The following is a 57,671-nucleotide window of genomic DNA, read 5'->3' as shown; positions in this document are numbered from 1 at the left end:
TAATAAGCGACTATTAAAATGTGATGAGAGTGAATCATGTCGGTTTTGGGTTCTTACTTTATTGCCAATATTTTTTGAAGTCTAAAAGGGGATTTGATTTGCTCGAAATGATCCGTTACAGATCCATCAAATTTAAAAAATAGTCGATATTTAGGTTGTTGAATTATATTAAAATATTAAAAAAATCAAAGTCTAATGAATATCCTGTTAAATACACAGCAATTCAATTACATCAACAACTACAATAAGTGAACTGAGCATTTCATCTTTTTTATACCCCGAGCAGAAATTGTGACTTGACCGAAATGCCAAATACATTGCAAGATAGGGCACCTAAAAAGTTTCAAACGAAGAGTTAGAATACTCTTCACTACATTTACTTGCTTAGAACAGCCGAGGATTACATGAAGGCTCTTGTCGCTGTAAAACGTGTGGTTGATGCCAACGTTAAAGTTCGTGTTAAGCCGGACAATAGTGGGGTTGACCTTACTAACGTTAAAATGTCAATCAACCCATTCTGTGAAATCGCAGTGGAAGAAGCGGTTCGCTTAAAAGAAAAAGGAACAGTTTCTGAAATCGTTGTTGTTTCAGTGGGTCCTAAAGATGCTCAAGAACAAATCCGTTCTGCAATGGCTTTAGGTGCTGACCGTGGTATTTTAGTTGAAACTGCTGATGAAATTGGTGCTCTAGAAGTTGCTAAAATCCTCAAAGGCGTTGTTGATGCTGAGAAACCAGAACTTATTCTTCTTGGTAAACAAGCAATTGATGACGACTCTAACCAAGTAGGTCAAATGCTTGGCGCTTTACTTGGTGCTGGTCAAGGTACTTTCGCATCTGAAGTTAAAGTTGACGGCGGTAAAGTTCAAGTTACTCGTGAAATCGACGGTGGTTTACAAACTGTTGAGCTTGCACTTCCTGCAATCATCACAACTGACTTACGTTTGAATGAGCCACGTTATGCTGCTCTTCCAAACATTATGAAAGCTCGTAAGAAGCCGCTTGATACTAAATCTCCTGCTGATTATGGCGTTGCAACTGGTACTAAACTTAAAACTGTTAAAGTTGAAGCACCTGCTGAACGTAAAGCTGGCGTACAAGTGAAGTCTGTAGACGAGCTTGTTGAAAAATTGAAAAACGAAGCGAAAGTGATCTAATACAGAAGGATACAATCATGAGTATTTTAGTTATCGCTGATCACAACAACCAGACACTTAACGGTGCAACTTTAAACGTTGTTGCGGCAGCTCAAAAAATCGGTGGTGATATTACTGTATTAGTAGCTGGTTCTGGCGCTCAAGCAGTTGCTGATGCTGCTGCTAAAGTTGCTGGTGTGAGCAAAGTATTACTTGCTGACAATGCTGCTTATGCAAACCAATTGGCTGAAAACGTAGCTGCTTTAGTTGCGGATTTAGCGAAAGGTTACAAATACGTATTAGCTGCTTCTACAACAACTGGTAAGAACATTCTTCCACGTGTTGCTGCACTTCTTGACGTAAGCATGATTTCAGACATCATTGCTGTTGAATCTGCAAATACTTTCAAGCGTCCTATCTATGCTGGTAACGCGATTGCAACTGTTCAATCAGATGAAGCGATTATCGTAGGTACAGTTCGTGCTACAGCATTTGATGCTGTAGCTGCTGAAGGCGGTTCTGCTGTAGTCGAAGCTGTTGCTGAGGTGAAAGATGCTGGTATTTCTAAGTTTGTAAGTGAAGAAATCGTGAAACTTGATCGCCCAGAATTAACTGCTGCGCGTATCGTTGTTTCTGGTGGTCGTGGTGTGGGTTCTGGTGAGAACTACCATAAAGTACTTGACCCATTAGCTGACAAGCTTGGTGCTGCACAAGGTGCATCACGTGCAGCAGTTGATGCTGGTTTCGTACCTAACGACTTCCAAGTTGGTCAAACTGGTAAAATCGTTGCGCCTGATCTATACATGGCAATCGGTATCTCTGGTGCGATCCAGCACTTAGCTGGTATGAAAGATTCTAAAGTTATTGTTGCTATCAACAAAGACGAAGAAGCACCAATCAACAGCGTTGCTGACTACTGGTTAGTTGGTGATTTGAACACTGTTGTACCAGAATTGGTATCTAAACTTTAATTCACTGAATTAAAGTTTAAAGCGCTCTTGCGCAGGCGGTTAAAGCGATGCTTTACTGCTCTGCTCAGGAGCGCTTTTTTATGTTAAAAATAATAATAAAAATGGATCTAATTAATGAGTTATAGTTTTAAAAAATATTTTTTGATGTTGGCAAATTATAACGCTTGGGCGAATCAAAAATTATTCTCTGTTTCAAAAGACTTAAATGAAGACGAAATCAATCAAAATTGTGGGGCTTATTTCGAGTCATTGTTTCGTACAGCAAATCATATATTGGTCGCTGATATTTTATGGTTCGAGCGTATTCATGGGGTAGTGCAGTCTCAGTATGCTTTAGATGAGATTGTTCATGCAGACTTAGATTCGCTCACTAATGCGAGATTCCTTAAAGATCAAAGCATGATTGCATTCGTACAGCAGCTTAATGATGAAGCCTTTCATGGTACCATTTCTTACACACGACACGGGCAGCGCCATACTGAGCCTCTTATTGAAGTGCTCGCGCATGTCTTTAATCATCAGACCCATCACCGTGGTCAGCTGCATAGCATGATTTTTCAAATAACAGGCATTTCATTAGCATTGGATTTAATATATTTCCAAAGAGAGCAAGTAGATTTATATCGCTAATTACATAAAAATGATTATAAATTTTAATTCGTAATCGACGTGAAGTAATGATTTTAAGATTAAAATTTTATGATGTTTTTGCTCGTATTTTAGCCACCACATTAAAAAAATATTGTTGAAAGTTCACAATCAAAAAATATTTTTTAACTTACTAATTCTAATCAATTTTTTATTGTAAAAAAATGCTATTTTCAATGGGTTTAACTCCCTGTTAGTTGGTTGTTTATGCTATAATTTTTCGCTGTATTTTTTATTTTTAGTTCAATCTTTTTGAGCTAAATTTTTGCAAGATTGAAGACATAAAAACAGGTAGATGTTTCTATCTGTAAACAAGGAGTATGCATGAGCGTATCGGAAATCAGACCGATTGCCATTGAGGACGAACTCAAGCATTCATATTTAGATTATGCAATGAGCGTAATCGTATCTCGTGCATTGCCAGATGTGAGAGACGGTCTCAAACCTGTTCATCGTCGCGTATTATTCGCAATGCACGAATTGGGCAATGATTATAACAAAGCGTATAAAAAATCTGCTCGTGTGGTGGGTGATGTAATCGGTAAATATCACCCTCATGGTGATAGTGCAGTCTATGAAACGATTGTTCGTATGGCTCAAGATTTTAGCTTGCGTTATATGTTGGTCGATGGTCAAGGTAACTTTGGTTCTGTCGATGGCGATAGTGCGGCGGCAATGCGTTATACCGAAGTCCGAATGCAAAAGCTTACCCATGAAATTTTGGCCGACTTAGAAAAAGACACGGTTGATTGGGAAGATAACTACGACGGTTCTGAGCGTATTCCGCAAGTGATGCCAACTCGTATTCCTAATCTTTTGGTTAATGGTACAACAGGTATTGCAGTGGGTATGGCGACCAATATGGCGCCGCATAATATGACTGAGGTCGTCAATGCTTGTTTAGCCTATGCCAATAATCCGAATATTTCTATTGAAGGATTGATGGAGCATATTACTGGTCCTGACTTCCCAACTGGCGGTATTATTTACGGTAAATCAGGTATTGTAGATGCTTATCGTACAGGTAAAGGTCGTCTTCATATCCGTGGTAAGTATCATTTCGAAGAAGATCAGAAAACGGGTCGTACGACTATCGTCTTTACTGAAATTCCATATCAGGTCAATAAAGCAAAAACGATTGAGCGTATAGCTGAACTGGTTAAAGAAAAGAAACTTGAAGGAATTTCTGAACTTCGAGATGAGTCAGATAAGGAAGGGATGCGTATTGCAATTGATTTGAAGCGTGGCGAAAACGCGGAAGTCATTGTAAATAATTTATTCTTACACACCCAACTGCAAAACTCTTTCAGCATCAATATGGTCTGCCTAGATAATGGTCAGCCAAAATTGATGAATCTTAAAGATATTATTGCGGCATTTATCCGTCACCGCCAAGAAGTTGTGACACGCCGCACCATGTATGAGCTTCGCAAAGCACGTGAACGTGGGCATATCTTAGAAGGTTTGACTGTTGCATTAGCGAATATTGATGCGATTATTGAAACCATTAAGACTTCTGCCAATCCTAGTGAAGCGCGTGAGCGTTTACAGGCTGGTGAATGGGCTGGTGGTGGTGTTGTCGCACTTCTAGAAAAAGCTGGCGCTATTTCAGTTCGCCCAGATGAAATTGAAGGGGAAGATCCTGCACGTCCATTTGGTCTGTCAGGAGATATTTATCGTTTATCACCAACACAGGTGAATGCGATCCTTGAATTACGTTTACATCGTTTGACGGGTCTTGAACAAGATAAGTTACACGCTGAATATACTGAGATTTTAGGTCAAATTGCTGAATTAACAGCAATTTTAAATGACTTTAATTTATTGATGAGCGTAATTCGTGAAGAACTTGCTTTAATCCTGCAACAGTATGGTGATGCACGTCGTACAGAAATCGTTGAATCTGGTGTTGATTTCTGTCGTGAAGACTTAATCCCTGAAGAACAAGTGGTACTCACTGTTTCTCAAACAGGTTATGCCAAAACGCAACCACTTTCGGATTATCAAGCTCAACGTCGAGGTGGTCGTGGTAAATCTGCAACCTCAATGAAAGATGATGACATTATTCAGCATTTGATTGTTGCATCGAACCACGCGACAGTATTGTGCTTTACCAATGTTGGTAAAGTTTATCGCTTGAGAGTGTTTGAGGTACCTCAAGCCTCTCGTGGTGCTAAAGGACGCCCGATGGTGAACTTGTTACCTTTGGAAGCGAATGAAACAATTACCGCGATCTTACCGTTGACTGAGTTCCCTGAAAATCACTATGTGTTTATGGCTACGGCATCAGGTACGGTTAAACGTGTTGAGTTAGAACAGTTTAGTAATGTTCGCTCTAATGGCTTACGTGCTATTGAGTTAAACGAAGAAGATACCTTGATCGGTGTTGCGATTACGGATGGTAATCAGCAGATCATGTTGTTCTCAAATGAAGGTAAAGCGATTCGCTTTGCTGAGACAGATGTTCGTGCAATGGGACGTACTGCGAAAGGTGTACGTGGTATGCGTGTTAGTTTTGCAAGTAACACGATCGACGTAGAAGATGCTGAAGTTGAAAATGATGACAGCGATGATAATGACGATTCTTCTGATTCAAATGTTGTAAGCCGTATTGTTTCACTTGTTGTTGTTCCAGAAACAGGTGAGGTGTTATGTGCTTGTGCAAATGGATATGGTAAACGTACCCCAGTTGATGACTTCCCGACCAAGAAACGTGGTGGTAAGGGTGTTATTGCGATTAAAACGAGTGAGCGTAATGGTGAGTTAATCAGTGCTGTATCGATTGATGAAACCAAAGAGCTGATGTTGATTTCTGATGGTGGTACTTTGGTTCGTACACGTGCAGCAGAAGTGGCAACCACAGGTCGTAACGCACAAGGTGTTCGTCTGATTCGATTGAGTGACGCTGAAACATTAGTTGGTGTTGTATCTATTGAAGCTGTAGAAGAAGACGAAGAGTTAGAGACTATAGAGCAATCAGTAGAAAATACTGAGCTTGATGCAGTAAATTCTGAGGAAGCTTTAGTAGAACCTAAAGATGATACTCCAGAAGCTTAAGTGATAAGTTGTTAAAAAAGGAAGCTAATTAGCTTCCTTTTTTATTGGCTTTAGCATGACTAAACGATAATAAGAGCAAGCCAATAAGATTCCACCAAGAGTTGCTAAATAAATCAGTTTAGGTATCACGATTGCTGTAGGTACACCCATCTGATTTAATTGCACAAACATTTGAACACCATGTGTAGATGGAAGAGTCCAAGCTAAATATTGCATCCATTCAGGCATAGCTGCGTGTGGCCAAGCAGTACCTGTTAATAAGAAAAGAGGAACGGAGGTGACAACAATTAAATGTCCTACACGTTCAGGCATATCCACCAAAGATCCAACCAGCATCGCTAGACCGATAATACAACTTACATAAACTGGCGTTGCAAGCAGCATTCCCCAGAAATTTCCACCATGGGGATAGTCATAAAGCCAAAATGTAAAACCGAAGAGGTATAAACAACCAAGACAACCTATTGTGAGAATTGCTGTAAAAGTTGCCCAAAACTCGATTGGTTTTGCGATCCAACCTGATTCACGATAGCTCGCAATCAACATAGCCAGACCTAATAACAGCGTCTGATGAATGATTAAACTCGCAACAGCGGGAAAAATATAACTTCCATATCCAGATAATGTATTAAAGAGCGGAATTTGATGAATAGAAAGTTCTGGTTTAAAAGGAGTTGCATCACCGAATTTTTCCAAAAACTCTTGTAAGGTTGCTTCAATAGAACCTGCTAAACCTATGCCAACTTCTTTCGTTTGAATGAAATAAGCTGTACTTAAATATAGACCTATGCCTCCCATTTCACCACGTGTGATGCTATTGGTCAGATTGTCGGGTAAAAGTAAAATACCTTCTGCTTGCTGATTTTGAACTAATTTTTTTGCCTCTAAGAAATTATCAGTTACTGTCATGATTTTCACATGAGGACTATTTGAAACTTGGCTAATGATTTTCGAACTTAAAACACTTTGCTCTTCATCTACGACAACAATCGGAATATCTTCCGCTGTTTGTGCTTTATAAGCAGTTGGATAGAAAAAACTATATAAAATGACAGCAGCAATGAGCGTGGTGAAAATTGAGGTATTTGCTGCAATATTTTTAAAGGTTTGCAGATAATAATTTAAAAATTTTTTCATACGCATTGCTCCTGAGTCAATTTTCGAAGTAAGCGAATACTCACAAAGAAGAACAATGCTGAGAAAGCAATTAAGATAGAAAGTGGAATAAGTGAAACTATTGGATCGCTGCCAATCACCCATTGTTCAGTTTGTAACTTTGCATAAGGTGTATAGGGAATCAGCATTGACCAAATTTGAGTAAATACAGGTGCATTATTTAGGGGGAGGGTGATTCCTGAAAAACTAGGAGAAGAACCACCATACAAAGCTAAAAAGCCAAAGGTTTTTGCCAGATCTTGCGTCGCCAATACTACAGAACTACTAATGACGGCATAGGCGAAGTACAAGAAAAATTGAGCGGTAAGGATTAAACAGATGGAACCTGCTATGAAATAACCTCGGATATTCGATAGCCAAAACATCCAACACCAAGTCCAAAAGCAAAAAATGAGTACATAAACTAATAATTTACCGAGTAAAGTGTGGATTGCATTTCCACCAGTAACCCACTGATTGAATGTATTACGTTTAAATTCCTGTCCAACTGCAAAAGCAACACAACAGCATAATAATAAATGTAAAACTGCTGGCACCATAAATGGCTCCAAGAACAGTTCATAACTCATATTAGGATTATATAAAGTGGATATTTTTATGTGAGGTGTAGGCATTTCTATATAGGGGATGGTATTTGACAAATAATCATCTCCCATATATTCAGCAATTCCATTTAAGGTGCTGATCAACATCGCTGATGAGATTGTATTTCCAATGCTAAAGAAAGATTGATTATAAGCAATACTAATTTGTGCATCTTGTGCACTAACTAAGCGCTGCTCAGCACCTTCAGGAATAAATACAAAACCCCAAGCATCTGTTTGATTGATTAATTGTTCTGCTTCATCTTGACTGGTTGTAATCGTTTTAATTTTTATAGTGTGATTCACGCTCAAAGCATGAATAACTTTTCGGCTCATCTCGCTTTGATCTTGATCAATCACAACGATGGGTAAGTGATCAGGTTTACCAGCTGAAAACATGCTGCCAAAAAGTATAATGACCAATAATGGCGCGATGATTGCCATAAATAAATCAGCTTTATAGCGCTTTAAATAGCGTATTTCACGAAGCATTATGGCAAGCATGTGTTACTTTGCCTCTTCGATATTAAATAAAACGCTCATCCCAACTTTGAGATCGGGAATTTTTTCTGTAGGGCTTAGATGGAATTTAAAGCTTCGAATATCATATCCACCTGTTTGTCGCGTAGTTTTTATCGTTGCAAACTCACCCTCAGCATCGATTTTCTTTACTTTAAATGTGACACTTTGATTCAATGCAGGAATGAAGCCTTCTAAGGTTTTTGATTTATAGATTGAGTTGTAGATATCTTCTCTTACATTGAGACTGACCCATAATTCCTGATCTTCAAGGATGCTGACTACAGGTACACCAGTAGCAACAAATTCAGTTGGTTTACCATATGTTTTGGACACAGTGCCATCAATTGGCGCATAAAGTTTTGTTTCGGCAGTTAAAGCATTTGCTTCATTCACCGCGGCTTGAGCAATAGCAACTTGAGCATCAGCGGTTGATTTTTGTTGTTCTGTACTGCCGCGTTTGGCGCGTGCATATTGTTGGTAAGCTGCTTCAGCGGCTTCTTTTGCAGAGGTTTGAGCTGCAAGCATTTCATCTCGTCGTTGACGAGAGATAACACCTTGTTGATAAAGGTTTTCACCTCGTTTGTAAGTCGTTGCAGCTAGGTCAGCTTGGGTCTTCAATGCTTGCCAGTTAGCGTATAGCGTATCAATGTTTTCTTGTTGAGAACCTCTATAAATTGTTGATTGAAAAGCGAGTGCGCTTTGTAATGCTGCTTGAGCTTGTTCTTTTTTTGCATCAAGTTCAGGGCTTACGAAACGAACAAGAGCTTGTCCTTTTTTTACTGTTTGACCATCAGTGACATAGAATTCTTCAATACGACTAGGAACTTTGGTACTGATATGAACAGTTTCAGCTTCTACTCGCCCTTGTAACTCGATTGATTTTGGTTGATAAGCTTTCCATAAGCCAAAAGCAATCAAACTCAAGAGTAATAAGATAATAATGACGATCAGGATTTTTATTTTTGCGTTATTTGAAGGTGGTGATGGTGTACCTGAATCAGTTTTAGATTGATCAACTTGACTGTCTGTTGAGTTTTCGACAATCTCGTTATTCGAATTATCTTCTACATTGGGTGATGAAATATTTTGATTCATGATGTACTCCAATTAACGAATATAATCCGTACGAGGTTGGTTCACATAAAGCTTGAATTCTTCGATTGAACCGTAGCTTTGTAATAATGTTGCTAAAGATAATATGTATTTATAAGCATTTATCGCCATTTCACCTTTTAAAGCATTCAGCGCATTTTGTGCATCGATCACTTGTGTTGCTGTTCCCATACCTTCTTTAAAAGATAATTGTTGAATACGTAAGTTTTCTTCGGCTGCACGAGTATTTTTGATTAAGAGTTGATGACTTGTTTGAGCTGCATTCAACTCACTATATGATTTATATAAAATATTTTCGATTTCTTGTTTTGTACGTTCAGTCATCATTTCTGCTGCATACCGTTTCAATTCAGCAGCATGAATATTTTTATTTTTATCAATACCAGAGAATAAATTGTATTTCGCCATCACGCCGATAATCCAATTTTCTTTATCATCTAACCCGTATTCACCAAACGCAAATACACTTGGTTTTTTGGCTGCTTGCTGGATACGGATATTTTCATTTGCCAGTTGGGTATCCATCTGTAATTTTTTTACTAAACTTGAGTTTTGATCATAATTGCTAAGAAAAGTTTCTAAATCATTTTTTTGAGTGGTATTTACAAATAATGGCGTGCTTAAGCTAAGACGATCACTGGTTTGGAGTAAATTTTTTAAACTAAACAAGCTTGCTTGTAGGTTAGATTGTGCGTTTTGATAAGCCCGATCAGCATTATTTAAGGCAACCTCAAACTGCATACGTTGTCCTTTATTAATAAACCCTTGTTTTTCAAGTTTTAGGGCATTGTTATAATGCTGTTGCATCGCATTAAAATTAAATAGGCTGACATTGGCTAACTGCTGTTGTAGTTGGGCATTAAAATAAGCTTGGATCATTTCAAAACGCTGAGCATCTTGCTGTTGTTTCTCGCTAATTGTTGAGCGTTGAGCCTGCAAAGTCGCTATTTGCTTGGCACTTGAGATTTTCCCTCCTGTATATAATGGCATAACCATAGAAACTGAAGTTCTTACATCCTGATCTTTGACGGTTACATCAACATTATTGGGTACTTTATTTAGACCATCACTAACAACTTGATCAAAACCTTGGCTCATTTGATCAATGACTTCTGGTGATAATACGTTTTCCCATTGAGAAAGCTTATCATCAAATCCACGTGTAAGTGAGTTTTCTAAACGACGTTTGCCTGACTCTAATGGGACGCTAGTTTCACTATGAAATGAATAGGCAGTTGCATTGAGATCAATACGGGGGAGCCCAAGATTTTTTATGGCATCCATTTCGAGTTGAGCTGATTGTTTTAAGGCTCTTTGTGCTTGTGTGCTATATGCATTCTCAACGATATATTGCTCAGCTTCACTATAGCTAATAGTTTGAGCAAATATTGAACTTGTAAAAAAGCTGCATGTGATTATATGGATACACATACTTAGTTTTTTTTGAAACCGTTTGACCCTTAAATTTGGTCGATTATTTTGTTTCAACATTTGAGTTTGTCGCAATTTAATCATACTCGCGTTAGTCTAAGTTCTTTTTGTAAAATTAAAATATTATGTTTTTAATTAAATAGTTATACAACTTGAATTGGTGTAGTTAAATTGTAAAAATTAGAGTTTTTAATCTAGTCTGGATTCAATGAAATAATCATATTCACTTGAATAAAACAAAATAATGAATCACTGAAATTGAATGTATTTAAAAAAAGAAATAGTTGAATGAACGAAAAATTTTGCAGATAAAATTAAATATTTAAGCGATAAGCTGCTGCAAGCTTCGCCAATCTATGATTAAATTCCCATCTCAATTTGTTTCACTTTCACAAGGGAAAACTCATGCGTGCTTATAATTTCTGCGCTGGTCCTGCTGCACTACCTACTGCCGTTTTAGAAAAAGCTCAACAGGAAATGTTGGATTGGCAGGGGAAAGGCTTGTCGATCATGGAAATGAGTCATCGTAGTAACGACTATGTTGCTGTTGCAGAAAAGGCAGAAGCTGACTTACGTAAGCTCATGAACATTCCTGAAAATTATAAAGTACTTTTTCTTCAAGGTGGGGCATCCCTTCAATTCTCAGCGATTCCATTAAATTTGTTGGGTAAAAATAATAAAGCTGATTATATCCATACAGGGATTTGGTCTGAAAAAGCGTTGAAAGAAGCAAAACGTTACGGTGACATTAATGTGATCGAAGCGGGTACTTTGATTGATGGTAAGCATGCAATTACAGACCAAGCAACTTGGAACTTATCTGCTGATGCTGCATATGTACATTATGCAGATAATGAAACGATTGGTGGTTTACAGTTTGCAGGTGTTCCAAATGTTGAAAAGCCATTGGTATGTGATTTCTCATCAAGTATTTTGTCTGCTCCGCTAGATGTAAGTAAATTTGGTTTAATTTATGCGGGTGCTCAGAAGAATATTGGCCCTGCAGGATTAACGATAGTCATTATTCGTGATGATTTGTTGGATCAAGTAAAACCTGAAATTCCAAGCATTTTGAAATATAACGATCAAGCTAAAAATGGCTCAATGGTTAACACTCCAGCCACTTATGCTTGGTATTTATCTGGTTTAGTTTTTGAATGGCTACTTGAACAAGGTGGCGTGGATGCGATCTACAAAGTCAACCAAGAGAAAGCAAAACTGCTTTATGGTTATATTGATTCGAGTGATTTCTATAACAACCCGATTGCACTTCCAAATCGTTCAATGATGAATGTTCCATTTACGCTTGCTGATGAAGCTTTGGAAAAGACATTCTTAAAAGAAGCGGAGCAGCAACATTTGCTTAACCTTGCAGGACATCGTTCAGTAGGCGGTATGCGTGCAAGTATTTACAATGCTGTGCCACTTGAAGGTGTACAGGCATTAGTTAACTTTATGGATGATTTTGCAAAACGCCATGGTTAATCGCTGACAAATAAAAAAAGCCCTCTAAAATGAGGGCTTTTTTACAAGAATGAAATTTTTAGAAAATGCCAATTTGATGAAAAATAAGTGCTGCTAAAAACATACCAAGTAGAAAAAAGCAAAAAGCACCAACATCAAGTTTAAGGCCTTGGTCACTTGAATGAATAAGACTGGTGGTCGTTTGTTCTGGTATAATTTTCATTAGAACGCCTAAAAATTGCTATTTATGTGATTTTATTTCACTTTATAGCAGTTTTAGCATAAATATTCGCCTGAATCCATAGGTTGCCGCGAATATATTGACCAATGTTAAAGTTTTTATACAAATCATTTTTGGTTGCAATACGGATTAATATTGCAGGTAATGTATCCTCTAAAACTAAAGTGACATCGTAAAGGGTATATTCGTCTTGCATAAATTGCATTGAAGTTTTACCAACGATATTACCTTGGAACCAAGCCTCATCTTCTTGCCCTAATGTTTCACCAAATAAATAAGCGACCATTTTAGAAAAGTCGACAGTTACAGGTTCTTGATCTTCAGGCGTTTTTGGTTCCCAAGCATTAATCAATTCTTGTAAGTTTTCAGGTGCAATTCCATTATGCTCAGCCAGAATAGCATTTAATGCACGATGGTGTTTAATTGAAGCAGGGTCATCCACAATGATTTTTTCATCTTCTGACACCGCTTCTAATTCATATGCCCAAGCATTAAATTGGACTTGATAAGTTTCATCTTTGTCATATTTACAGCGATTAACACTAAATAAATTATCAAATGCATAAATAGTCGTACTTTTATTTAAATTCAGTCTTAATACCGCTTGAGTTGCAGATTTACAGGTAATAATTCGTTCAATCTGTGCATCGTATTTATACGGGCTTTGGAAACTTGGAAATGCAGTTTTTAAAGCACGTGGTTTTTGATCTTCAACAGCGATAATTTGATTAATTGCAATCGATTGATCACTTGGACCTTGAATCAACCAAAATGATTGATCCATTTCATGTTCTTCTGTGCACAATCCCATAGGCATAACAGGAGTATCTAACGCCAGACCTAACCATTTAGGTACGTCAGATGCAGGATTATCTGTTAATAAGTTCCAATGCTCAGCGTGATTACCGAAATTTTCATCTTGAATTGTAATGATTTCTGGACTGTTTTGAATTTTCATAAATCGTAATGCTGGAAAGATTGAACTTATACTATTAAATCGAGGGTAACATCGATTTTTCAAGTCTCGATATGTAAATCTATAAAATTAATTCATTTATGTGAAAAAATGGGTTTTAAACTTAGACAGCGAATCAATTGAGTCTTAATGATTGCTTTGCTCAATTTCCCTCTACTTTTCTAGCAATCTGCTACACTAGCATTTTATTTATATGAGCTTTCGCTTACGTGCTGCCATTCAAATTATGGGTAGATGCAGATGCTTTGCCTAAGATTTTAAGAGAAGTGATTCTTCGTGCTTCAGATCGTTATCAGTTGGAAGTAACTTTCGTTGCCAATCAAAATGTCGGTATTACACCTTCGGTACGAATCAAATCTATTCAGGTTATGAGTGGGGCAGATCGTGCTGATCAGGAAATTGTGGAACGTATGCAACCAAACGACATTGTAATCACGCAAGATATTCCTTTAGCTGCACAGGTTATTGAGAAAGGTGGAATTGCAATCCATCCTCGTGGTGAAATCTATACTTCTGCAAATGTAAAAGCCCGATTACATCTTCGAGACTTTATGGATACCTTGCGTGGTGCTGGTGTTCAAACAGGAGGACCTCCTCCAATTTCTGAAAGAGATAAGCGTGAGTTTTCGAGTTCTTTAGACCAAACCATTTTAAAGCAAAAACGTAAAACCGCTTCTTGAGTATGATATGCCCTCACATACAAATCTGATTCTAACTTATGGATTACTCGTTTTTATATGGGCGACGACCCCATTGGCGATTGTTTGGAGTGTATCTGATTTACATCCCATGTGGGCTTTAGTACTGCGTTTCTTTATTGCTTTGCCACTAGCCATCGTCGTCCTGTTGATTTTAAAAGTAAGATTTCCTGTAGATAAAGTTTCAATACTGAGTTACATCGCAGGCTCATTGAGCTTAATCGGATCTCAGATTTTTACGTATGCGGCTACGGCTTACTTGAGTTCAGGTTTAATTGCATTGATGTTTGGGTTAGCACCTATCATGGCTGGTTTGATTGGTCGTTTTGGATTTCAGCAGAAACTAGCATTATTGCAATGGTTAGGTATGGCTGTCTCAATCATTGGCTTAGGTTTGATTTGTTTGAGTGATAATCAGAACCATGTCCAACCATTGGGTATTGGACTCATGATTGTAAGTGTATTTGCATATTCACTCTCGATTTTCTTAGTCAAAAAGATAAATGCAAATATTCAAGCTATGGCACAAGCGACGGGATCAATTTTGGTTTCGACTTTGATTGCGATTCTTGTCGTGCCTTGGATTTTGCAATATGTTCCAACACAGATGCCTTCTGCAAAATCTTTACTGGCTTTATTCTACACGGTGATCATGGCATCACTGATTGCGATGTTCTGCTACTTTAAACTAGTACAAAATCTCAAACCGACCACTTTGTCTTTAACGACTGTGATGACGCCCTTATTAGCAATATTGATCGGTGCCTTTCTGAATGATGAGCAGCTATCAGTACAAGTTTTTGTTGGTGCAAGTATCGTGTTGTTTGGTTTACTACTTTATTTTCTCAAAGATTTGAGAGCTTACCGCCGAATGTAACGATGAGTTTTTAAGGGTTTTCAGACTGTTGAATGCTTTCAGCCAATTTAGCTCTGTCTTGAGGGTTCAAAGTAATAAAGTATGCACCTATACGGAATTTTCCTTGTTCATCTGGATTGCTATATGCGACTTGCGCTGTAGCTGCGATGTGAAAGAAGTTCTCTGGGTGACTAAGCGTGATGTGAATGTATGTACCTTCGTTAATATCTTGAGCGCTAAAAAAACTGAGTCCATTTTCAGAAAAATTTACTTGTTCTGGTACAGGTAGTAGGGATTGCACGATATTGTCGTAGAAAGATCCTGTAATCAAATTTAGTTTTTGATTAAATAGGGATAAGATACGAGCAATTTGTTGATCTTTTTCATTTAATTGTTCTAATTCGTAGCGAAACGCATGATCAAATTGATCTAATTCTGCAAGTAGTAGAAAATAGCGTGGCAAAACAAAGTGAGAATCATAGGGATCATTCAGTGCAACGTCATCAGGAATGATTTGATAGTTGATTCTCAACACGGCATCAATACGAGACATCACTCGACGTTCAGTGTTGTCGTCAACAAGATGATGTTGTGAATTTTCCATAATAAATCACCTCGGACTAGATGGTATGTTTAAGCCAATCTCGCTGTATATAGGGTTGAGATATACTCGTGCTCGGCGGAGTAATCACTTTATTTCTTTTATTGCCTTGGTTTCCATGATTGGTTTAACGCTTGGTGTCGCAGTATTGATTACAGTACTTTCTGTGATGAATGGCTTTGACCGTGAGCTTAAAAACCGTGTCCTTGGAATGGTTCCCCAAGCTACTGTTTCTTCTACTCAAATTCTAACAGATTGGCCTGAGCTTGTAAAAAAAGTTGAGGATCATCCGCATGTAACAGGTGTGGCTCCATTTACCCAATTACAGGGGATGTTGACTGCTCAAGGGCAAGTTGCAGGTATTATGGTGACAGGGATTGAACCTGAGTATGAAAAAAAGGTTTCAATCATTCAGAATCATATGGTTGCAGGCAACTTAGGTGCATTAAAAAAGGGTGAGTTTGGTATCGTCCTCGGTAAGGATATGACTGATGCATTAGGTTTAGGCTTAAATGATAGTGTCACTCTCGTTCTCCCAGAAGCAACGCCATCACCAGCAGGTGTAGTACCACGTTTTAAACGTTTTAAAATCGTTGGTATTTTTAGTGTTGGCGCAGAAGTAGACTCAATGGTGGGTTATATCGCCTTGAATGATGCCTCGACATTATTGCGTTTACCTGACGGTGCTCAAGGTGTTCGCTTAAAACTAGATGATATTTTTGCTGCTCCTAAGGTGGCAGATGAAATTGTCAGTCAGTTACCAAGTAATTTCTATGCATCGAATTGGACGTATACGCATGGAAACTTATTTAATGCCATTCAAATGGAAAAAACTTTAGTCGGTTTGCTTCTAGTACTGATTATCGTTGTAGCTGCATTTAATATTGTTTCTTCTTTGGTCATGGTTGTAACGGATAAAAAATCTGATATTGCAATTTTGCGTACATTAGGCGCATCACCGTCTATGATCACTAAAATTTTCATGGTGCAGGGGACTGTTATTGGTGTGATTGGTACGATTGCAGGTACGATTCTAGGCGTAACACTTGCACTTACGATCAGTGACATTATTTCATGGTTCAATACAGCACTTGGATTGAACTTATTTGATGCCTATTTCGTACATTACTTACCTTCTTATTTGAGATGGCAAGATGTTGTCGTGATTGTGACTGTATCTTTATTATTAAGTTTCTTGGCAACGATCTATCCTGCATTACGTGCTGCCAAAGTCCAACCTGCTGAGGCATTGCGTTATGAGTAAAATTGTCTTAGAAGCTAAAGATGTTTTTAAACATTTTGATGATGGTAAAACCAAAGTTGAAGTGATTAAGGGCTTGTCATTGCAGGTCAATGCAGGTGAGTTTGTTTCTATTGTTGGTTCAAGTGGTTCAGGTAAAAGTACTTTGTTGCATGTCTTGGGTGGGTTAGATCAACCTACACAAGGGCAAGTTTTTTTACAAGGACAACGCTTTGACAATTTAGGTGAGGCTGAGCGTGGTTATAAGCGAAATCAGTATTTAGGTTTCGTTTATCAGTTCCATCATCTATTGCCTGAATTTTCTGCTTTAGAAAATGTCGCTATGCCTTTAATGTTGCGTGGTGAAAGCAATTATAAAGACGTGAAAAAACAAGCTGAATATCTTCTTGATCGTGTTGGATTGTCTCATCGAATGGAGCATAAACCTGGTGAGTTATCTGGTGGTGAACGCCAACGTGTTGCTTTAGCCAGAGCATTGGTCACTAAGCCTGCGGTAGTTTTAGCCGATGAGCCAACAGGTAATTTGGATCGGAAAACTGCTTTGAGTATCTTTGAATTACTGACTGATCTAAAAAAAGAACTCAATATGGCAATGCTAATAGTGACCCATGATGAGCAATTAGCAAAATCGGCAGATTCAATTTTGCATATGCAAGATGGTTTATGGATTGATCATGCTTAAATATTTTCTATGATCACTTGTTAAAGCCCTGAAAAAGGGCTTTAATTTTGTCCTCAGAAAAATCAAAAACTTAAATTATAAATACATGTTGAAAATTATATTGATAGGCTGGATTGTGGGTATTTCAGCTATGGGGCGTGATTTTGAAATCATTAATTCCACTTGGTGGATTTGGTGCTGTATTGCGACTCTTCTATTTATTTTTTATAAAATAAAAAATAAAGGGCATTCCCCATTTTACAAGTCACTGTTATTGATCACTGCGATTTGGGCAATGTTTTGCACGGGGTATCACTATGCAGATCAAGCTCTAGAAAAAAGACTTGAATTACGCGAGTTAAAATCGCAACCATTTGAGGCTGTTGTTTATATTCGAAAAATAAATGAACTCACTGAAGAGGGTGTTAAACAGCGAGCTGTAGTTTTAAATCGACATGATCAAGTAGTGAATTGGTTGATGTACGTAAAAGAGAAAGATCATCAGCAAGAAGCTTTTGTATTGGGGAACTATTATCGGGTTTACGGAACAATCAAACCCGCATACAGTTATGCTGTTCAGGGTGTTTTTGATCAAGAAAAATGGTTCTTACAACAAAATTTAATGTCAGCATTTTTAGTCGAACAAATCGTACCTTTAAGTCAAGATGAGGTGTATAGGCTTGGTCATTTGCAATATTTGAAGGAGCAAGACCATTTTTTGGAGAAAATAGGTCTTAAGATTGAAATAATGCGATTTGAATTTAGGCAAATGCTTGCTCATTCAAATTTACAACACAAAGGATTGTTACTTGCGTTGCTTACAGGTGATGAAAGTTTATTAGCTAAAGATTTAAAGAAAAAATTTCAGCAACTTGGGATATCGCATTTATTGGCGATCTCTGGTCCTCATGTGCTGATTTTTGCAATCATGTTGACATGGGGATTACAAAGAGTTTTACAGCATTATTTTCCAAACTTATATCTATGGCAACCTCGTCAGATTATTTTGGCTTTTCCATTTTTATTTAGTGTCATGGTTTACGTGGCTTTCGTTGGATTTGAAATTCCAGCTTTAAGGACGTTGTTGACGGTCGCCCTGGCAAGTTTTTTCGTTATCACGAGGCAAGCGATTCAGCCTTTTCAGTTACTAATTTATAGCGCGTGTTTATTTCTCATCTATGATCCATTTAGTATCTTGTCGGCTGCCTTTTGGCTATCTTACGGTGCATGTTTCATCCTATTGAGAATTTATCAAACGATCAGCACTCTACCAAAAGACAGAATAAAAAATAGAACTGAGGATATAAAGTTTGCAATCAAAATTTTGATCGAATCACAATGGAAAATTTTTATCGCCTTAATGCCCTTAGTTATCATTTTTTTCCAACAAATTGCTTGGTTTGCGCCACTCAGTAATCTGATTGCTATCCCGATATTAAGCATGTTGGTTGTACCTTTAGATATTTTTGCTGCATGTGTTTGGCTAATTTTTCCTTCATTAGGTCTAGTTTTATTCACCCTCAATAATATGTTGTTAAGCATACTAATCGGATTATTAGATGTTTTGATGTCACTCACACCTGATTTACAAGGTATTAGTTATATCCCATTGTCGTTATTTGCTTTGAGTGTCGGAATTTTTATTTTATTTATGCCGAAAGGAACGATACCAAAATCTTGGGGTTTAGTATGTTTCTTACCTATTTTATTCGGTGCAAAACAACAAAAGACTATGCTAACCATTTTAGATGTGGGGCAGGGACAATCTGTATTTTTACAACAAGCTCAGCATAACCTAATGATAGATACTGGTGGTTCATATAATGAAGAGAAGTTCAGTTTAGGTGAGCGAGTGATTGTTCCATTTCTTCGACAGCAGGGTATTGAAAAATTAGATCAAATGATTTTGTCACATCTCGATCAAGACCATAGTGGTGCTTTCCCATATATTGAGCAAGTCCTCGAGATCACAAAGGTTTATGCAAATGAGAAAAATGAAAAATTGCCATTTAAAGATAATTTTTCTTTTTGTCATCAAGGTCAAAAATGGAATTTAGCTCAAGCTCAGGTTGAGATTCTATCTCCAAAAATGGAGGAGCTGAGTTATGTTCAAAATCAACAAAATGAATATTCATGTGTTGTGTATATTGAGTTTGAACATGCCAAACTGTATCGTAAATTCTTAATTATGGGGGATGCAGGTTGGGAAACAGAATATAAGCTATTAAAGCAATATCCAGACTTAGAGGTAGATGTCATTGTTTTGGGGCATCATGGAAGCAAACATAGTTCAGCTTATGATTTTTTAGCAACAATTAAACCTAAATTGGCAATCGCTTCCGCAGGTTTTGAAAATCGTTATGGTCATCCGAGTATTGAATTACAGCAAAGATTGCGAGCTTTAAATATTCCATTGTTGACGACCAGCCAAAATGGAACAATTTCATTTGAAATTGATCATGCAAATACCGTAATTTCCATGTACAGACAACAACGTAAATGGTTAAATCGGTTGCAATAAAAGTGATTTATTTTTGATTTTGCAATCTAACTTCAGCGACCCTAGCTAAGGCCTCTTGCTCATCAATATCATAAATTTTCTTTAAACTTTTGTTGGCACTAAATCGTTTGTAACTCCAATGGTAATGACTTGGATAGCTGCGAATAAGTTGCTCTAAAGCCTGATGAATAATTAGTGTTCCTTGCTCAGCATTGCCTTCATAAATTTGGGGATTGATTGGTTCAACAAACATATCAAATCCATCTTGATCATTTCTCATCGTATAGATCAGGAGTGCTTTGGCTTTTGTTTTTTGGATTAATTTTGCGCTTAGACTACTAGATGCTAGTGGAATCCCAAAGTAATCAATCATATCACCACCTTGATCAGGTGTGTGGTCAGGTAAAATAGCTGTTGTTCCGCCTTGTTTTAATGCCTTAAAAATTTGTCGTACACCACTTTCATCTGTTGGTACGAGGTTAGCTTGTTCACGACTTCTTGCATCACGGACAAACTGATCTGCATCTGGGTTTTTAACTGGCTTATACAATATCGTCATTTGAGTATAATGAGATAACCAAGAATTCATCACTTCCCACGTTCCGAAGTGGGGTATGACGAGCACAAGTCCTTTTTTTTCTGCTAAAGCATCGTGAAAATACTGTTCACCAGTGATGCTATGTATACGTTGAATGTTTTTCTGATTACTTGAACCCCAAATACTTAAAAATTCGAAATAAGACGTAAGCTCATTGCGAATTGCTTCTTTAGAGAGTATCTGTAACTCATGATCTCTCAGTTCAGGAAATGCTATTTTTATGTTTAAACGAATAATTTTGGAAATTTTAGATAATTGAAATCTGTTAAATAACCCAGCCAATATGCGTGCAAAAAACCGTCCTAGTTGGATTGGTTGTTTGCTGAATAGTTTGATCAGTTTGTAGTTTGAACTAGTTGCTTGAGGCTGGGTCATTGATTTGTGGTATTTAAAATTACATGAAAAGAGTATAACGCACAAAATAATTATAAGTTAAAACAAGTTATTTAAACAGTTTTCAGTAAATCAGCGTATATAATAAAACCACTTTAAAATCTATTGGATTGGAATCTTATGTCCGATTGGCCACCGAAACCACAAAACGAACCAACACATAGTAATAATGTGACAGGCAAAGAATGGCAAATCTTGGAAAAAGCTGTTTTAGCATCTGTAGAAGAACAGCGCCGTAGTCGTCGTTGGAGTATCTTTTTTAAATGTTTAGGCTTTGCTTATTTGTTGATAGTTTTAATTGCAATGAGTAAAAGCTGCTCGACTACAACTGAAAAAGCAACCACGAGTATCAGTAGTGATCACTTAGCAGTGGTCGATATTATCGGAACGATTGATTCATCAAGCAGTCAATCTGCTGTGAATAGTGAAGATACAAATAAAGCATTAAAGCGTGCATTTGAAGCAAGTGGCAGTAAGGCAATTGCTTTGAATATCAACTCTCCTGGTGGTTCACCAGTTCAGTCAGACGAAATTTGGCAAGAAATTCGCTATTTGAAAAAGCAATATCCAGCTAAAAAAGTTTATGCAGTGATTGGAGATATGGGAGCGTCAGGTGCTTATTATATTGCATCTGCAGCTGATGAAATTATTGTTAATCCATCGAGTCTAGTCGGTTCAATTGGTGTAATTATGCCAAATTATGGCTTAAGCGGTTTAACTCAAAAATTAGGTATTGAGGATCGCACGCTTACATCTGGTAATAATAAAGATATTTTGAGCATGACAAAGCCGATTAATCCAACTCAACAAGCACATGTTCAGTCAGTTTTGGATAATGTTCATAGTCACTTTATTAATGCTGTTAAAGAAGGTCGTGGTAAGCGTTTGAAATCTAATGACCCTGCGATCTTCTCTGGTTTATTCTGGAGTGGTGAGCAAGCGATTGCTCTAGGTGTGGCGGATCGTAGTGGTAGTTTGACGACTTTAATGAGAGATTTGAAGGTTGAGCAAAAAGTGGATTACACTGTTCAGCATAATCCGCTTGAGTCAATTTTAGGTCGAATGGGTACAAAAATTGGTGAGGGGATTAGCTCATCATTGGCAACTCAATTAGACACTCAACAAAACGCAAAACTACAATAATATTATCTGACTTATCACTAAGTTTTCTTTGTCATAAAGGAAACTTAGTGATTCCTGATCTTAGTTTCTTACCATATTACTTTCTATAAATTACTCTGTAGTTCTCCCTTTTAAATTGTAATGATCTTTGAACGGGAGATAATTGATCAATCGATAAATTTTAAGACGAATCTATGAAACCTTTAATTCATTTCGCTCATGCGAACGGTGTGCCTTCAAAAGTCTACCAAAAGCTGTTTGATGATTTAAAAAGTGATTATGACATTATCTATGTACCTGAAATTGGAACAGATAAACGTTATCCGATTACCCATGGTTGGACATATCTCGTTGATCAAGTTATAGATAGTATTGTTCAGCAATCAAAAGGTCGTAAGGTGATCGGTTTAGGGCACTCTTTAGGTTCTGTATTGACTTTGATGGCTGCGTATCGTCGTCCTGAATTATTTTCCCAAGTGATTATGCTAGACCCACCTTTAATTATAGGTAAAGCATCTTTTGTATTTCATCTTGCAAAGCTCTTTAAACCCCAATTAGTCGACAAAATTACGCCTGCAGGTTTATCAGTACGTCGTAGAGATCACTGGGAATCTCGTGAGCAAGCCGCAGAGCTATTGCGAAATAAAGGATTCTATCAACATTTTGATCCTGATTGTTTTCAGGCATATATTGACTATGCATTAGCAGATGATCCACGAAAAGGTGGGGTAACACTTACGATACCTAAAGATGATGAAGTTGAATTGTTTAGGACAACGCCTTCAATGTGGTGGTTACCTATGCCGAAGCCTAAAGTGCCTGTTCACTTAGTTGTTGGAAGTGACAGTGTATTTTTAAAAGAGAAGTTTCCTCATGTTGCAAAGAAGAAATTAGGCATTCCTTTTTCAATCGTAGAGGGTGGGCACATGTTCCCACTGGAACATCCGACAGAAACAGTGATGAAAATTAAAAATCTAATTCGTTAAGACTCTGTAATACGACATAAAAAAACACATCCGAGGATGTGTTTTTTGATTCTAGAATTGCGCGAACTGAATTGGTCGTTCCAAAGGTTTCTGATTGAAAAATGCCTGACCATCTCTCCAAGTCAGTTGACCATTACATAGCCATTCTGCAACTTGAGGATAAATAAAATGCTCAAGTTTGTGCACACGCTGAGCAAGTGTTTCAACCGTGTCGTTAAGATGAACTTCTATCGCAGATTGAGCAATGCTTTGACCTGCATCAAGTTCTGCTGTAACAAAATGAACCGTACAACCATGAAAGCGATCACCAGTATTCAAAACACGTTGGTGTGTATTGACTCCCTTATAGAAAGGAAGAAGGGAGGGGTGAATATTTAACATTTTACCTTGCCATTGGCTGACAAAACTTGGTGTTAAAATTCGCATAAAACCAGCAAGAATAACTAAATCAATTTGCCATGCTAATAGTTGTTGATGCATGGCTTCATCAAAACTTTCTCTATTTGGAAAGTCTTTGTGTGAGACGACAGCAGTAGCAATATTGGCTTGTTTAGCACGTTCCAAAGCATATGCATCAGCTTTATTTGAAAGTACACCAATGATTTGCCCTGAAAGATTTGCATCAATCAGGGCTTGTAAGTTGCTACCATTGCCAGAGACAAGTACCGCAATTCTCATTATGCAAAGATCACGCGAATTTTTTCGTCTGCGCCTTCAACTGATTCAGCATTTTCTTGGATATGACCAATTTTCCATGCTGTTTCACCTTGCGAGTTAAGTACTTCGATTGTTTTATCAGCATCATCTGCATCAACAGCGATGACCATACCAACACCACAGTTGAATGTACGATACATTTCGAAGCGTTCAACATTGCCTTCGCATTGTAATAGTTGGAAAAGTTCTGGCCAATTCCAACTTGACTCGTTGATTACTGCTTGAGCACCATTAGGAAGTACGCGAGGTAAGTTACCAGGTAAGCCACCACCAGTAATATGAGCCATTGCATGGACATCAACTTGCTTGCAAAGTTCAAGAACAGGTTTTACATAAATACGAGTTGGTTCCATTGCTACATCTGCAAGTGGACGACCATCAACGATTTGTGTCAAATCAACATTTTTAACATCTAAAATTTTGCGAAGTAATGAATAACCATTTGAGTGAGCACCACTTGATGCAACACCGATCAGTACATCACCAGACTTTACTTTAGTACCGTCAATGATTTTACTTTGCTCAACAACACCTACTGCAAAGCCAGCAAGATCATAATCTTCGCCTTCGTACATACCAGGCATTTCAGCAGTTTCGCCACCAACCAATGCACAACCAGCTAATTCACAACCTTTACCAATACCTGTTACTACATTTGCTGCAACATCAACATTTAAGTGACCTGTAGCGTAATAATCTAGGAAGAATAATGGCTCTGCACCACACACGAGTAGATCGTTTACGCACATTGCGACTAGGTCTTGACCAATTGTGTCATGACGATTTAAGTTAAGCGCTAAACGTAATTTAGTGCCTACGCCATCGGTGCCAGACACCAATACAGGTTCTTCATAACCTTTTGGAATTTTACATAACGCACCAAAACCGCCAAGTCCGCCCATAACTTCAGGACGTGTGGTACGTTTAGCGACTGATTTGATACGATCGACCAGTGCGTCGCCCGCTTCAATGTCGACGCCCGCATCTTTATAGCTTAAACCAGTATTTGAGGTAGAAGTTGAGTTGCTCATAGTGAAGTCTCCGCATTGGCGGCAGATTATAACCTGAATATACGAAACTCTTATGTTATTTATGCTCGAAAATGCTATCTTTATTAAAATTTTTTTCTATTTATAACGATTACACAAAAAAAGGCTGGATTTTATGCAAGATCAGGTATTGCGCCGTATCTTTATCCTCGCTGGACTCGCATTGCTCCTCTGGGTCTTATATCTGTTGAAACCTGTTGTTTTACCCTTTGTAGGTGCATTCTTTATTGCATATTTGTTCAGCCCACTTGTTGATACACTTGTCAAATTTAGATTGCCTCGCTGGTTAGCGATCAGTTTAGTGTTCGTTGGAATTGGTGTTCTGTTAACAGTTGTTTTATGGTTTTTAGCGCCTTTAGTTTGGGAACAGCTGATTTATGCAAGAGATAGCATACCAGCTGGAATTCATTGGATAAATGCAACATTCTTACCATGGGTATCTCATACATTTAATGTGGTACCTATGGAAATAGATACTGAGCAATTGTCTAAAGCCGTTATGGATTATATTCAGACTAACTATAGTGCAGATAGCATTCAAACTATGGCATTACGCGTAGCGCAGTCAGGTCTTAATTTTATTCAACTCGGTGGTATTGTAATTCTTATTCCAATTATTGCATTTTACTTTTTGCTTGATTGGGAAAGAATGCTAGATAGTTTACGTCGCCTTATTCCACGACCTTATGAAGCTTCTACTTTAACGATTGTTCGTGAATGTCATAGCGTTCTTGGAGCATTTGTTAAAGGGCAATTTCTTGTAATGCTGTTATTAGGAATTGTTTATGCGGTTGGATTGCAACTGATTGGATTAGAAGTTGGTTTGATTATCGGTATGGTCGCCGGTCTTGCAAGTATTATTCCGTATTTAGGCTTCGGTGTTGGAATTATCGCAGCCGTGATTGCAACATTATTCCAGTTTGGTATTGATTGGATGCAACTATTATTAGTTGGTGTTGTCTTTATGATTGGTCAAATGGTAGAGGGCTATATTCTGCAACCTTTCCTGTTAGGGGATAAAATTGGTCTATCGCCTGTTGCAGTTGTTTTTGCTGTCTTAGCGGGAGCTCAATTAGGTGGTTTTCTCGGGATGTTGATTGCATTACCTGTTGCTGCGGTTATTGTCGTTTTACTTAAGCACGCCCGTAATAATTATGAGCGAAGTCGTTTATATGGATTGCCTTCAGAATTCGTTCTCGAAGTGAGTAATGATCAACCAGTACATTTTGAAACGCAGCAATTAGATATTGATCTTGAGGGAGAAAAAACTCAAGATACAGATACATCTAACAAGACTCACCCTGATTAATCGAGGAACAAATTAACGATATGCGTCAACTACAACTGGATATTGAACCTCAGCTTGATGCCCGAATTAGTGATTTTTCGGGTCCAGGATGGGGGCCTATCGTTGATGCAATTAGACAATTACATACAGGGTTGGTCAATAGATTTTATGTTTATGGTGGTGCAGGGACGGGTAAAAGCCATCTCTTATCTGCGATATGTGATTCCTATCTTGAACTAAATCGTCCAGCCATTAAAGTATCGTTATTAGAGCTATTAGATGCACCTATTGAAGCGATCACGTCATTAGAGTTTTATGATTTAGTAGCTTTAGATGATGTTGATGCGATTTGTGGAGTTCCGCATTGGCAAAAAGCAGTCTTTCATTTGATGAATAACCATGAAGGTCAGTTAGTTTTTTCATCACGAGTTGCACCAATCGAATTAAAATTAGAATTACCAGACCTACAATCCCGATTAACTCAAGCTGTCAGTGTTAAAGTCCCTAATGGCAGCTCTTTTATCGATAGACAAGCCTTATTGCAATCTGTGATGAATCGACGAGGGATTCATTTTGACCAGCAGATCGTAGATTATTTACTGAATAATGGACCTCATCAGGCCTCAGTGTTATTACAAACATTGGCTCAACTTGAAAAAATGCTGAAAGGTGAAAAAACCAAGCTTTCGAATACAACACTCAAGCAAATTTACGCACTCATTGATGAATATCGCCAATAGCATAAAATTTCTTGAGTAATTTTGAGAGCTATGACAAAGTACGCACAAAGGAATGTGGTTGCAAATTGTCATTTGCAATACGAAGAAAAATGAAAAATAGAAGGAGAACGGTATGTTCAAACGGACGCTTGCCTGTGCTTTATTTGCAATTACTGGACATGTATATGCAGCAGATATTCAGGTCACTACACTAGTTGATGAAGATAAGGATGATACCGTTTGTTCATTACGTGAAGCAGTTTTTTTCCTAAATAATCGCGCCAAAAAAGAATATGAAAATGGTTACCATGGTTGTGGTAATAAAGATGCAAGTTCTATTATTGTATTACAGCGGGATAAAGAATATTCATTAAATAAGTCGCTTGAGTTGAAAGTAGGAATGACGATTACTACAGCAACTAGTGGTGATTTTAATGATAATAAAAAGGGTGCGAATAACGCGACACTAAAAATGGTGGGAAGCGATCGAATCTTCTTTATTAATGATGGAAGTGTAGAAAAAGAATTAATTTTAGTTAATTTAAATGAATTAAATTTAAAAGGATCAGCGACTAAGTTAAATGATGGTGGTCTGATCTATAATCGAGAAGCATTAAATATTCAGTACTCTCGCTTAACTTCTGGTAACGCAACACGGGGTGGCGGGATATATAATGCTGGTATTTTATCTGATACTGAAAAAACGGCAGGTATCGTACGAATTGGTAACAGTATTTTAGAAGGGAATAAAGCTGATAAAGGTGCTGTTATTTACAGTGAAATGCCGCGTTATTTAGTCTTTCAATCAGTCATTCGAGATAATCAAGGTACTTCAGCTATAGATGGAGCTATATTATTCGTTCAAACTGGTTTTAGAGATGAAACTACTGGTGTAGCATTACAAAGTCGATTTGCTGGCATAAATAATACGACAATATTCCATAATACAGGCGGATATATTGCAAATATCCGTGAAGGAATGATTGTTAATAATATAACAATGATTAAAAACGCTGCTGGATTATATTTACAAGCCCCCAAATGGACCTCCAAGACAACAACTGGGGAGACAACTACAGAAGAAAAATTTCCAAGTGCATTTGTATCAAATAGTATAATTGTTGATAACGGTACTACAAATTGTGTTACATCATCTGATGATGAGTCAGTCGTTCAAAGTACGCTGACAACATCAGACTGTAATTTACAAGCACCTGCTGAACGACCAAATTTTATGTGGGATAAAAATAATCTAAAGCATAAATTAATTGCTGGTGACAGTGTTGAAAAAGATATATGTGATGCACCTCCTGCAGATGGTCTGCTATGTCCATTTACTACACCAAAAGATCAATTGGTTGGTTTCTTTAAACCAAGGTTATTGTCATCATATTCAACTCTATCTGATTCATTAATTGTGAATAAGGGGCGGATTTACAGTGATGGTAGTTCTATGGGTTTGGCAAGTTGTGAGTTAATCGATCAGCGCGGTAAAAATAGAAGCGGATATGACGAGCTTTGTGATCTAGGTGCAATAGAGCTTGTAATTAACAGATCAGAAGTTCCAATTGCTGGTCAAGACATTCTTTATGGTCAGATTGCTAAATTTAATATAAGTGAAAGCCTATTAGATGGAGAACTATTAGATTCTGCATCTTGTGAGCGTATATTAGGAAAACGTTCTGATGGTCAAACTTGGCAGCCAGGATGCCTTGAAGTGCAACAGACATTAACACCATCCAAAGGTAAACTTACAATTGATCAATTTGGTAATGTTGTTTATACACCAAATAGCAATTGGCATGGTGCTGACAAATTTAATTTACGTATTATTACAACAACAACACGTTTCAACGATGTTTCAAATTATTACATCACCATTCCTACAACGATTGTTCAAGATCCACCAAATAATTTTGAAAGTAAAACAGTAAATGTTTCAGGTGGTAGTTTGGGATTAACATCAATTTTAATGTTATTAGGATTAATTGGTTTCCGAAGATTTAAAGCTTGATAAAGGGATTTGATTGAGATGAAAAATTATAAAAAAGGAATTTTAGCAACCATGATCGTTGCAACGATGCCATTATTCGCTGCGACAAGCAATGATGTTATTAAAGTTAATACGTTCGTTGACGAAGATGGTGAGAACAATAACGCATGTTCATTGCGTGAAGCTCTAAAAGCTGCTGAGATTAGGAGAAACTATGGTGGCTGTACAGTATCTGATATTTCATCTGCTACTAGAAAACAAATTCAGTTAGAAGCTGGTACTTATGTATTGAAGAAAGAACTGGCACCGAATGTTAATGTTGTGATTTATGGTGCATTACCTGTTGATTGGGAGAAGAGAAGTCTAATTACTAATCAGTATCCTGCGCAGACTGAGAATAAGACCATTATTGATGGGAATAATTCTTCGCGTATTTTTAATACAACAATTGGTTCAAAAGCCCTTACTCTGAACAATATAACTCTTAAAAATGCACGAACAAATGATCGTGGTGGTGCGATTTATGCTGGTGCTGACATTGCTTTACAAAATGTTCGTATTTTGGATTCACAAGCTGGTATTTCAGGTGGTGCAATTTTCCTTGCTGGGCCTACTACAGGCTTATCTATATCAAACGCAGTAATTCAGAATAATCAATCCCCAGCTGGTAGTGTATTGGGAGTGAGTTGCTTTAATGATAACGTCTACTCGCAACGAAAAATTGATATATCATCAAGTAGTATAATTCAAAATGGATCAACAAGTTCTGTAAGTATATTTGATTTCTGTGGTGAACCTACTGTCAATCTAAGCACAAATACAATTGCACAAAATATTAGTAATTCTACAAATGGTACTGTGCTGAAGTTTACAGGAGACACAAAAGCAGGCAATACGACTAATAACACATCTAGTATTTTAAGTAATGCTAGTAGCCTTGAATTAACGAGTAACACAATTGTTGAAAACCAAGCCAATACTATTTTTTTATACGATAAACTTGGTCTGAAATTATTAAGTTTTAATATTCTATCTCATAATATCAGTAGTTATGCTTGCCGTTATTTACTTGGTCCTGCATCAGAGGAAAAATCAGCCCAAATATTCCTAGATTACAATGCACTTACACTAACTGGATCAAATACATGCGATTTGCCTAAAGAAGTGATACCAGAGGGAAAACATACAAACTTAGATATAAGTAATATCACTAATTTGCGAACATTATTAAGTAGTTTGCAACCTGCATCTGAAAGTACGGCATTTATGCCACTTTATTATCCAAATAATAATAAAACGACAACAGATCTAGTGGATGTGAGTGCAGCTGAAAGTGATAACTGTGGATCTAAAGATCAAAGAGGAATCGCACGTATTGTTGATGGTACTTTGTTCTATGATCCTAATGCTCGCAATAGTTGTGATATTGGTTCTGTTGAATTAATGAAATTAACGGCTGGTGATTTAGAGGATTTATCGAATACCTCTATCAAACAAATAATTGATGGTTACAAGACGCAAATTGAGAGATATGAATTTCTAATCAAAAATCCAGATGATCCTCTATTGCTTACTTCTGATAAGTATAATTTAGAAAAATTTAAAAAATTAGATGAAAATCTAAATAAAAATTTACATTATCGGGCAATTTATATCGATTTAAGTCGATATCAACTACCAATACCTCAAGAGATTGTGCTGAGTGATGGTAGTCACAGAATACAATTTTTTAATAACGAGAATTATATTGTCACAACAGAAGTTTTGGGAACGGGCCAGATTAATGACTCGATTACGAATATCGATGAGGGTGATAAACCAAACATAGTCTGTGAGTGGAATAGTAATCTTGAGCAAATTATTCTTTATAGAAAAGATGATAGCATCACTCAAGCTGGTGATAAGATTTTCTGTAAATATACGATTCAATCGAGAACTGATTCTAGTATTAAATCCTCAGGTTTGATCAAAGCGGCATTCGTCAATGTGGCTCCTGAGGCTAAAAATACATCTGTGACACTAAAATATCAGCAGAATCAAACTGTTTCATTAGATTTATTAAAATTATCTAATGATTTTGGTGATACTGGTGAGGGTGGTAAAGGTCCTGATAATGAACCGAATAAACCTCAATTCTGGAGAAATGCTGATGGGATTGAATTACCAATACGATTGTCTAATGTTCCAACTAAAAATTTAGTTGTGACTGCTGATCGCCAAGGTGCATGTCCAGAACCTGATCAAAAAGAAACATGTTACGGTGGTAATATTTATATTAAAGAATCTAATACATTCAACCCATTTAACTATTCATTCAATTATCAGGTATATGATGCTGATGGTGCTATTTCTAATACTGCTACAGTAAGTGTTATTAGCACAGCGACCACTACTGATGATACGCGTAATGCAAGTAACAATGGCGGAGGGAGTATTGGGGTGTTTTCAATATTTGGCATAATAGGTTTATTAGCTTACCGTCGTTTTAGAAAATAAAAGATAAAAAAATAGCGCCTTAGGGCGCTATTTTTTTATATGTTAAAATAATTTTTTAATGTTCTGCATATTTGCTTAGATATTCTTCTCTGATTGATACGCGCTCTTCACTACTGGCATTTTGCATTCTTTTACGCAGGGTGTTGCGTTCTTGAGTGTTCATTTTTTGCCACACATCACGCATTTTTTGCTTTTCATCTTCAGGTAGCTGCGTAAACCATTCCATACGCTGTTGTAGTTGCGTGCTTTGGTTGGTTGGTATTTCTTTCAATGTTTGATAGCGTTTAATTAAGAGTTGCTGTTCTTCTGGTGATAGATCTTCCCAAGTTTCTTCTGTCGTCGGTTTATTTGGTTTTGAAAAAACCCAAAAACGTTCTGAACTTGCAAAACTTGTTTGCAATAAGCCTAACGTACACACAACAAGTGCTAACTTTTTAGCTGCCATGTGGAACTCGATCCTCGCCAAACGCCATTAACATTTCCATATCTTCGACCATTTGTGGTGAAAGTTTTGGATTTACGATTACTTGATTTTGTGGTTTATCTGCTAAATCTATTGAGTTTGGTAAAACTACAATACCTGTGATTGCAGCGGCCAAAGCAAAACCAGTCATTTTCCAAATACTGTAATAAGATGTCGGTTTCTTTTGGACCGTATCTAAAACATGATTCATGACCAGCATTTTATTATGATGCTGTTCTTTTGCTAGTTGGTCTAGTTTGGAAGTCACTTGTTTGGTGAACTCATCTTTATTCATCTGATGAACCTCCCGAATGTGGATTTAAATGCTCTAAAGCGATTCTGAGTCCTTGTATTGCACGGTGATAGTGGGTTTTTACACTACCTTCGCTACAATCCATGATTTGAGCTGTAGTGATTGTGTCAAATCCTTCCCATGCTCTTAACATGAATGCTTGTTGTTGACGAACAGGTAATTTATGAATTGCATCCTGAATTTCTTCCATTGTTACTTCTTGATTTAGAAATTCGAATGGATTGGGTGTTGATTCATCAACTACATCAATTATTTCTTCGTCATCATCTATACTAATTTTTTTAAACAACGAGAAAGGGCTTGCTCTGCGTGCTTCTTTCCGTCTCCAGTCTTGTAATTTATTGTTTAGAATAGTGTAAAACAGGGGATACCATTCATCCACTGTTTTGTCTGAATATGATTTGTGCAATGAGATAAATGCTTCTTGCACTAAATCCATAGCAATGCCTTGTTGACCTTGTGTTGCACTTTCCATCATTACAAGCGCACGACCTGTAACGTCTTGCATAAAAAAGCGAAGACGTTGTTCAACAGTACCTGTATGTGTACCGCTATCGGTTTGAGCTTGTTTAGGTGCTAAATCCATAGAGATGGAAAATCCTGTCATGGATACCCACCATTATTATCAATTCATTATCTATATAACGTTGAAAATGGTGAATGCGTTGACAACTTAAGCAATTATTTTAGCAGTGTAATTGATTTTTTCCGCAAATAAAGCGCATTTAAAGTAAATTAACGTTTTATTGACGTTGGCGGACCATTTCAAAAAAGCAGATTGATCCAGCAATCGCTACATTTAGAGATTCTTGACCACCAGGTTGTGGGATAGTGACAGCTTCTGCATGCTCAAGTGCATAATCAGATACACCTTGACCTTCATTTCCTAAGATCCAGACACAGGCTTGAGTTAAATCTTTTGAATAAAGGCTTGTTGATCGGTGTGAGCTGGTTACAAAAACAGGGATTTCAAATTTTGGAAGAATGTCGGTTAACTGAAAATTTTCAAAACAGTTAACACTAAAATGAGCGCCCATACCTGCACGCAACACACGTGGAGACCAAAGAGATGCTGAACCTTGGGTGCAAATGATTTGTTTTATATTCGCCGCGGCTGCTGAACGAAGCAATGTCCCGACATTCCCAGGATCTTGAATATTTTCTAAGATTAAAGTATCAGCTTTGAAATCGATGGTTTGCGAGGTTTTTGGAAGATCAACAATCGCTAAGCAAGCTAGGGTAGTCCCTAATGTACTCAAATCTTTGTAAAGTACTTCACTTATAATGAAAATATGACCTTGATGTATTTCAATAATTTCTTGCAGCTCAGGATGATCCAAAGCTTGCTCAGTAGTAAATAAAGAAAAGATTTTTCTTTGTTGTTGTAACCAAGATAAACAGAGATGTGTACCTTCTAGAACAGTTTGTTGATGTTTTTTTCGAGCACTATTTAACTCGATTAAACCACGCAAATGTTTGATTTTTGCATTGTCTTTTGATTCTAGAAAGATAACAGCCATAAATAAATTGTCCAAAAGAGCATCATAAGTCTATGACGCTCTGAGTTTTAAGAGAGATTAATGATAGCTAGTTACAAGTTCAACTTCATTTCTCGAACCAATAATAACAGGTACACGTTGATGTAACTCAGTTGGTTGAATATCCATGATGCGAACACGACCTGTCGTTGAAGCTCCGCCTGCTTGTTCAATTAACATGCTCATAGGATTCGCTTCATACATTAAACGTAAACGACCTGCTTTTTTGGGATCTTTTAAATCGTAAGGATATAAGAAGATACCACCGCGGCATAAAATGCGATGAATATCCCCAACCATACATGCAACCCAACGCATGTTAAAATCTTTTTCTCGTACAGATGTTTTTCCAGCTAAAAGTTCATCAATATAACGTTTTACAGGATTTTCCCAATGACGTTGATTTGATGCATTAATTGCAAACTCTTGAGTGTCTGAAGAAACCTGTACGTTCTCTGTCGTTAATAAATATGTTTGTGTATTTGGATCTAAAGTAAAGAACACAACACCAGCACCAACTGTTAATGCCAACATGGTTGATGGTCCGTAAAGTACATAGCCTGCAGCGACTTGTTCTGTACCTGCTTGCATAAAGTCAGCAGATTGAGTTACCGTATTTTTTGCAGGTAAAATCGAGAAAATTGTACCCACACACATATTAATATCAATGTTGCTTGAACCATCTAAAGGATCAAAAAGTACGAGATATTTACCGTTTTCTTGTGCTGGTGTGAAATCATCTAATTCTTCAGAAGCCAAGCCACCGACTTGTGGGTGTGACTTCAAAGCATCGATTAAATAATCATTTGAAATCACATCTAATTTCTTTTGTGTTTCACCCTGCACATTTTCATTTTCAGCACTACCTAATATTCCTGCTAGAGCGCCTTTTTGAAGTGCTTGATCAATTGTCTTACAAGTGTTTGCAATCGTTTCGATGACTTGTGCCAACTCAGGTGTCAAATTCCCATGTTGTTGTTCTAAGTATTGGGATAAGGTCTGGTTTGACATATTAAATAGCTCCAATTTAGCCGAGTCAAAAGTTGATAAAAATATTTTCGCTATTCTAGATGAGAACGCCCCAAAATAAAAATTATCTTACTTTATTTATGTTGCTTTTATGATTACAAGAATCAGATTACATGCTATGTTGATTGCATACTAAACAGGAGGTTTGGAGAACAACGATGACAACCAAAAATTTTGATGCAACTCCCACACCAAGCGAACCGATTAGTTTAGAACAAATTTCTAAAGAAAATGTCAAAGATGCTTGGAAAGAGTACGAAGCAAAACCTGAGTATAAAGAGTTTAATAAACATGATTTGATTGAGTCGATGCAATCAGATCATGATAATAAGCTGACTTCGCGAAATGATTAAGAAATAAAAAAGCTCACTGTTAGTGAGCTTTTTTATTTGTAAGTTTATTTCAATAATGGTGGGACAGCTTCGTAGTTAATTTCAACGCGACGATTTTCTTTCCAAGCCGCTTCATCATGTCCAGTATTGACTGGTGCTTCTTTACCATAGCTTACTGCTTCGAGTTGTTGTGGATTCACACCATTGGTAATCAAGAAACTCTCAACTGCTTTTGCACGACGCTCACCTAAAGCCATGTTGTACTCACGAGTACCACGCTCATCAGTATGGCCTGTAAGTGCAACTTTAGAGTTTGCATTTGCGACTAGGAACTGTGCATGAGCTTGAAGTGTTTGATAGTCTTCATTTGATAGGTCACTGCTGTCATAGTCGAAGTGAACAACACGTTTAGCCAAGAATGCTTTATTTGCCGCGGTAACACCTTTGGAAGACGCACCTGCAAGATTTTGTGCATTCAATGCAGCATCTTCACTCAATCCTGTTGTATTTACTGTTGTGGAACCATTTGGTGTATTGCCTGTGGTAATTTCAGCAGCAGGTTTACGGCTTGCACATCCAGTAAATACAAGTGTTGCCGCGATTAAAGGAAGTGTAAGATATTTAATATTCATAAAGTTCTCCAATTAATAAAATTTATTTCGGTGCCCAAGCTGGTTCGCGCACTTCACCTTGCTCACTTGGTAAATTCATACGGAAACGACCATCAGTAGACATGATTGATAAAAGACCTCGACTACCTTCACGAGTTGCGTATACAACCATTTGCCCATTAGGTGAGAAGCTTGGTGATTCGTCTAAGCTTGTTGGTGTCAAAATATTGGTAATACCTGTATTGATATCTTGTAACGCAACTTTATAACTACTTCCGCTAGGGCGGTGTACTAAAGCAATCTTTTTACCATCAGCACTCAGTGTGCCACGTGCGTTAAATGCACCTCTAAATGTCAAACGTTTTACAGAACCATCATCAAAACTGTAGCGATATATTTGTGGAGAACCACCACGATCTGAGGTGAAGATAAATGACTTGCCGTCAGGTGCATAGCGTGCTTCGGTATCAATTGCAGAATCATTTGTCATACGCTTAACTTGGCGCGTATTTAGATTCATTTGATAAATTTCGGGATTACCATGCATAGACGCAGTAAATAACATGGATTGCCCATCAGGAGAGAAGCTTGGTGCTCCATTGAGTCCTCTAAAACTTGCTAGAACTTCCCGTTGACCTGTTGCTAAATCTTGTAAGTAAATAGCAGGGCGCTTCGTTTCAAATGAAACATACGCAATTTTCTTTGCATCTGGTGACCATGTTGGAGACAAAATTGGATCGCGTGATGACAAGACCGTTTTTGGCTGTTCACCATCAGTATCTGCAATTTGTAATGTATAGCGTTGAGCGGGTGTTGCTTGATTACGAAGTACGTATGCGATACGACCACTAAAATCACCTGCGATACCAGTTAATGCTTGGTAAATTGCATCACTGATCATATGTCCAGCTTGACGAATACGTGAACTCGGTACAGTTAAAACCTCATTCAAGAGATATTGCTGTTTTTGTACGTCATAAAGTTGATAGTGAACTTCAAATGAATTTGCATCAATAGGTTTGATTTGCCCAACAACAACATATGGAACACCAGCATTTTGCCAATCTGCCGCTTGAATTTGATTTAATGCAGCCGATGCAGGTAGATTTTTTGATGCACTTGTAAAGCGACCTGAGCGATTTAAATCATTTTCAACAATTGGATAAATTGCATTGTCATTTGTAAAAGGGATGATAGCAATTTTAGGTGCTTGTTCTGGTGCTTTTGCAATTTCTAAATGAAGCTGTGCAAATGCAGAAACAGGGATTGCTGCGCTAATTGCAGTAAATACTGCTAGAGAGATGAGGTGCTTACGAGTCTTATCCATAGTTACAATTACTTGCGTTCGTATTTTTGTGGCTGTTGAATTATTTAGCATAGTTACATGCTTTGTGCTATTAAAAGCATGTAACGTTAACTATTCATTACTATTTTGCAGTAAAACTTGAAGTAAAGCTTCTTGCTTCACGTCGAGCATCAGGATCTTCAGGCATTGGATAGGGAGCGGCTGCACGAACTGCTGCTTCAATACTAGCTTTCATGTCGGGATCAGAAGAATTAACAATCACAGACATAACTGCACCACTATCATTCAGTGTGACCCGAGCTGTAGCTTTTTGACCAGATGAGCTTAATGGAATATTCCATGCACGTTTGATTTTGTTCTCAAAATCACGCTTAGCTGTTGAGGCAATTTTTTTAGCTTCAGCTTTTTTCTGAGCAGCTTCTTGCTCGGCTTTTTTTGCAGCAGAAGCTTTTGCTTCCTCCGCATCTGCTTTAGCTTTAGCTTCTGCATCGGCTTTACGTTTAGCGTCAGTCTCCGCTTTAGCCTTTGCATCTGCTTCTGTCTTCGCTTTTGCATCAGCTTTACGTTTGGCATCTGCATCGGCTTTAGCTTTCGCATCTGCATCGGCTTTACGTTTAGCATCAGCATTCGCTTTTGCCTTGGCTTCCGCATCAGCTTTTCGTTTAGCTTGCGCATCAGCTTTTGCCTTCGCATCAGCCTCTGCTTTGCGTTTGGCATCTACTTCAGCTTTACGTTTTGCATCAGCGTTCGCTTTTGCCTTAGCTTCAGCATCAGCTTTACGTTTTGCATCTTGTTGGGCTTTTAGCTTTGCGTTCTCGGCAGCTTTTTGTTGTGCTAATTTAGCATCCTGTTCAGCTTTTTGGCGTGCTTTTGCATCAGCTTCTGCTTTTAGATCAGTCTTACGCTTAGCTTCAGCAGTTGCCTTTGCTTCTGCTTCAAATCGTTGTTTTGCTGCTAATGCTTCTGCAGCTTTTCTTTGCTGTTCTACTTGCTTCGCTTGAGCAGCTTCTTCACTCTTACGTTTTTGTTCAGCTAATTTCGCCTGTTGTGCTTGCTCTTGTTTCCCTTTCTCTGCAGCAAGTTGTTGAGGGGTAGGTGTTGGAGGTGTAACAGGAATATTTTCAGGTTGAGTATTATCAACAATAGGACTTAATATTTCATTAGCCTGATTTTCTGAAGTTGTTTCCTGTTCAACCTCTATAGCTAAGGGTGGTTGAAAGTCTTCAGGTTTTACTAAGACAGTCGTCAGTTTCTTAGGAGGTTCGGGCGGTTTACTTAAACCTAAAAAAAGTAAGCCTACAATAGCAATCGCATGAACTCCAAATGTGAAGCCAAGTGCGATAGCGTTTTGCTTAAATGGTGGCTCGTGAATATTTTTCATAACTTATTTTAAAGGCTCTGTCAGTAAACCCACTTGTGTTAAACCTGCTTCTTGTAGGCTTGCCATCAGTGATACAACTTCACCATAAGGGCGTGATTTTTCACCATTCACGAGAACAGTGAGTTGTTTATTATCTTGTTCGGCTTGTTGTTGTGCCTTCGCTAAAACAGTTTCAAGTTGTTCGAGTGTTAGTGGTTCACTGTCTTTGTAATCTTCATACTGCAAATAGATATTGCCATCTTTACCAATCGTCACCATCGCTGGCATATCTTTAGATTCAATAGGATGATTATTGGCTTGAGGTAAATCAACTTTTATGCCACTGGTAATCATCGGTGCAGTTACCATGAAAATGACCAATAACACTAACATTACATCAATATAAGGGACGACATTCATGTCACTTTTAAGTGGTTTTTTGATGCGCTCGAAACGTCCAGATCGCTGAATTGCCATTATGCATCTTCCTGTGTCGTTCCAATTGATTGACGTTGTAGAAGTGCAATCATTTCTTCAGCAAATAGGGCACGGTCAGAATAGATGCTTTCGCCTTTAGCTGTAAAATGGTTAAACGCAAGTACAGCGGGTATCGCTGCGAATAAACCAATAGCAGTTGCGATTAGTGCTTCGGCAATACCTGGTGCAACCGTGGCTAATGTAACCTGATCAACTGCTGCTAAACCGATGAATGCGTTCATAATCCCCCAAACAGTTCCGAACAAACCGATATAAGGAGCAACTGAGCCGATACTAGCTAAAGAGCCAAGACCAACTTCTAAGCCGCCTTGATCTCTACTTAAACCTACACGAAGAATACGCTCTGTACCTTCAATCGTTTGTGTAGTATCAGCTTTGCGCTTCTGTAATTTTAAAAACTCACCTAAGCCCTGATAGAAAATATCTTCAAGACCACGACGCTTTGAGTTTAATTGGGCATTATTATAAAGCGTATTTAATTCGGCACCTGACCAAAACATTTTTTGAAAATGCTCGTCATCTTGTTCTGCTTTTTTGAAACCCATATGCAATTTTGCAATCAAATACCAGCTATAAATAGAAGCGAGTAATAAGATCAGCATCACCAATTGTACGACAGGGCTTGCTTGTAAAATCAGGTCAGAGATATGCAGAGAAGATTCTAAATTTGTTGCCATAAGTTAAGTGCCGAAAGTTTATTTTTAGTCCTGTGCTAATTCTTTTTGAATCAGATCACGAATTTCGTCAGGAAGTCGACGTGGCATCATGTCTTTATTCAAACATGCCAACGTAACCTCACCTGAAGCCAGCAAGATTTCACCACGATAAATATTTTGTTGCAACACAAAAGATGCGGCTTTACACGAAATAACACGTGCTGTAACGGTAATTAAATCATCCATTAATATTGGACGTACATATTTCACCTGAATTTGGTGAACCACAAAGTTGTAATCCTCTTGGTGCCAATAATGATCAACGCCAGCTGCTCTTAGCCATTCTGTTCGAGTACGCTCCATATAGCGGATATGATTGGCATGATAGACGATACCACCTGCATCTGTATCTTCAATATAAACGCGAATGTTGAATTCAAAATGATTTGCCATTTCTTTTACCTATTGGTTTCGTACTGGGAGCGATGAAGGAATGATATGTTCTCGATGAGACTAAGGAAATAGTAATAAATAACATATTCTTGATGCGCATAAAAAAAGCCCTAACATGTAGGGCTTGACCGAAAAGACAATTATTTAAAGTTAATTGAGTTCATCCCATTCAACTGTTTTAGGGAATCCTGTTACTGTTATGCCATCTGCATATGCACTGATTAAAGCCTTGTAATTGCTCGTGTTTGAAATCTTAATTGTATTTTTTATATTGTCAGTGTCTTCAATCATAATTTCAGCAAAATTAGGATAGAAAGCTATTTTATCTGTATCATTTTCAAATCTGACATCACTTTTGAAATTGACTGAGAAAAATTTACTTTCAGGAGTACCTTGAATATTTCCTAGTGCAGTAAACATAAGATTATTCACATTGAGTTGGTAATTATTGATCATCAACCGTTGCGTTTTTTTGGTTTCATCATCAAATACACTTAGTACCATTTCTTTGATTTGATATTGAGTAGATGATCGGGTGTATTTACTGGCAAAGTCACCATTGAAAGTAATACTCGAATCACTTGGTGGAATGATTTTGAAGTTCTTTAATGAAGTCTCGTAACGTGCAGAATCTGCCGATGATATTACTTTGCTATTTACGGATCCAGAGATGGTGAAAATACCTAAGCGAGTTATAGAGCTGCTGTCATCATTTATATAATCCATAAACTCACAGCCATTGAATGTAATGCTCTTGTCGCTGTTTTTTGTAAATGAGCCTTTTGAACATCTAAAGTTATTACCAGCATAAATGCCATAATAAATATTTCTGCAAACTCAGTGCCAATCAATGCAATATTGTCATTCTCTTGAGATAAACTAATGATTGGTTCATAAATCGACTCAATAGATTCTGCTTTGGTGTAGTTTATTTTTTTCTTTACTTTGGATGGATGTTCCATTACTACTACCATCACTTCCATCCCCACAAGCTGTTAGTAATATTATGCTGCTATAAAATATTGTTGTGGAAAGTTTATTTTTCATTTTAACCCTTAATAAAATAATGAAGTAAGTAGAATAATCTGTATATTATTTTAATTACTTCACTATAGAAAGTATTTTATTAAAGGAAATTGATATTATTCAGGTGGGGTCATACCAAATTGCAAATAAGCCATATTCGTTGCTATACGCCCGCGAGCAGTGCGCATAACATAACCTTGTTGGATTAAGTAAGGTTCAATAACATCCTCTAGTGTTCCGCTATCTTCAGCCATTGCGGCTGCTAATGCTTCAACACCAGTAGGTCTGCCTTCAAATCGTTCAAGCAACATACTGATATAACGACGATCTAAAGTATCTAAACCTGCTTTATCGACATTTAGCATGTCTAGAGCACGTTGAGCCATTTCTTGAGTTACTTCACCTGTGCCTTTCACTTGAGCGTAATCGCGTACACGGCGTAATAGTCGATTGGCGATACGTGGAGTACCTCGGGCACGTCTTGCAATTTCAGTTGAACCTTCTCTAGTAATTGGAACATCCATGAGGTTTGCTGAACGCGTTACAATATGCGTAAGATCTTCAACAGAGTAAAACTCCAGACGTTGCACAATTCCAAAACGATCACGTAGCGGGGAAGTGAGTAGACCAGCACGTGTTGTTGCTGCGACTAATGTAAATGGCGGTAAATCTAGTTTAATAGAGCGCGCTGCTGGACCCTCGCCAATCATAATATCCAGTTGATAATCTTCCATCGCTGGATAGAGGATTTCTTCAATCACTGGCGAAAGACGATGGATTTCATCTATGAATAAAACATCACCTTCTTCTAAGTTGGTCAGCATCGCAGCTAGATCACCAGCCCGCTCCAATACAGGACCAGACGTAGACTTTAAATTGCCACCCATTTCGCGAGCAATAATGTTGGCGAGCGTGGTTTTACCTAAACCTGGTGGTCCAAAAATTAGCGTATGATCCAGTGCTTCACCACGCCCACGAGCAGCACCAATGAAAATTTCCATTTGCTCGCGAACCACGGGCTGACCAATATAGTCAGCAAGTGATGTCGGACGAATTGCACGATCAAAATGATCTTCAGGTTTTTCAATTCCACTAATGAGGCGATCTTGCATAATATTACTTCATCATCGATTTAAGAGCTGCGCGGATAATATCGGCAGATTCTGTATAGTCAGCCTTGACAGCTGCCACAGCTTTTTGTGCTTCAATAGGTTTATAGCCAAGCGATTGTAAAGCAGCCTCAGCCTCAGCAACAGGTGAGTTTGACATGAATTGAATTTGAGAGGTGGTTGTTTGTGAAGTGCTATTCGCTGACTGTGAAAGTGCTTTGAAACGATCACGTAATTCAATCATTAAACGTTCAGCCGTTTTTTTACCAACCCCAGGCACTTTAATCAGTGTATTGATATCATCGTGTTCAATGGTGTGAATTAATAATTCAACACTTAACGTAGATAAAATCCCTAATGCCATTTTTGGTCCTACACCGTTTACTTTGAGTAGGGTGCGGAAAATAATTTTTTCTTGTGCTTCACTGAAGCCATATAATTGTTGAGCATCTTCACGAACGACTAAATGCGTCCATAACGTTACTTTTTGTCCTTTTTGTAATTGGCAAAATGTTGAAAGCGGTGTATCGATTTCATAACCAACCCCATTTACATTAAGTAATACAGTAGGGGCTTCTAAGGCAAACACTTCGCCAATTAAACATCCGATCATAGAAAATTTTTCACTATTTATTTGAAAAGATTTAAACCAAAGTCATTTAAGAAAATAGAGTTTGCATATTCTTTTAAAAGAAGCCAACTTTATTCCCTTGTAGCTCTTGCGCCAAGCTATAAGCCTGATGGTCTGAGAACTTACTAATAATATCTAAGACTTGCATAATATTATTGTAATGGTTGTTTTGAAAATTTGCGCCTGAATGTTGCAAAATCGACATCAAACGTTGTTCTTTAAAGCTTAATGTTTTATGCGGCATGGTCAAAGGCACAAAAGCATCTAAAATAGTCTGTAAGCTTTGATGCGCAATAATTTCTAAACCGGATTTTTGAGGATGTTCAAAAATACGATCACGTGCAAGATTTTTCGCAGTTTGAATCCCTGCTTCAATATCAGGTGAGCAATATTGTAAAAGGCTACCTTTGAGTTGACCTGTGATGATTTCATAGTGGTGTTTTGCAAAAGCCGTCGTGACTTCATCGACTAATCGTTTCATTACACGACCACGCAAGGCTGCAATTTTTTGTTGCCAAGTGGTATGCGGTAAATGCAGCTCTTCAGGAAGACCAAAATCTGCGATCAAGTTGAGGAAGATAGGTTCAACTTCTTCATAACTCAACATATTAAGAATGATGCCATCTTCTAAATCAATCAGTGCATAACAAATATCATCAGCAGCTTCTAATAAATAAGTTAGAGGGTGACGACAATAGTGATATTCACCCAGTTTAATTAAACCAAGCTGTTCAGCAAGCTGTTTTAAGATTTCCTTTTCTGATTGATAGCAACCAAATTTTGCTCTTTGATGGGATGGGGTATCGCCTTGTTGGTCGATGGTTTTTGATAACCAAGGATATTTTAAATAGGCACCCAGTGTTGCGCAGGTCAGACGCATACCACCATCATCAGGATGGTAGTCAATACGACTCAGTAAACGAAGACCTTGCGCATTACCTTCAAATTGACGAACGTCTGCTTCTTCTTCGGGAGTGAGTTTGGTCAGAAAGTCACGATGTGAGGCATCATCAAACCATTCACGTATCGCATATTCACCTGCATGACCAAAAGGGGGATTGCCAATATCGTGAGCTAAACATGCCGCTTGAATAATCGCACCGACATCAGCAGGTGAAATCCACATAGGTAATTCATCTTTGATCTTTTCTGCGGCGAGCATACCAAGCGAGCGACCAATACAAGATACTTCGAGTGAATGAGTCAATCGAGTATGAATACCATCGTGCTGAGTCAATGGGTGAACTTGAGTTTTTCTATTCAGTTGTCGAAAACTTTGGGAAAATATAATTCTATCGTAATCTTTATGAAACGGGCTTCTAGCCAATTCGGTGCTACTTTTTTTACTACCTAAGCGAATTGCAGAGAGCAATTCCAACCAACGCATTTGTTCCATTTATCATTATTCAAACTGACTTTAATTCATCATGCCAAAAAAAAGATTAAAGCACTAGAGTAGTGCGACATAAGTTGTCATGTAAGTGTAAAGCACTCTGATTTTTCTATTGATAGTATTGGTTTTTATACTATTGGAATAAAGAGGTCGTGAAAATGAGAGATGGGAAATGCGTACATCAGAACAAACTAAACGAATTGTTACGAATATACTAAACCCATAAAGCGATAAGAAATTAAGTGATTTGGGATAGAAAACTCTGATTTTTAAGATGGATATGGCTAGCTGAAAGAAGGCTTTCACAGTAGAATATGCGCTCTCTCATAAGTCACATTGCGGTAGGTTCGTTAGACCCACCCGTGGAGCCAAAGTCAACATGTTTATCGTGGCCGGTGCATCAGCACATTCTTCTTTTAAGAAAGCTCAACTCTTAAACCGTTTAGCGTCAATGAGTTCTGTTCAATCTTTTGACAGCCAGTGGGTTTATTTGTTTGATCAAGCGCTCAACGAGCAGCAACATCAATCGGCATTACAACTTTTAAACGATGGTCAATCTTTCGAACTTCGCCAAGCTGCAAGTGATGAAATCCAAATTTTAGTAACTCCACGTGTTGGCACAATCTCTCCGTGGTCGTCTAAAGCAACTGATATTTTCCAAAACTGTAATACACCAGTACACCGTCTAGAACGTGGTCTTTTATTCACGTTAAAAGGTGTCACTGAAATTACGAATGAAGTTAAACAAGTACTTCATGACCGTATGACGGAAACAGTTTTTGCTCAAATTGAAGATGCAAAAGCTTTATTCTCAGAAACTGCGCCGAAGCCACTCAACTCAATTGATATCTTGGGTCAAGGTAAAGAAGCATTAGTTAAAGCGAATAATGAGTTCGGCTTTGCTTTATCTGAGCAAGAAATTGATTACTTAACCGAAGCATTTACTAAGCTGGGTCGTAATCCAAATGACATCGAGTTAATGATGTTTGCTCAGGCGAACTCTGAACACTGTCGTCATAAAATCTTTGGTTCTGAATGGACAATTGATGGTGAAAAACAACCATTATCATTGTTCCAAATGATTAAGAACACCTATAAAGAATCTCCAACAGATGTATTGTCGGCGTATAAAGACAATGCCTCTGTGATCGTGGGTTATGACACGATGCGTTTTTATCCAAAAGCGGATGAAAATGGTCACTTTGTTTATAAATATAAGAGCCAAGCCGCTCATATTTTAATGAAGGTTGAGACGCATAACCACCCAACAGCAATTTCTCCATTTGCTGGTGCTGCAACTGGTTCAGGCGGTGAAATCCGTGATGAAGGTGCAACAGGTCGTGGTGGTAAACCAAAAGCAGGTTTAACAGGCTTTACGGTTTCTAACTTGAATATCCCTGGTTTCGAACAGCCTTGGGAAGAAAACTACGGTAAGCCTTCACGTATGGCATCGCCATTACAAATCATGATTGAAGGTCCATTGGGTGGTGCGGCGTTTAACAACGAGTTTGGTCGTCCTGCATTAAATGGTTATTTCCGTACCTTCGAACAGAATGTGAATGGTGAAGTTAAAGGCTTCCATAAACCAATTATGATCGCTGGTGGTTACGGTAACATTCGTCCTGACCACGTTGAAAAAGATGCGATTCAACCAGGTGACTTGCTCATTGTATTGGGTGGTCCTGCCATGTTAATCGGTCTTGGTGGTGGTGCTGCATCATCTGTAGACAGCGGTACTATGGGTGAGAGCTTAGACTTTGCTTCAGTACAACGTGAAAACCCAGAAATGGAACGCCGTTGCCAAGAAGTCATTGATACATGCTGGCGCTTAGAAGACTTTAACCCAATCGTGTCTATACATGACGTGGGTGCGGGTGGTCTATCCAATGCGATGCCTGAACTAGTGAATGATCACGAGTTAGGTGCTGTATTGAACCTGCGTAAGATTCCATCTTTAGAGCCAGGCATGAGCCCGATGGAAATCTGGTCAAATGAAGCGCAAGAACGTTATGTGTTAGCGATTCGTCCAGAATCTTTAGAACAGTTTGAAGAAATTTGTGCACGTGAGCGTTGTCCGTTTGCAGTACTTGGTGAAGCGACTGAAGCACGTCATCTGACTGTTGAAGATCCGTTATTTGAAAACAATGCAGTCGATATCCCAATGCAAGTCATGTTGGGTGGTACACCACGTATGCAACGTTCATATGAAACGATTGAACGTAAAGGTAACGACTTTGATGCATCAAAAGTTGATTTGAAAGATGCGATTTTCCGCGTATTGAAGAATCCAACAGTTGCGTCTAAATCATTCCTGATCACAATTGGTGACCGCTCGATTACAGGTATGGTTGCCCGTGATCAAATGGTTGGCCGTTGGCAGGTTCCTGTTGCAGATGCAGCAGTAACGACGACAAGCTTGCAAGGCTTTACAGGTGAAGCTATGGCGATGGGTGAGCGCCCACCAGTTGCTTTGTTAAATCCTGCTGCATCTGCACGTTTAGCGGTTGCGGAAGCAATTACCAATATTGCCTGTGCCAACATCGAACAAATCAGCGATATCAAGCTTTCTGCCAACTGGATGGCTGCGGCTGGTCAAAAAGGTGAAGATCAAGCCTTGTTTGAAGGTGTGAAAGCGATTGGTATGGAAATGTGTCCTGCATTGGGTATCGCTATTCCTGTCGGTAAAGACTCACTTTCAATGCGTACCACTTGGAATGATGGTGAAGATAAAGCCGTAACTTCTCCAATGACAGGCGTAATCACTGCGTTTGCACCTGTTTTAGATGTACGTAAAACATTAACACCTGAACTGAAGAACTTAGCAGACTCAGTACTTGTACGTATCGATTTATCTAAAGGTCAATTCCGTTTAGGTGGTTCGATCCTTGCGCAAGTATATAAAGCAATCGGTTCTGTTACCCCTGATGTTGATAGTTTTGATGACTTCAAAGCATTCTTTGCCTTGATTCAAGACTGGAACAATCGTGGCGTGATCAAAGCTTACCATGACATTGGTGATGGTGGTCTATTGGCGACTGTTGCTGAAATGATGTTCGCATCGCGTTTAGGTGTTGCTCTAGAAAATCAATCAACTGAAAGCTTATTTGCTGAAGAAATTGGTGCAGTACTTCAAATTACGGCTGCTGATTGGGCGCAGTTAGAAGTTGAAGTTGCAGCATCTAGCTTGAAAGATACAATTGCTGTTGTTGGTCGTGTGAATACAACTGATCAATTGGTTGTAAATGGTTTAACGCTTGAGCGTGCTGAATTACAACAAGCTTGGGCTGAAGTTTCACATCAGATCCAACGTTTACGTGACAACGTTGAAACAGCTGATCAAGAATTTGCTTTAATTGCAGATAAGAACCACAAAGGTTTAATTGCACAACCAACATATGACTTAAATGAGCCAGTTGAAGCGCCGTTTATCAATACACGTCGTCCAAATATGGCAATTTTGCGTGAGCAAGGTGTAAATGGTCATGTGGAAATGGCGGCAGCCTTTGACAAAGTAGGCTTCAATACTATCGACGTACACATGAGTGATTTACTTGCAGGCCGTGTGAGCTTAAGCGACTTTGAAGGTTTAGTGGCATGTGGCGGCTTCTCATACGGTGACGTGATGGGTGCTGGTGGTGGCTGGGCGAAATCAGTATTGTTCAATGCGAAACTACGTGATCAGTTCGAACAATTCTTCCATCGTGAAAATACATTCAGCTTAGGCGTATGTAACGGCTGTCAAATGATGTCACAACTTGCTCCGCTGATTCCTGGTGCAGAGCATTGGGGACGTTTCCACCGTAACATGTCAGAAGTATTTGAAGCGCGTGCAGTGAATGTTCGTGTAGAGAAATCTGTTTCTGTGTTGCTTGAAGATATGCAAGGTTCGATTTTACCAATCGCAGTTGCGCATGGTGAAGGTCGTTTAGTTGCGACAGAACAACAACTTGCCACTTTAAATGCAGAGAACCAAGTCATCTTGCGTTATGTAGATAGTTTGGGTAATCCAACTCAGCACTATCCATTGAACCCGAATGGTTCACCTGAGGCGATTACAGGACAAACTTCTAAAGATGGTCGTGCAACAGTAATGATGCCACACCCAGAGCGTAACTTCCGTGCTTTACAACATTCTTGGAAGCCTGAAGATTGGGCTGAAGATGGTGCTTGGTTGCGTATGTTCCGCAATGCACGTAAGTTCATTGGTTAATATGAAATAAAAAATAAGCCACCGTAAGGTGGCTTATTTCATTCAAGTATAAAAATGAATATTGATGGAGAATAACAAATGAAATCAAAAATCCATTTCCACGAATTTGCTCTGTTGATGGCATTATTAATGTCGATCGTTTCTTTTTCGATTGATGCGGTATTACCTGCTTTAGGTGAAATCGGAAAAGTTTTTATTTTACAAAATGATAATCAGTCACAGTGGGTCATCATTACGATTTTCTCTGGTATGACTTTGGGGCAATTGATTGCAGGTCCATTGTCGGATGCGATTGGACGCAAACGGATTTTATTTACAGGGATTGTCATTTACTTTCTAGGAAGCTTGTTGTGTTATTCCACACAAAGTTTTGAATGGTTTTTAGTTGGGCGATTTATTCAAGGAATAGGGGTGTCTGGTCCTTATGTAGCTTCTATTTCCATTGTGAGAGACAAATATAGTGGTGCCCAAATGGCACGTATCATGTCTTTGATCATGATGGTATTTATGGTTGCTCCAGCTGTTGCACCAAGTTTAGGGCAATTGATTATTCATTTCTTTGGATGGCGAGATATTTTTGTCTTATATATGGTTTACGCAACCATCGTTGGATTATGGGTTGCTTTACGTTTAGAAGAAACCTTAGTTCCAGAAAATCGGTTACCTATGCGTGTACAAGCATTTAAAGATGGCTTTAAGGAAGTGGTGAGTAATAAAACCACGATGAGTTATCTGTTGTGTGCTGGCTTTTGTTTTGGTGGGTTTATTGGTTATTTAGGAACTTCACAACAAATTTTTATGCAGCAGTTTGGTAAATCAGGTGCAGAATTTAGTGCTTATTTTGCTGTGTTAGCAGGTGTGATGGGGATTGCTTCATTTACTAACTCTAAAATCGTAATGAAGTTTGGTATGCGTCCAATCTGTATTTATGGTTTTTTGGGTTTATGTTTAATTTCTTTGATATTCCTGATTATTCAGCTTGTTGGCGTTCAGATTTTTTTTTGGATGTTTATGCTGTATGCATGCATTCTATTTTTATTGTTTGGAACTTTATTTGGTAATTTAAATGCAATCGCTATGGAACCGATGGGGCATGTCGCAGGAATGGCTTCAGCGATTATCGGTGCATCATCTTCTGTACTGTCTTTAATTCTAGCTTCGATTATTGGACAGTTATATAACGGGACATTAGTTCCAATGACCAGTGGTTTTGTGATTTTATGTGGTTTAGCTTTTGCGATGACAATATATGAGAAGAGATATTTAACAAATAAAAAAGGTGTTGGCATGCAATAAAAAATAAGCTGGTTTGTAGAAAACAATAAATATAGGTATTTTGATTCGTTGAAATAAAAGTCATTATGAAATGGCTTTTATCTATATCAGCTTATTGGATTTAAGAATCCTGATGTTTTAAGAGCATCGGATGTTTATACATTACATCGGTACGTAATACATATTTCTGACCTGAAAGCACAGGTGCTCCCTCATGTAACTGTTGATGCTCAAATACTAATATCTGCCCAAGTTTGGGTTGAATACTCGCGATTTGAGTTTCCTTACAGGGTTTCAGCATGCCACTATCACGGTAAAACACTGTTTCTCCACTCGTAAAATCTTCGCTCAGATAGATCAATAATGTAAGTTGACTACTATGCCAATCATTCACTTCATAAATCCCATCCCAATGTGGTCTAAATGTTTCCCCATTTTCATAACGATAAAAACGAAAACGTTCATTTAAGCCACTTAATGTCCAACCATTCAATTGCTCAGGCAAGAGATGTTTGAGTTTGGAAAATAGTGTTTCGGCAAGCTGAATATCATCATAAATCACTCGTTTATTATTTCTGACATTGGTGAGCACTTGACGAGCTGAGTTTAGGAATACATCAGCTGTTTCATAATGATATTGATTACTAAGTTCGATGAATGAAAGACATTCTTGATCTGAGAACACATCATCTACAGTAAAAATTAAAGGTGAGTTCTGATGTGTTTGTTGTTTTTCTTGTTGTAGAAAAAGAGTTTGCTTGGAAGTTATCCCATTTTGATGACCTATATCATTTTGAGTTGGAATTGGTTGTTTTATCATCATAACTAGTTTAATTAATATTATTTAAAATGGTTCAATTTTTGCATTCTCAATAATGATCATAAGAATCGGAGAACAACATGATGAAAAAAGCAAATCACATGAGAACAATCCATAGCAAAGATAAAGGTTGGTTTTTGTTTGGCTTAACGGTTGCTATCCAAGTTGTATTCATAGTTGTTAGTTACCTCGTTATGAATATTTCGCTTTGATATTTCATTGTTTTTAAGCTTATGATTGATGATCAGCAAGAGTTCAACATCATTAAGAATATGCTAAAACTTATTTATTATGTACCTGAATCACACCTTGAATTAACCAAAAAAGCTATCTTTGAAGCTGGTGCAGGCGGTATTGGCAATTATGAGCATTGTGCTTGGCAAGTGAAAGGAATAGGGCAGTTTAAGCCTGTTAAAGGTGCAAATCCATTTTTAGGACAATTAGACGAACTAGAGCAGCTTGAAGAATGGCGTGTAGAAACCATTGTACCTGAAGAAAAAGCCAGTGATGTGGCGAAGGCATTAAAGGCAAGCCATCCTTATGAAGAGCCTGCCTTTGAGTTTATCCAAATATTAGATTTTGAATAATTATACTTTTTGAATAAATAAATCACGATCAAAACGATATTGCGGGAAGAACACGCCATCTTTGGCACGCTCACCTGCACCAATCACCATCACAGGATATTGTTGATCATTTAGCTTTAAAATTTTACGAACCAAAGGTTCATCAAAACCTTCCATCATGCAACTATCAAAACCATAAGCGCGTAAAGCCAATACAAGGTTTTCACAGGCTAAAGCTGTGGTTTTAGTTGCCCATAATTTGGCATCGGCAGGGTTAAATGCAGTCACGGGAAGTTGTTTATCGAGAGTACGGGCTACTTTAAATGCAACTTTTTTGAAGTTACCTAAGGCATTGAAATAACCTGTTTTATAGTTGTAGGGAATAAAGCGGTAATACTTTTGAACCGCTGGTGGTGCTTCTGGAAATGGAAACTCGGTGATATTTAGTTTTGCCATTTCATCAACACGATCTGTTCTAGCGACACATACGATTAATTCGGATGCAGTTTTAGCGGCAAGTTGTCCTAAACACGCTTTAACCAGTTGTTTTTTCTTGCTTGGATTTTGCACAACATAGAATGTCCAAGGCTGTAAGTTTGATGAGTTGGGTGCAAGCAGTGCCAAATCTAAACATTCATCTAAAATCTCACTTGGAATTGGTTTATCCGTGAACTTACGTACTGAACGACGGCTTTCAATGACTTTACGGAAATTGGCAACATCAATATCTTGAGGGGCAGGTTCGTAGTAGCGTTTTTTTTCGGTTTGATTTTGTTCAGACATGAGAATAAATGTTCCTATAAGTTTGTTGTTAATATTGGGACGTTAAATAAAAAAACCACCCAGTCTTGACTAAATGGTTTGTATAAAAACAGTGAAATGTATTAATTGAACTGTGAGAAGTCAGGCTTACGTTTTTGCATAAATGCTTGTACAGCTTCCATCATTTCAGGTGAGCGTACACGCTGCATAAAGATTTCAGCTTCTTCATCGACACAAGCAATAATTTCAGCTAAGTCTTTTTTCATTAGCGCTTTGCTTTGTTTTAGAGATGCTAAAGGTAATGCTGCTAAATGTTGAGCGGTTTGTTGAGCGGTTGCATAGGCATCTTCAACAACGTCATTTACAAGATTTGCTTTTACTGCTGTTGCTGCATCAAACTTCTTCGCTGTGAATAATAATTCAGCCGCTTTCTGATAGCCTGCTTGTTTGACCAATAAACGGCTCGCAGCACCTTCAGGAGAAAGGCCTAAACTTACGAATGGTATTTGGAATAGGGCAGTATTGTCTGCAAATACGATGTCAGCATGCAATAAGATTGTTACACCAATACCAATTGCAACACCTTTCACTGCGATAATAAGTGGCTTAGAAAAACGAGCCGCGGCTTTTAATAATACAAATGGAGGTTGATCACTCGCTTTGCCTTCATATGGCTTTTGCATAAAGCCCATGAAGTCTTTCATATCATTACCTGCAGTAAAATCTTGTTCTGCACCACGGAAAATCACAACACGTACATCTTTATTTGTATCAGCTTCATCTAATGCTTTTGCAATCCAAAGATAAAGTTCACCGTAAAGTGCATTTTTGGCTTCTGAACGGTTAATGGCTAAGGTGAGTACGCCATCTTCTAAATTTGCTTGCAAATGTTGATGAGGTTGTTGAATACAGCTAAGTGTCATCGTACTATCCTTGCTTTAATTCAGATTGATTTTTAAAGTGCTCTCATTATGTCGCATATTTGCGTTACATGGTGCAACTGATGAGTTCACAAAAAGTGAAATTACGCCTATGTACACATTTGACTATCTTGTTTTTATTGGACGCTTTCAGCCTTTTCATTTGGCACATCTACAAACCATTGAAATTGCGTTACAGCAAAGTCAGAACGTGATATTGGCATTAGGTTCAGCACAATCAGAACGGAATATCAAAAATCCATTTTTAGCCCATGAACGTGAGCAAATGATTCTGTCTAACTTTTCAGAAGATGATCAGAAGCGGATTTATTTCGTGCATGTGGTTGATGTGTATAACGATGAAAAATGGGTCAAACAAGTCAAAACATTGGTTAATCTAGTGGTTCAGCCAAATGCAAAAGTAGGTTTGATTGGTCACTTCAAAGATGAATCTTCTTATTATTTAGCTTTATTTCCAGAATGGGAAATGGTTGAGTTGGATAGTTTAAAGGATTCTATTTCAGCTACGCCTATGCGAGAAGCCTATTATCGAGGTGAGATTCAAACTAAATTTTTCCCTAAAGGCACGATTGAATTTCTGACTGAATTTAAAAATACAAAAGTCTATGCGGAATTGCAGCGTAAATATCTTGCGGGTGATAAAAGTAATTTGGATGAATGTTTTTAAGATTTAAGTTCTTTAAGCAGAAAATCGATGAAAACACGAATATGGAAAGATTCGTGTTTTTTTAATGGATAAAGTAAAGAAAATGGGCGTGAAGTGCCTGAAAATTCGCTAAGCACCTCAATCAAATCTCCATTCTTAAGCTCTTTTTCTACAATGAAACGATAGGTTTGTAATAAACCAGCGCTATGTTTTGCCAGTGTTACCGTACCTAAAATATCATCTAAGCAACGAATATTTCCTGCACTTTGATATTCAATTATTTGTTGATTAGAGGTAAATAGCCACGGAACATTTTTCCCTGTACTGGGAAGAACAAACTGAATACATTGATGATGCTGTAAATCTTCAAGGTTTTGCGGTGTTCCGAATTGTTTTAAATACTCAGGCGCCGCCACTACAATCAGTTCAGCCTGTTCTAGTTGCCGTGCAATCAAATTTGAATCAGCAAATTGTCGTCCACGAATCGCCAGGTCATATCCTTCTGCTATAAAGTCCACATTTTTATTGGTTAGTTGAACATCTACTTGGATGCTTGGATATTGCTGTGAAAACTTTGCCAATAACGGTAGGATGCGATAGTGTCCATATGGTGTTGGAACACTGATACGAATTAAACCAGAGGGTTGCTGTGTTTGATTTTTGAGTTGCTGTTCTGCTTCTAAAATTTGATTCAGCGCTTGTTTACATTCATCAAAATAGATTTTTCCTTGCGCAGTTAAACGGACTTGTCGAGTCGTTCTTACAAACAATGGAGTCGCTAAATGCTTCTCTAATCGAGCAATTGAGCGACTGACCGCTGCTGGACTCACACCTGCATGTAAGGCTGCCTTAGAAAAGCTTTCATATTCTGCTACTAAGCAAAACAATTCGACGCTACTAAACATCATCCGTTTTAGAGGGTGATTCATTCATTACACCATGTAAAAAATGATTTGAGTTGCAAGCTATTTAAGCACATATAAGTAAACAATAAGATGATTCGCATACCTTGTATGGAGTTATTTTTATGAAATTATTCTATTCACCAAATGCATGTTCTCTAGCCCCACATATCGTTTTAAGAGAGCTTGGACTTCCATTTGATTTAATCAAAGTCGATTTAGAACAGCATTTAACTGAACTAGGTGAGGACTTTTATAGACTCAATAAGAAGGGTCAAGTACCTGTATTACAGCTTGAAGATGGTTCTTTTTTAACGGAAGGTGCTGTGATTAGTCAGTTTCTTGTGGATCAATTCGAACGTAAGGATTTATTACCTGAAATAAATACCTCAGAGCGTTATCAAACACTTTCTTGGATGAATTTTATTGCTTCAGAAATTCATAAAGCATATTCACCATTTTTCCATGAATCCTATGGCGAAGAATCTAAAACTATCTTTAGTACAATTTTAAATAAACACTATGCATGGGTTGATCAACAGTTAGATGGGCAAAACTACTTATCGGGAAGTAATTTTACCATTGCTGATATTTATCTGTTTGTGGTGACACGCTGGGCTGACATTATTGGTCTTGATCTTGGGCATTTTATTCATTTAACAGCTTTTATGCAGCGAATTTCTCATCGTCAAACGGTTCAAGATGCAATAGCAGCCGAAGCATCTTAGTGTTCTTACCATCTATAAAATTATAAAAGGAGATCCGCATGCCTTATATTTTAATTCAAATCACCAAAGAAAATGTCTCTACTGCACAGAAACAACAATTGATTCAAGAGGCTACAGATTTAGTGGTTCGGGTGCTTCATAAAGACCCAGCTACTACATTTGTGGTCATTGATGAAGTTGATACAGATAACTGGGGTGTGGCAGGCGAATCAGTTTCGACCATACGTAATAGACAAAGAATAGGTACATAAGATGCAAAATAATCCGATAATTAAGATTCAACAGCAACTCGAAAAATACTTTGATGGTTTGCACTTTTGTGATGTGGATAAATTGCAGGACGTATTTCATTCCGATGCAACTTATATCAACGCTACGGATGATCCGATGCTTAAGTTAGATATGGATACTTATTTCGCTATTGTGGAAAAGCGTATTTCACCCGCATCTCAAAACCAATTAAGACAAGATAAGGTTATTGCGATCAATTTGATTCATGATCAGTTAGCGATGGTACATGTTGAATGTGTGATTGAACCTAAATATTTTTATGACGCACTCACATTGGTACAAAAGCAGGGTGAGTGGAAAATTATTTCTAAAGTCTTTCATTATCAACTTTTAGCGGACTAATTAAGCATCTTCCCAAAAGATAATTCGATTGGAAAAGGGATCAGTCATACTCAGTTCTAATGTTTCCCAATCTGTTTTTTCAACTTGGGGTTTAGCAAACTTATAATCCTTGACCTCAAGTTCATTTTTTAACAAGCTGAGATTCTCCCAGTAAATACGAATCGCACTATGCGGACTCGCATCACCGAAGTGTTCGGACAAATGGAGAACACAATCGTCTTTGGAGATTTGCAGATAAATAGGGAAGTTGTCCCCGAAAGTATGCTGCCAATCGATTTGGAAGTCTAAATAATCAAGATAAAATGATTGTGCTAATTTAATGTCAAAGATACGAAAAATAGGAATGATCGAGCCATTTTGCATAGGTGTTTCCTGTTAACGAATTCCGAATTGTTGTGCCCAGTATGGCTTTTGTTTTTCAGTGGAGTCAAAGGTACATGCCACTGCATAGTCTGTAAATTTAGGATTCATTATATTGGCACAATGCATGGGGCTGTTTAGCCAAGTCGTTAATACTTCATTCAAGTTTTTCTGCCCACGTGCAACATTCTCACCGCCGCCGCGTCCTTTAAACTGATAAAGTTTCAAGCGAGCTTTGAGGTCTAAACCGCCCTGACTACGATGCCCTAAAAAATTATATTGAGTCATATCTATGGCATGAGCATAAGCACTTCTAGCCAAATGTTCATTCCATACTAAGGGTGATGTTGCTGAAAAATGTCGTTGTCCACATTGACGCGATTGTTGCCGAATGTCGTTAATCGACTGCAAGATGGTTTGTTGATAAGCTGGGTTTTGTAAGTCTTCACAGCGTATTTCGGTTGATAATTTCTGAACTTGAGAGATTGAAGTAGAATTTTCTTGTGAATGTGTTGGGGTGCTGATACTGCATCCAGAAATAAACAACGGAAATAAAATTAAAACTTGGATCGATTTCATTTTTTAAGATTTAGGTTCGTTATTTTAATCGTTTAATGATACGTTATTTTAGTTTAGGGCTACAATTTAACTGTAAAAAAAGCGAGTATAAACTCGCTTTTTTGAAGGCAAGCAAATTAAGCAGATTGTAAAACTTTTAAATCTTCCAATACTTGTTCAGCATGTCCTGCAGCTTTAACTTTACGATAGCTTTTCACCAATTGCTTATTGTGAAAAATAAAGGTTGAACGTTCGATGCCCATGACTTGTTTGCCGTACATATTTTTTTCTTTAATGACATCAAAATGTTTACATAAGATTTCTTGTCGATCACTAATCAGATTGAAATTAAGTGATTGCTTTTCAGTGAAGTTCTGGTGAGATTTAACAGAATCACGTGAGACACCGATAATTTGACAGTTTAAAGCTGCAAACTGATCTTTTAAACATGAAAAACCGATCGCCTGAGTTGTACAGCCAGGTGTGGAATCTTTAGGGTAAAAATATAAAACTAACCATTCACTTTCGATTTGTGTCAGGTTAAGTTCACCTTCAGTTGTCGGGAAGCTTTGATCAGGTAATTGAATATTCTCAGACATGTCTCATCCTTCAATAAAGGTTATGGTTGATCTAGTTCAAGTGGTAAAAATGCATATTCTTCATGATAAACAATTTCACCATGGCGTATAGGAATTGCTTTGTTAAAAATGGGACCATTGATCACTGTGGTGTGAAATTCACCACTTTCGCCACATGGATCAATACCGCGATCTTCCAGTTCTTGGATATATTCCAAAGTAAGTGTTTTACCTAAGTCTTCAACGCGCATCCCCAATTTGAGATTGACGGTAACAATAACACTGTGAAAACTAAGTGAAATAAATTCCTCAACGACTTGTTTGTGTGGTCTTAACCAAAGTGGCATGCCTAACTTGAGCCCAACCTGTTGAGTGACTTTATCGTGCCAGCAACCATGCTGTGGCATGTCGAGATCGCCAGTAACGAGTACTTCAGCTCCATGAGCTTTAGCCTGATGAAGTAAATCAATAAACTTACTTTCATAATCAGACCAACTCGATGAAGTCATATAAACAGGTAAACCTATCGCATCAGCTTGAGCACGAATGATATCTAGGGGCATTGCGTGCGAACGTGATCGTTGTCCTTGTTCCTCTAACATCACAATTAAGCCTAACACCGTCCCTTTATGCATAGCATGGTACAAGGCGAGAGAGCTATCTTTGCCTCCACTGAATGAAACAATTGATCGTCGATTTTCAGCATTGGTTTTCCATTGA

At 37.9% G+C, this 57,671-nt stretch carries 57 protein-coding genes and 1 pseudogene (1 of these 58 only partly in view); 25 read left to right on the top strand and 33 right to left on the bottom strand.

Going from position 1 to position 57,671, the window contains the following annotated elements:
* Positions 1-404: 404 nt before the first annotated feature.
* The 4 genes from MKL32_RS07415 (at position 405) to gyrA (ending at position 5,809) form a co-directional block, all read left to right on the top strand.
* Complete coding sequence (locus tag MKL32_RS07415; RefSeq protein WP_004952901.1) at positions 405-1,154, top strand: electron transfer flavoprotein subunit beta/FixA family protein; 750 nt, start codon at positions 405-407, stop codon at positions 1,152-1,154.
* Positions 1,155-1,171: 17 nt separating this feature from the next.
* Complete coding sequence (locus MKL32_RS07410) at positions 1,172-2,104, top strand: electron transfer flavoprotein subunit alpha/FixB family protein (protein WP_004913666.1); 933 nt, start codon at positions 1,172-1,174, stop codon at positions 2,102-2,104.
* A 114-nt stretch (positions 2,105-2,218) separates the two neighbouring features.
* Positions 2,219-2,734, top strand: coding sequence for a DinB family protein (locus MKL32_RS07405; RefSeq protein ID WP_126131931.1), 516 nt, complete (start codon positions 2,219-2,221; stop codon positions 2,732-2,734).
* A gap of 342 nt (positions 2,735-3,076) precedes the next feature.
* Entirely contained in the window at positions 3,077-5,809 is a 2,733-nt protein-coding gene (gene gyrA, locus MKL32_RS07400; RefSeq protein ID WP_039047282.1) for a DNA gyrase subunit A, read from the top strand.
* A gap of 24 nt (positions 5,810-5,833) precedes the next feature.
* Here gyrA and MKL32_RS07395 read toward each other — a convergent pair whose 3' ends face one another.
* Genes MKL32_RS07395 through MKL32_RS07380 form a run of 4 tightly spaced genes read right to left on the bottom strand, consistent with a single transcriptional unit; the run spans position 5,834 to position 10,695 of the window.
* Positions 5,834-6,946, bottom strand: a complete 1,113-nt coding sequence (locus MKL32_RS07395) for an ABC transporter permease (RefSeq protein WP_039047281.1) — start codon at positions 6,944-6,946, stop codon at positions 5,834-5,836.
* Positions 6,943-8,073: an ABC transporter permease gene (locus tag MKL32_RS07390; RefSeq protein WP_039047280.1), complete on the bottom strand. Its 1,131-nt coding sequence runs from the start codon at positions 8,071-8,073 to the stop codon at positions 6,943-6,945. Before MKL32_RS07390 ends, MKL32_RS07395 begins: the two co-directional genes overlap by 4 nt.
* Before the next feature lie 3 nt (positions 8,074-8,076).
* Positions 8,077-9,186: an HlyD family secretion protein gene (locus tag MKL32_RS07385; protein ID WP_039047279.1), complete on the bottom strand. Its 1,110-nt coding sequence runs from the start codon at positions 9,184-9,186 to the stop codon at positions 8,077-8,079.
* A 12-nt stretch (positions 9,187-9,198) separates the two neighbouring features.
* Positions 9,199-10,695 (bottom strand): TolC family protein, encoded by a 1,497-nt coding sequence (locus MKL32_RS07380; protein WP_204378825.1) that lies wholly within the window; start codon positions 10,693-10,695, stop codon positions 9,199-9,201.
* Between the two features lie 345 nt (positions 10,696-11,040).
* On the opposite strand from MKL32_RS07380, the gene serC reads away from it, so the two are divergent.
* Entirely contained in the window at positions 11,041-12,120 is a 1,080-nt protein-coding gene (gene serC / locus MKL32_RS07375; protein ID WP_004959857.1) for a 3-phosphoserine/phosphohydroxythreonine transaminase, read from the top strand.
* Between the two features lie 58 nt (positions 12,121-12,178).
* Here the strand turns inward: serC and MKL32_RS07370 are convergent, their stop codons facing one another.
* Both MKL32_RS07370 and MKL32_RS07365 read right to left on the bottom strand, forming a co-directional pair.
* The gene (locus MKL32_RS07370) at positions 12,179-12,322 is read right to left on the bottom strand and encodes a hypothetical protein (RefSeq protein WP_004913649.1); all 144 of its coding nucleotides are present in this window, start codon (positions 12,320-12,322) and stop codon (positions 12,179-12,181) included.
* A gap of 37 nt (positions 12,323-12,359) precedes the next feature.
* On the bottom strand, positions 12,360-13,298 hold the full coding sequence (locus MKL32_RS07365) for a hypothetical protein (RefSeq protein ID WP_004952931.1): 939 nt from the start codon (positions 13,296-13,298) through the stop codon (positions 12,360-12,362).
* Between the two features lie 227 nt (positions 13,299-13,525).
* On the opposite strand from MKL32_RS07365, the gene MKL32_RS07360 reads away from it, so the two are divergent.
* Together MKL32_RS07360 and MKL32_RS07355 are read left to right on the top strand one after the other, a co-directional pair.
* Positions 13,526-13,996, top strand: a complete 471-nt coding sequence (locus MKL32_RS07360; protein WP_204378823.1) for a YaiI/YqxD family protein — start codon at positions 13,526-13,528, stop codon at positions 13,994-13,996.
* Between the two features lie 7 nt (positions 13,997-14,003).
* Positions 14,004-14,891, top strand: a complete 888-nt coding sequence (locus MKL32_RS07355; RefSeq protein WP_270900363.1) for a DMT family transporter — start codon at positions 14,004-14,006, stop codon at positions 14,889-14,891.
* A 10-nt stretch (positions 14,892-14,901) separates the two neighbouring features.
* Here the strand turns inward: MKL32_RS07355 and MKL32_RS07350 are convergent, their stop codons facing one another.
* Complete coding sequence (locus MKL32_RS07350) at positions 14,902-15,474, bottom strand: PilZ domain-containing protein (RefSeq protein WP_126131762.1); 573 nt, start codon at positions 15,472-15,474, stop codon at positions 14,902-14,904.
* 25 nt (positions 15,475-15,499) lie between these two features.
* On the opposite strand from MKL32_RS07350, the gene MKL32_RS07345 reads away from it, so the two are divergent.
* The 3 genes from MKL32_RS07345 to MKL32_RS07335 all read left to right on the top strand — a co-directional run bounded on the left by MKL32_RS07345 (position 15,500) and on the right by MKL32_RS07335 (position 19,914).
* Positions 15,500-16,735, top strand: coding sequence for a lipoprotein-releasing ABC transporter permease subunit (locus MKL32_RS07345; protein ID WP_004959849.1), 1,236 nt, complete (start codon positions 15,500-15,502; stop codon positions 16,733-16,735).
* Entirely contained in the window at positions 16,728-17,414 is a 687-nt protein-coding gene (gene lolD / locus MKL32_RS07340) for a lipoprotein-releasing ABC transporter ATP-binding protein LolD (protein WP_075696265.1), read from the top strand. The genes MKL32_RS07345 and lolD overlap by 8 nt, the downstream gene beginning before the upstream one ends.
* A gap of 85 nt (positions 17,415-17,499) precedes the next feature.
* Positions 17,500-19,914, top strand: coding sequence for a DNA internalization-related competence protein ComEC/Rec2 (locus MKL32_RS07335; protein WP_270900362.1), 2,415 nt, complete (start codon positions 17,500-17,502; stop codon positions 19,912-19,914).
* A gap of 7 nt (positions 19,915-19,921) precedes the next feature.
* On the opposite strand, the gene MKL32_RS07330 is transcribed toward MKL32_RS07335, so the two are convergent.
* On the bottom strand, positions 19,922-20,902 hold the full coding sequence (locus tag MKL32_RS07330; protein ID WP_270900367.1) for a lysophospholipid acyltransferase family protein: 981 nt from the start codon (positions 20,900-20,902) through the stop codon (positions 19,922-19,924).
* 102 nt (positions 20,903-21,004) lie between these two features.
* On the opposite strand from MKL32_RS07330, the gene sppA reads away from it, so the two are divergent.
* Both sppA and MKL32_RS07320 read left to right on the top strand, forming a co-directional pair.
* Positions 21,005-22,027 (top strand): signal peptide peptidase SppA, encoded by a 1,023-nt coding sequence (gene sppA, locus MKL32_RS07325; RefSeq protein ID WP_004913625.1) that lies wholly within the window; start codon positions 21,005-21,007, stop codon positions 22,025-22,027.
* 173 nt (positions 22,028-22,200) lie between these two features.
* Positions 22,201-22,992 (top strand): alpha/beta fold hydrolase, encoded by a 792-nt coding sequence (locus tag MKL32_RS07320; protein ID WP_204378819.1) that lies wholly within the window; start codon positions 22,201-22,203, stop codon positions 22,990-22,992.
* 51 nt (positions 22,993-23,043) lie between these two features.
* Here MKL32_RS07320 and purN read toward each other — a convergent pair whose 3' ends face one another.
* A complete protein-coding gene (purN, locus tag MKL32_RS07315; RefSeq protein WP_171456886.1) occupies positions 23,044-23,673 on the bottom strand; it encodes a phosphoribosylglycinamide formyltransferase in 630 nt (209 codons plus the stop codon).
* Complete coding sequence (gene purM / locus MKL32_RS07310; RefSeq protein WP_126131766.1) at positions 23,670-24,740, bottom strand: phosphoribosylformylglycinamidine cyclo-ligase; 1,071 nt, start codon at positions 24,738-24,740, stop codon at positions 23,670-23,672. Before purM ends, purN begins: the two co-directional genes overlap by 4 nt.
* A 133-nt stretch (positions 24,741-24,873) precedes the next feature.
* On the opposite strand from purM, the gene cxpE reads away from it, so the two are divergent.
* The 4 genes from cxpE (at position 24,874) to MKL32_RS07290 (ending at position 31,254) form a co-directional block, all read left to right on the top strand.
* Entirely contained in the window at positions 24,874-26,067 is a 1,194-nt protein-coding gene (cxpE, locus tag MKL32_RS07305) for a chloramphenicol efflux transporter CxpE (protein WP_004913612.1), read from the top strand.
* 20 nt (positions 26,068-26,087) lie between these two features.
* Positions 26,088-26,786, top strand: a complete 699-nt coding sequence (locus MKL32_RS07300; protein WP_004952956.1) for a DnaA ATPase domain-containing protein — start codon at positions 26,088-26,090, stop codon at positions 26,784-26,786.
* A gap of 112 nt (positions 26,787-26,898) precedes the next feature.
* Positions 26,899-28,779, top strand: coding sequence for a rhombotarget A (gene rbtA, locus MKL32_RS07295; protein WP_270900361.1), 1,881 nt, complete (start codon positions 26,899-26,901; stop codon positions 28,777-28,779).
* Between the two features lie 18 nt (positions 28,780-28,797).
* Positions 28,798-31,254 (top strand): CSLREA domain-containing protein, encoded by a 2,457-nt coding sequence (locus MKL32_RS07290; protein ID WP_270900360.1) that lies wholly within the window; start codon positions 28,798-28,800, stop codon positions 31,252-31,254.
* A gap of 55 nt (positions 31,255-31,309) precedes the next feature.
* Here the strand turns inward: MKL32_RS07290 and MKL32_RS07285 are convergent, their stop codons facing one another.
* The 5 genes from MKL32_RS07285 to MKL32_RS07265 form a co-directional block, all read right to left on the bottom strand.
* Entirely contained in the window at positions 31,310-31,699 is a 390-nt protein-coding gene (locus MKL32_RS07285; RefSeq protein ID WP_039908195.1) for a DUF3106 domain-containing protein, read from the bottom strand.
* On the bottom strand, positions 31,689-32,012 hold the full coding sequence (locus MKL32_RS07280) for a hypothetical protein (RefSeq protein WP_004913595.1): 324 nt from the start codon (positions 32,010-32,012) through the stop codon (positions 31,689-31,691). The genes MKL32_RS07285 and MKL32_RS07280 overlap by 11 nt, the downstream gene beginning before the upstream one ends.
* The gene (locus tag MKL32_RS07275) at positions 32,005-32,616 is read right to left on the bottom strand and encodes an RNA polymerase sigma factor (RefSeq protein WP_125297429.1); all 612 of its coding nucleotides are present in this window, start codon (positions 32,614-32,616) and stop codon (positions 32,005-32,007) included. The genes MKL32_RS07280 and MKL32_RS07275 overlap by 8 nt, the downstream gene beginning before the upstream one ends.
* A gap of 157 nt (positions 32,617-32,773) precedes the next feature.
* Complete coding sequence (locus MKL32_RS07270; protein WP_270900359.1) at positions 32,774-33,550, bottom strand: TrmH family RNA methyltransferase; 777 nt, start codon at positions 33,548-33,550, stop codon at positions 32,774-32,776.
* Positions 33,551-33,607: 57 nt separating this feature from the next.
* Complete coding sequence (locus MKL32_RS07265; protein WP_204378816.1) at positions 33,608-34,579, bottom strand: class 1 fructose-bisphosphatase; 972 nt, start codon at positions 34,577-34,579, stop codon at positions 33,608-33,610.
* Between the two features lie 176 nt (positions 34,580-34,755).
* Between MKL32_RS07265 and MKL32_RS07260 the strand changes: the two genes are divergently transcribed.
* Complete coding sequence (locus tag MKL32_RS07260; protein WP_039047270.1) at positions 34,756-34,950, top strand: NF038105 family protein; 195 nt, start codon at positions 34,756-34,758, stop codon at positions 34,948-34,950.
* A gap of 44 nt (positions 34,951-34,994) precedes the next feature.
* On the opposite strand, the gene pal is transcribed toward MKL32_RS07260, so the two are convergent.
* From pal to MKL32_RS07210, 10 genes and pseudogenes are all read right to left on the bottom strand, one after another.
* The gene (gene pal / locus MKL32_RS07255; RefSeq protein ID WP_004952979.1) at positions 34,995-35,561 is read right to left on the bottom strand and encodes a peptidoglycan-associated lipoprotein Pal; all 567 of its coding nucleotides are present in this window, start codon (positions 35,559-35,561) and stop codon (positions 34,995-34,997) included.
* 22 nt (positions 35,562-35,583) lie between these two features.
* On the bottom strand, positions 35,584-36,867 hold the full coding sequence (tolB, locus tag MKL32_RS07250; RefSeq protein WP_035338630.1) for a Tol-Pal system beta propeller repeat protein TolB: 1,284 nt from the start codon (positions 36,865-36,867) through the stop codon (positions 35,584-35,586).
* Between the two features lie 100 nt (positions 36,868-36,967).
* Positions 36,968-38,227, bottom strand: coding sequence for a cell envelope integrity protein TolA (gene tolA, locus MKL32_RS07245; RefSeq protein ID WP_270900358.1), 1,260 nt, complete (start codon positions 38,225-38,227; stop codon positions 36,968-36,970).
* 3 nt (positions 38,228-38,230) lie between these two features.
* Entirely contained in the window at positions 38,231-38,683 is a 453-nt protein-coding gene (gene tolR / locus MKL32_RS07240; RefSeq protein ID WP_004913571.1) for a protein TolR, read from the bottom strand.
* Positions 38,683-39,381 (bottom strand): protein TolQ, encoded by a 699-nt coding sequence (gene tolQ, locus MKL32_RS07235; protein WP_004913568.1) that lies wholly within the window; start codon positions 39,379-39,381, stop codon positions 38,683-38,685. The genes tolR and tolQ overlap by 1 nt, the downstream gene beginning before the upstream one ends.
* A gap of 24 nt (positions 39,382-39,405) precedes the next feature.
* Positions 39,406-39,813 carry a tol-pal system-associated acyl-CoA thioesterase gene (ybgC, locus tag MKL32_RS07230; RefSeq protein ID WP_004913566.1) on the bottom strand — a complete coding sequence of 136 codons (408 nt, stop codon included), beginning with the start codon at positions 39,811-39,813 and terminating at the stop codon, positions 39,406-39,408.
* Positions 39,814-39,963: 150 nt separating this feature from the next.
* Positions 39,964-40,860 (bottom strand): annotated as a pseudogene (locus MKL32_RS07225) (hypothetical protein).
* 95 nt (positions 40,861-40,955) lie between these two features.
* The gene (gene ruvB / locus MKL32_RS07220; RefSeq protein ID WP_004952988.1) at positions 40,956-41,951 is read right to left on the bottom strand and encodes a Holliday junction branch migration DNA helicase RuvB; all 996 of its coding nucleotides are present in this window, start codon (positions 41,949-41,951) and stop codon (positions 40,956-40,958) included.
* A 4-nt stretch (positions 41,952-41,955) separates the two neighbouring features.
* A complete protein-coding gene (ruvA, locus tag MKL32_RS07215; protein WP_005402998.1) occupies positions 41,956-42,561 on the bottom strand; it encodes a Holliday junction branch migration protein RuvA in 606 nt (201 codons plus the stop codon).
* 73 nt (positions 42,562-42,634) lie between these two features.
* The gene (locus tag MKL32_RS07210) at positions 42,635-43,975 is read right to left on the bottom strand and encodes a deoxyguanosinetriphosphate triphosphohydrolase (protein WP_004913557.1); all 1,341 of its coding nucleotides are present in this window, start codon (positions 43,973-43,975) and stop codon (positions 42,635-42,637) included.
* A gap of 376 nt (positions 43,976-44,351) precedes the next feature.
* On the opposite strand from MKL32_RS07210, the gene purL reads away from it, so the two are divergent.
* Together purL and MKL32_RS07200 are read left to right on the top strand one after the other, a co-directional pair.
* Entirely contained in the window at positions 44,352-48,182 is a 3,831-nt protein-coding gene (gene purL / locus MKL32_RS07205) for a phosphoribosylformylglycinamidine synthase (RefSeq protein ID WP_039046898.1), read from the top strand.
* Between the two features lie 78 nt (positions 48,183-48,260).
* Positions 48,261-49,478, top strand: coding sequence for a multidrug effflux MFS transporter (locus MKL32_RS07200; protein WP_204378813.1), 1,218 nt, complete (start codon positions 48,261-48,263; stop codon positions 49,476-49,478).
* 100 nt (positions 49,479-49,578) lie between these two features.
* On the opposite strand, the gene MKL32_RS07195 is transcribed toward MKL32_RS07200, so the two are convergent.
* Positions 49,579-50,277: a prolyl hydroxylase family protein gene (locus MKL32_RS07195; protein WP_333724598.1), complete on the bottom strand. Its 699-nt coding sequence runs from the start codon at positions 50,275-50,277 to the stop codon at positions 49,579-49,581.
* A gap of 80 nt (positions 50,278-50,357) precedes the next feature.
* Between MKL32_RS07195 and MKL32_RS07190 the strand changes: the two genes are divergently transcribed.
* Both MKL32_RS07190 and MKL32_RS07185 read left to right on the top strand, forming a co-directional pair.
* Positions 50,358-50,489 carry a KGW motif small protein gene (locus MKL32_RS07190; RefSeq protein ID WP_262445374.1) on the top strand — a complete coding sequence of 44 codons (132 nt, stop codon included), beginning with the start codon at positions 50,358-50,360 and terminating at the stop codon, positions 50,487-50,489.
* 60 nt (positions 50,490-50,549) lie between these two features.
* Positions 50,550-50,864 (top strand): NGG1p interacting factor NIF3, encoded by a 315-nt coding sequence (locus tag MKL32_RS07185; protein WP_204378812.1) that lies wholly within the window; start codon positions 50,550-50,552, stop codon positions 50,862-50,864.
* Here MKL32_RS07185 and MKL32_RS07180 read toward each other — a convergent pair whose 3' ends face one another.
* Positions 50,865-51,626 carry a nitroreductase family protein gene (locus tag MKL32_RS07180; RefSeq protein WP_042890624.1) on the bottom strand — a complete coding sequence of 254 codons (762 nt, stop codon included), beginning with the start codon at positions 51,624-51,626 and terminating at the stop codon, positions 50,865-50,867.
* A 101-nt stretch (positions 51,627-51,727) separates the two neighbouring features.
* Positions 51,728-52,528, bottom strand: a complete 801-nt coding sequence (locus MKL32_RS07175) for an enoyl-CoA hydratase-related protein (RefSeq protein ID WP_270900356.1) — start codon at positions 52,526-52,528, stop codon at positions 51,728-51,730.
* A gap of 109 nt (positions 52,529-52,637) precedes the next feature.
* On the opposite strand from MKL32_RS07175, the gene MKL32_RS07170 reads away from it, so the two are divergent.
* Positions 52,638-53,213: a nicotinate-nicotinamide nucleotide adenylyltransferase gene (locus MKL32_RS07170; RefSeq protein WP_171488101.1), complete on the top strand. Its 576-nt coding sequence runs from the start codon at positions 52,638-52,640 to the stop codon at positions 53,211-53,213.
* Here MKL32_RS07170 and MKL32_RS07165 read toward each other — a convergent pair.
* Positions 53,210-54,121, bottom strand: coding sequence for a LysR family transcriptional regulator (locus tag MKL32_RS07165; protein WP_087540083.1), 912 nt, complete (start codon positions 54,119-54,121; stop codon positions 53,210-53,212). The two genes, MKL32_RS07170 and MKL32_RS07165, sit on opposite strands and share 4 nt — an antisense overlap.
* Positions 54,122-54,219: 98 nt before the next feature.
* On the opposite strand from MKL32_RS07165, the gene gstA reads away from it, so the two are divergent.
* Genes gstA through MKL32_RS07150 form a run of 3 tightly spaced genes read left to right on the top strand, consistent with a single transcriptional unit; the run spans position 54,220 to position 55,455 of the window.
* Positions 54,220-54,822: a glutathione transferase GstA gene (gene gstA / locus MKL32_RS07160; protein WP_270900355.1), complete on the top strand. Its 603-nt coding sequence runs from the start codon at positions 54,220-54,222 to the stop codon at positions 54,820-54,822.
* A 38-nt stretch (positions 54,823-54,860) separates the two neighbouring features.
* Complete coding sequence (locus MKL32_RS07155) at positions 54,861-55,073, top strand: tautomerase family protein (RefSeq protein ID WP_004913529.1); 213 nt, start codon at positions 54,861-54,863, stop codon at positions 55,071-55,073.
* Position 55,074: 1 nt separating this feature from the next.
* Positions 55,075-55,455, top strand: coding sequence for a nuclear transport factor 2 family protein (locus MKL32_RS07150; RefSeq protein ID WP_270900354.1), 381 nt, complete (start codon positions 55,075-55,077; stop codon positions 55,453-55,455).
* On the opposite strand, the gene MKL32_RS07145 is transcribed toward MKL32_RS07150, so the two are convergent.
* The 4 genes from MKL32_RS07145 to MKL32_RS07130 all read right to left on the bottom strand — a co-directional run.
* Positions 55,456-55,818 carry a glyoxalase superfamily protein gene (locus MKL32_RS07145; RefSeq protein WP_270900353.1) on the bottom strand — a complete coding sequence of 121 codons (363 nt, stop codon included), beginning with the start codon at positions 55,816-55,818 and terminating at the stop codon, positions 55,456-55,458.
* Positions 55,819-55,830: 12 nt separating this feature from the next.
* A complete protein-coding gene (locus tag MKL32_RS07140) occupies positions 55,831-56,394 on the bottom strand; it encodes a CAP domain-containing protein (RefSeq protein ID WP_270900352.1) in 564 nt (187 codons plus the stop codon).
* A 116-nt stretch (positions 56,395-56,510) separates the two neighbouring features.
* Entirely contained in the window at positions 56,511-56,972 is a 462-nt protein-coding gene (locus tag MKL32_RS07135) for a peroxiredoxin (protein ID WP_004913517.1), read from the bottom strand.
* A gap of 20 nt (positions 56,973-56,992) precedes the next feature.
* Positions 56,993-57,671, bottom strand: partial view of a diphthine--ammonia ligase gene (locus MKL32_RS07130; RefSeq protein WP_151834227.1) — the 3' portion only. 8 nt of this gene lie beyond the right edge of the window; 679 of the gene's 687 nt are visible here — the last part of the coding sequence; the start codon falls outside the window, past its right edge — the gene reads right to left on this strand; its stop codon occupies positions 56,993-56,995.

The sequence above is a fragment of the Acinetobacter sp. AOR34_HL genome, assembly GCF_027854795.1.
Taxonomy (GTDB): Bacteria; Pseudomonadota; Gammaproteobacteria; order Pseudomonadales; family Moraxellaceae; genus Acinetobacter; species Acinetobacter junii.
The sequence above is the reverse complement of the archived record's forward strand: the minus strand, read 5'-3'. Positions and strand labels throughout refer to the sequence as shown.

Coding starts and splice junctions, on each gene's coding strand:
- MKL32_RS07415 (WP_004952901.1), top strand. CDS start 405: ATGAAGGCTCTTGTCGCTGTAAAACGTGTGGTTGATGCCAACGTTAAA.
- MKL32_RS07410 (WP_004913666.1), top strand. CDS start 1,172: ATGAGTATTTTAGTTATCGCTGATCACAACAACCAGACACTTAACGGT.
- MKL32_RS07405 (WP_126131931.1), top strand. CDS start 2,219: ATGAGTTATAGTTTTAAAAAATATTTTTTGATGTTGGCAAATTATAAC.
- gyrA (WP_039047282.1), top strand. CDS start 3,077: ATGAGCGTATCGGAAATCAGACCGATTGCCATTGAGGACGAACTCAAG.
- MKL32_RS07395 (WP_039047281.1), bottom strand. CDS start 6,946: ATGAAAAAATTTTTAAATTATTATCTGCAAACCTTTAAAAATATTGCA.
- MKL32_RS07390 (WP_039047280.1), bottom strand. CDS start 8,073: ATGCTTGCCATAATGCTTCGTGAAATACGCTATTTAAAGCGCTATAAA.
- MKL32_RS07385 (WP_039047279.1), bottom strand. CDS start 9,186: ATGAATCAAAATATTTCATCACCCAATGTAGAAGATAATTCGAATAAC.
- MKL32_RS07380 (WP_204378825.1), bottom strand. CDS start 10,695: ATGTTGAAACAAAATAATCGACCAAATTTAAGGGTCAAACGGTTTCAA.
- serC (WP_004959857.1), top strand. CDS start 11,041: ATGCGTGCTTATAATTTCTGCGCTGGTCCTGCTGCACTACCTACTGCC.
- MKL32_RS07370 (WP_004913649.1), bottom strand. CDS start 12,322: ATGAAAATTATACCAGAACAAACGACCACCAGTCTTATTCATTCAAGT.
- MKL32_RS07365 (WP_004952931.1), bottom strand. CDS start 13,298: ATGAAAATTCAAAACAGTCCAGAAATCATTACAATTCAAGATGAAAAT.
- MKL32_RS07355 (WP_270900363.1), top strand. CDS start 14,004: ATGCCCTCACATACAAATCTGATTCTAACTTATGGATTACTCGTTTTT.
- MKL32_RS07350 (WP_126131762.1), bottom strand. CDS start 15,474: ATGGAAAATTCACAACATCATCTTGTTGACGACAACACTGAACGTCGA.
- MKL32_RS07345 (WP_004959849.1), top strand. CDS start 15,500: ATGTTTAAGCCAATCTCGCTGTATATAGGGTTGAGATATACTCGTGCT.
- lolD (WP_075696265.1), top strand. CDS start 16,728: ATGAGTAAAATTGTCTTAGAAGCTAAAGATGTTTTTAAACATTTTGAT.
- MKL32_RS07335 (WP_270900362.1), top strand. CDS start 17,500: ATGTTGAAAATTATATTGATAGGCTGGATTGTGGGTATTTCAGCTATG.
- sppA (WP_004913625.1), top strand. CDS start 21,005: ATGTCCGATTGGCCACCGAAACCACAAAACGAACCAACACATAGTAAT.
- MKL32_RS07320 (WP_204378819.1), top strand. CDS start 22,201: ATGAAACCTTTAATTCATTTCGCTCATGCGAACGGTGTGCCTTCAAAA.
- purM (WP_126131766.1), bottom strand. CDS start 24,740: ATGAGCAACTCAACTTCTACCTCAAATACTGGTTTAAGCTATAAAGAT.
- cxpE (WP_004913612.1), top strand. CDS start 24,874: ATGCAAGATCAGGTATTGCGCCGTATCTTTATCCTCGCTGGACTCGCA.
- MKL32_RS07300 (WP_004952956.1), top strand. CDS start 26,088: ATGCGTCAACTACAACTGGATATTGAACCTCAGCTTGATGCCCGAATT.
- rbtA (WP_270900361.1), top strand. CDS start 26,899: ATGTTCAAACGGACGCTTGCCTGTGCTTTATTTGCAATTACTGGACAT.
- MKL32_RS07290 (WP_270900360.1), top strand. CDS start 28,798: ATGAAAAATTATAAAAAAGGAATTTTAGCAACCATGATCGTTGCAACG.
- MKL32_RS07285 (WP_039908195.1), bottom strand. CDS start 31,699: ATGGCAGCTAAAAAGTTAGCACTTGTTGTGTGTACGTTAGGCTTATTG.
- MKL32_RS07280 (WP_004913595.1), bottom strand. CDS start 32,012: ATGAATAAAGATGAGTTCACCAAACAAGTGACTTCCAAACTAGACCAA.
- MKL32_RS07275 (WP_125297429.1), bottom strand. CDS start 32,616: ATGGATTTAGCACCTAAACAAGCTCAAACCGATAGCGGTACACATACA.
- MKL32_RS07270 (WP_270900359.1), bottom strand. CDS start 33,550: ATGGCTGTTATCTTTCTAGAATCAAAAGACAATGCAAAAATCAAACAT.
- MKL32_RS07265 (WP_204378816.1), bottom strand. CDS start 34,579: ATGTCAAACCAGACCTTATCCCAATACTTAGAACAACAACATGGGAAT.
- MKL32_RS07260 (WP_039047270.1), top strand. CDS start 34,756: ATGACAACCAAAAATTTTGATGCAACTCCCACACCAAGCGAACCGATT.
- pal (WP_004952979.1), bottom strand. CDS start 35,561: ATGAATATTAAATATCTTACACTTCCTTTAATCGCGGCAACACTTGTA.
- tolB (WP_035338630.1), bottom strand. CDS start 36,867: ATGGATAAGACTCGTAAGCACCTCATCTCTCTAGCAGTATTTACTGCA.
- tolA (WP_270900358.1), bottom strand. CDS start 38,227: ATGAAAAATATTCACGAGCCACCATTTAAGCAAAACGCTATCGCACTT.
- tolR (WP_004913571.1), bottom strand. CDS start 38,683: ATGGCAATTCAGCGATCTGGACGTTTCGAGCGCATCAAAAAACCACTT.
- tolQ (WP_004913568.1), bottom strand. CDS start 39,381: ATGGCAACAAATTTAGAATCTTCTCTGCATATCTCTGACCTGATTTTA.
- ybgC (WP_004913566.1), bottom strand. CDS start 39,813: ATGGCAAATCATTTTGAATTCAACATTCGCGTTTATATTGAAGATACA.
- ruvB (WP_004952988.1), bottom strand. CDS start 41,951: ATGCAAGATCGCCTCATTAGTGGAATTGAAAAACCTGAAGATCATTTT.
- ruvA (WP_005402998.1), bottom strand. CDS start 42,561: ATGATCGGATGTTTAATTGGCGAAGTGTTTGCCTTAGAAGCCCCTACT.
- MKL32_RS07210 (WP_004913557.1), bottom strand. CDS start 43,975: ATGGAACAAATGCGTTGGTTGGAATTGCTCTCTGCAATTCGCTTAGGT.
- purL (WP_039046898.1), top strand. CDS start 44,352: ATGTTTATCGTGGCCGGTGCATCAGCACATTCTTCTTTTAAGAAAGCT.
- MKL32_RS07200 (WP_204378813.1), top strand. CDS start 48,261: ATGAAATCAAAAATCCATTTCCACGAATTTGCTCTGTTGATGGCATTA.
- MKL32_RS07195 (WP_333724598.1), bottom strand. CDS start 50,277: ATGATAAAACAACCAATTCCAACTCAAAATGATATAGGTCATCAAAAT.
- MKL32_RS07190 (WP_262445374.1), top strand. CDS start 50,358: ATGATGAAAAAAGCAAATCACATGAGAACAATCCATAGCAAAGATAAA.
- MKL32_RS07185 (WP_204378812.1), top strand. CDS start 50,550: ATGCTAAAACTTATTTATTATGTACCTGAATCACACCTTGAATTAACC.
- MKL32_RS07180 (WP_042890624.1), bottom strand. CDS start 51,626: ATGTCTGAACAAAATCAAACCGAAAAAAAACGCTACTACGAACCTGCC.
- MKL32_RS07175 (WP_270900356.1), bottom strand. CDS start 52,528: ATGACACTTAGCTGTATTCAACAACCTCATCAACATTTGCAAGCAAAT.
- MKL32_RS07170 (WP_171488101.1), top strand. CDS start 52,638: ATGTACACATTTGACTATCTTGTTTTTATTGGACGCTTTCAGCCTTTT.
- MKL32_RS07165 (WP_087540083.1), bottom strand. CDS start 54,121: ATGAATCACCCTCTAAAACGGATGATGTTTAGTAGCGTCGAATTGTTT.
- gstA (WP_270900355.1), top strand. CDS start 54,220: ATGAAATTATTCTATTCACCAAATGCATGTTCTCTAGCCCCACATATC.
- MKL32_RS07155 (WP_004913529.1), top strand. CDS start 54,861: ATGCCTTATATTTTAATTCAAATCACCAAAGAAAATGTCTCTACTGCA.
- MKL32_RS07150 (WP_270900354.1), top strand. CDS start 55,075: ATGCAAAATAATCCGATAATTAAGATTCAACAGCAACTCGAAAAATAC.
- MKL32_RS07145 (WP_270900353.1), bottom strand. CDS start 55,818: ATGCAAAATGGCTCGATCATTCCTATTTTTCGTATCTTTGACATTAAA.
- MKL32_RS07140 (WP_270900352.1), bottom strand. CDS start 56,394: ATGAAATCGATCCAAGTTTTAATTTTATTTCCGTTGTTTATTTCTGGA.
- MKL32_RS07135 (WP_004913517.1), bottom strand. CDS start 56,972: ATGTCTGAGAATATTCAATTACCTGATCAAAGCTTCCCGACAACTGAA.